Below are 57671 nucleotides of genomic sequence, written 5' to 3'. Positions count from 1 at the left end.
GGGCGCGACCCGCAGTCGCTGGTTGCGCGCCTGTTCGAGCTGGCACTTGGGCGCACCGCCCGCGACAACGTGACCGCCGTGGTCGTGGATCTGAAGGAGTGATGGTCGTGGCTGAAGAAGACACCAGCGTGGTTGAACTGGTTACCGCCTTCCGCACCGGGAGGATCGACCTGGGCGAGGTGCTGCAGCGGCTGGCAAGCCGCGGCGCGCTGCCCGAAAGCGAGTACCTGGAAGGCGTGCAGACCCTGACCAGGTTCCGGGAGGAACAGGCCCTGGACGACATCACGATCAGCACCCTGGTGGCCCGACTGGGCGAGATGCGCGGTGCGCATGACGATGCAACGGTGGTCAGTCCCTGCGTCGACGCAGGCAGTGCCGGGGACCTGACGGTGGTGGCGCCGCGCGCCGGCGGGCCCGGCGGAACGCCGGGTGACGACGAAGCCGCCACCCGGGTCGAGCCGATCGCACCCAGGCCTGCGAACGGGCCGCATGTCACCGGGGCAACCGGCAGCACTTCGGCCGGCTGGGAGCGGCTGGCCGGAGAGGCGGGCGGCGAGGTGGCGTCGGTGGGCATGCTGCTCAAGGGGCGTTTCCAGCTGGAGCGCGAGCTGGGCCGTGGCGGCATGGGCGTGGTGTTCCTGGCGGTGGACGAGCGCAAGATCGAGGCGCGCGACCGCGATCCCTACGTCGCGGTGAAGGTGCTCAACGACGACTTCCGCCGCCATCCCGATTCGCTGATCGCCCTGCAGCGCGAGTCGCGGCGCTCGCAGTCGTTGGCCCACGACAACATCGTGCGCGTCTACGATTTCGACAAGGCCGGGACCATTGTCTTCATGACGATGGAGTACATCGCCGGCGACGACCTGCGCACCGTGATCCGCGAGCAGGCCTACAACGGCATGCCGCTGGCGAAGGCGCGGCCGCTGATCGAGGGCATGGCGCGTGCGCTCGGCCGCGCCCACGCCGCCGGCGTGGTGCATTCGGACTTCAAGCCCGGCAACGTGATGGTGACCGGCGACGGGGTACCGAAGGTGTTCGACTTCGGCATCGCCCGCGCCGGCAAGCACGCCGCCAGCGCCAGCGGCGAGCAGACGGTGTTCGATGCCTCCACCCTGGGCGCGCTGACGCCGGCCTACGCCAGCCTGGAGATGATCCAGGGCAAGGATCCGACTCCCAGCGACGACATCTACGCGCTGGGCTGCGTGTGCTTCGAACTGCTGACCGGCAAGCACCCGTTCGACAAGTTGAGCGCGGAAGTGGCCCTGCGCGAGGGCCGCAAGCCGCCTGCCGTGCCGGGACTGACGAAGCGCCAGTACCGGACACTGTGCGATGCGGTCGCCTTCACCCGCGAGCGGCGGCTGGCGCGCGTGGAGCTGCTGGTCGAGGGCCTGCGCGAGGTCGGTATCCGGGAGCGGCTGAAGCCGCTGGTGGGCTACGGCGTCGGCGCGATCGTGCTTGTCGGTGCCGCTGCCTGGGGCGTGTCGCAGCACATGCACGATCGCCAGATCGCAATGGTCATCGCCGGCTTCGAGGACGGGGGCGAGGGCGGCTTCGCCGACGAGGCCCAGGCCGCGGCGGCGCTGTCGGGCCTGGGCGAGGACGACCGGCGCAAGCTGGTGCTGGACCAGAATGAGCTGATCGAATCCTTCCTGCTGCGCCGGCTGGAAGACCTGTGGAGTCCGGCGCAGGGACGTTACGGCTTTACAGAGGCGATGGCGGTGTTCTCGCTGCGCGACGACCTGCGGCTGTACTCGCCGCGGCTGGATGCGCGCCATGAGGAGATGCAGCGCGAGAAGTTCGCCGCGCTCAACGCGCTGGACGCCGAGCTGGCCGGGGAGATTGCCGAGGGCAGGATCTTCGGCGACCAGCCGGGCAACGCGCTTGCCACGCTGGACAAGGTCCGCGCGGTGGATCCGGACAGCGCACTGCTGCATCACCCGGGCCTGGAGCTGGCCTACGACGACGCGGTCGCCGATGCCATTGGGGCCGGCGAATTGGAACGCGCGCGCCGGCAGCTGGCGCAGGCCCGGCAGGCGCTGCCCGATTCGCTGCGGCTGCAGCTGCGTGCGGGTGAGCTGGAGGTTGCCGGCCTGGCCGAGCGCGAGCGCGGGCAGGCCGAGCGGATCGCACTGCGCGACGTGCAGCACGCGCGCGAAGTGCTGGCCGGGCGCGTGGTCTCGCGTTCCACCGACCCGGGCTGGCGCGACGACGTGACCGCGGCGATGGAAGTCCTTGGGGCGGATGGGTCCGCGCAGACGGATGAGCTGGTCCAGGCCCTGGCCCGCGCGATCGCGGCCGAGGCAGCCCGCGTGGATGAGCCGGTGGAGCTGGCCCACGGGCGTTCGCTGGTGGAGTTCGGGCTGCGCCATGCGCCCGACTCCGCGCCTCTGCTGGCGCAGCGCGAGCGCCTGCAGGCGATGCACGCACAGCTGCAGGAACGGCTGGCCGAGGAAAGCATTGCCGCGGAGGTCGCGGCCAGGACCGAGTCGGTCCGTCATGCCGTCGCCGCATCCGATCTGGAGCGCGCGCACGACGCGCTGCTGCGCATCCAGGCGCTCGACCCCGACAGCCGCTTCCTGGCGGAAGAGGGTCCGGGCCTGCTGGAGCAGGCATACCTTGAACACGCCGCCGCCGTCTTTGACAGCGGCGAGCACCGGCAGGCGGCTGCGCTGCTGGAGCAGGGCACGCAGGCCCTGGGCGATCGCGCCGGGCTGCGTACCGTGCACGAGCGCTACGCGCTGGCGGCTTTGGTGCTGGAAACCGGCGATGAGCCGCTGTCCGAACAGGCCCGTGCAGGCGCGCGCGAGCGGCTGGAGGCGGCGTATCGCGCCGATCCGGTGGGCATGGCCGAAATGGAGGCACGCCTGCGTGCCCAGGGGCTGCTGTCCGAAGCGAGCCTGGGAGAGCGGATCGACGGCCTGGGTCCGGCAGCGCAGGTCCCGGACGCCCGGCCCGGGGGGGCGCGCCCAAGCGGGGAAACAGCATCACCGGACAGCGCCAGCGAGCAGCCGGTCGACATCGAGGATCCACTGCCGCCGGTTCCAGCCGGGCCGGATCCCTGCGGCCAGCCGGGCCTGGTCGGGCGCGGCCGCTTCTGTCACGACACGATCGGCGAGACCCGCGGCCCGACCCTGGTGGTGGTGCCGGGGATCGGCGGCGGTAAACCTTATGCGCTGACCCGCGCCCAGGTCACCGTCAGCGAATTCAACCGCTTCTGTGCCGATACCGGCACGTGCAGGGTGCGGCCGGTGTCCGACCCCGCGCTGGGCGCACTGCCGATCGAGAACATCACCCCCACCCAGTCCCGGGCCTACGCGCGCTGGCTGATTCGCGCCACCGGGGGGTGGCGCTATCGCCTGCCTACCGAAGCGGAGTGGGCGCATGCGGCGAAGGCCGGCGCGGACTGGCGCCAGGCCGGCGACAGCAACTGCATCCCGCCAACCGCCAGCGCGGCCCAGGCCGGCGGCGCGCCGGTGTCGGGGCGCGGGCGCGAGCCCAACCCGTGGGGGCTGCTCAACCTGACCGGCAACGTCTGGGAGCAGACCACGCGCGGGGAAGGCGTGGTGCTGCGCGGCGGCAGTTTCCTGAGTTACTGGTCCGAGTGCACGGTCGATGCACGGCGCGAAGGCGCCGGCCCGGCGCAGCGCGACGTCGGCCTGCGGCTGCTGCGGGAGTTGAAATGAGCGGGCGCGTGGACATGGCCAACCGCGAACTGCGCGTGCTGGAGCGGGCGTACCGGCAAGGACAGTTCGACCGGGCGGGATATCGCGTCCGGCGCCGCGAGGTGCTGTCCGCGCTGCGGGTGCGCGATGAAATCACCGCCCGCAACGCGATCGTGCCAGCGGCCGGTCGGGGCGACGGCGCGGCAACGGGCGAAGGCCGGGACAGCGCATCGTCGATCCTGTTTGATTCGCGGACGCAGGTGCCGCGGCGGCTTTTGTTCGCGCTGCTGGCGGGCATTGCCGCGCTTGCCGTTGCCTTTATCTGGTTCGCAAGCGGGGATGCCCATGTGCGTTGAAATTCGTCCGCATCATGATGCGCCAGCGCGGAAGATTTCCGCGTGGCGTAGGATGCCGGTATCGAGCAAGGGAACGGGGGGCTTGATGATCAGGTTCGTGCTTGCGTTGTTGATTGCGGTTCCAGGGGCGGCGGCGGCACAGCCGGACCAGGCCCTGGCGACCGCCAATGTGGTTCCGCCGGTCCGTGACCGGGCCTACGCCGAATCAGACACCCTGCGGGTTTCGGGGCTGCGGGTGGAGGGCGTGGGCGAGCATCCGCAGGCGGATATCACGCCGGCCACGATGCAGGCGCTGGCCGATCGCACGTTCGCCGCATTGGTGGATGACGCCGCGGATGCGCGGGTGTCACTTGATGGGCTGCAGTCGGTTGCCGACGCGATCACAGCCGCCTACCGCGAGGCCGGCTTCATGGTCAGCACCGCCTATGTGCCGGCGCAGGACGTGGGCGAGGATCGCGTGGTGCGCATCCAGGTGCTGGAAGGCCGTCTTGGCCGGGTGCTGGTACAGGGCGCCGAACGCTACCGCGAGGCCGCCATCGCGCGTCCGCTGCAGGGCCTGCGCGGAAGCACGCTGCATGCCGGTGAACTGGACAGCGCGCTGCTGTACGCCCGGGACCTGCCCGGGGTGTCGGTGTCATCGGTGCTGCAGCCGGGCGAGAACACGGGCGAGACCGACCTGGTGATGGTGGCCCGCGAGGCGGACCGTCCGTTCGTGGTGGACGTCGGCCTGAACAACCACGGCACCGATCTGACCGGGCGCTACCGGGCCAGCCTGGGCGTCACCTGGAACAGCCCGCTGGGCCTGGGCGACGTGTTTTCCGCGAACTACGTGCATGCCTTCAGCCCGGCGCAAAGCTGGATGGGCGCGCTGTCCTACAGCGTGCCGCTGGGCCTGGCCCCCGGGCTGAGCGCCGTGGTGGGGGCCAGCCGCAGCGAGCTGGAGGTAGGCAGCGGACCCTTCGCCGCGCTGGAGATCAAGGGCCCCACGACCTTGGCCTACGCCGGCGCGGACTGGAAATTCATCAATCGGGAGACCCTGCAGATGCAGGCCTCCATGCGCTATATCCGCGAGCGCTCACGGCTCGATGCCCTGGGCTTCCAGCTTTCGGACCAGGAGTTCGACGTGGCCGAGGCGGGGTTCACCATGCGCCGGATCGATACCCGCCTGCGCGGCGTGGACCTGGTCCAGGCCAGCGTGCGGATGGCGCTTGACGACCGTTCGGTGGATCCGGACCTGACCACGCCCATGCGCGAGAGCGACTTCACCGTGCTGCGCGCGGCCTACACGCGCATGCAGTACCTGACCCGTTCGCAGCGCATGCTGCTCAAGCTGAGCGGGCAGTACAGCGACGACGTGCTGGTGCCGATGGAACAGTTCTCGGTGGGCGGGCCAAACAGCGCGCGGGCGTTTGCCGTGTCCGAAGCACTGGGCGACAGCGGCTGGCTGGCCAGCCTGGAGTACCACGTCGACGCGCCGGGATTCGGCGACAGCGTGTCCCCGTTCGGTGGCCGCCCCTGGCGCGAAGTGCTGCAGTTCGAGCTGTTCGCCGACCACGGCCGGGTGTCCGGCGCGAGTGGAAGCCTGAGCCCGTCGGCGTCGTACACGGGGGTCGGCGCCGGCCTGGCGTTCCGGCTTCCGACCTTCCACGGGCTCCAGTTCCGCCTGTCGGTGGCGGCGCCCGTGGGCGGGGAAGACCCCGCGGACGACGACGATTACCGCATCTGGTCAAGCTTCGGCATGACGTTCTGAGGACACTGCCATGAATCGTATCTACAGCCTCGTCTTCAACCACGCGCTGCGCCAGGTGCAGGTGGTTTCGGAGCATGCCCAGCGCCGACGCGGTTCCACCTCAAGGCGGGCAGCAACGCGCGGAGCGGTTCCTGCGATCACCGGATTGGCGACGGCACTTGCGTTGGCTGCCATCCCATTGAGTGTGTCGGGCCAAACGTTGCCGGGTGGCGACGTGATACGGGGGGGGATTGACAACATCACCACCACCCCTGCGGGGGACACGATGGTCATCGACCAGGGCAACCATCTGCGCGGTCTGATCGATTGGGCGACGTTCGATATTGGCGAAGGCTACACGGTGAGGTTCGACCAGCTTGCCGATGCCGTCGCGCTCAACGTGATCGGTGATGTCAATCCGTCGCAGATTTACGGCAATCTGGAAGCGACAGGAACCGTCTTCCTGATCAATCCGAACGGGATCATCTTTGGCGATACTGCCTGGGTCAACGTGGGCGGGCTGATCGCATCCACATTGCAGGTCGATGGGAACGTTTTCCTCGATGGCGGCGACGGCATTGCCATGACGTCCAGCGGCATCCCCGCCTCGATCACCAACGACGGCGTGATCGTGGCAACCGGTGCGCAAGGGGTGACGCTGCTTGGCGGACACTTGTCCAACACCGGAATCATCACGGCTGAGACGGGCAGCATCAACCTGCTTGGCACGCAGACCGCCACGCTGTCCTTCGGCGCAGGCAACCGTCTTTCGATCGCGGTTGATGGGGCCTTGACCGCTGTGCACAACGAGCCCGCTGTGGTGCACAACAACGGAGTGCTAAACGCGAATGGCGGCCGGGTTTTCATGCACGCCAACGTGGCAAGCGGGGTCTTGAGCAATGCCGTCAACCACGCCGGGATCATCACCGCTTCGGGGATCGACGCCGAAGGCAACGGGGGCGTGGTGCTTTCCGGCGGCGGCAGTGGCGTCGTGCAGAGCGGCTCGATCACTTCCGGTGCAGATGCACTCATCACCGCTGAAGGTGCCGTGAGCCTGGATGGCGACTCGCTGGACGTGACTGGACTGACGGTGGACGCCGGCAGCCTCGATATCGAGTCGGGCCTGGATCTGGACGGAAACCTGTCGATTACGGTGGCCGATGGCGGGATCTCGCAGAGTGGTGCCTGGCAGGTCGGTGGCACGAGCACGCTGGACGCCGGATCCGGCCAGATCCGGCTAGACAACGCCGGCAACGACTTCCTCGGGGCCGTCAACCTGACTGGCGGCGAGGTCTCGATCCAGGACAAGAATGCCCTGGGCCTTGGCGCCCTGGACGTGGGCTCGTTGGCGGTCAGGACCCAGAGCGCGCTGGGCCTGGGTTCCGGTGTCATTGGCGGCAACCTGGTGGCCGTCAGCAACAGCGGCGGCATCACCCAGAGCCCCGGTGGACTCCAGGTTGGTTGGACCAGCGTCCTGGACGCGGGCTACGGAGGTATTTCGCTCGGTCAAGCCGGCAACCGTTTCGACGGGGCGGTGCAGCTCAGGGGTAACGCGGTGACGATCGCCAGCGACCTGGATCTGGATATCGGCACGCTGGACGTCGGTTCGCTTGGGGCAAGCAGCGCCGGATCGGTGACGTTCCGCGGAGGCAGTGTGGCTGGCAACTTCGGCGTCACCAGCGGCGGCGACATCAGCCAGACGGGTGCGATCACGGTGGGCGGCGTGAGCACGCTGGTTGCACAGGGCGGCAGCATCGCACTGGCTCATTCCGGCAATGATTTCGCCGGGACGATGAACCTTGACGCCGAAGGCGCGGCGGAGGTCGGGAGCACCGGTACGCTCATTCTGGGCGCGGTGGACGTCGGGACCCTGGACGCGGTCTCCACCAGCATCGTGCTCGGCGGGGACATCGAGACAGACGGCGACCAGCGCTACGACGGCGCGTTACGCCTGGCTGCGGACGTGGCACTGGCAAGCGGCGCCGGCGACGTGGCGTTCGAAGGCAGCGTTGACGGCACCCATGCACTGACGGTGGAGGCTGCCGCCGGCGCGGCGACGTTCGGTGGCCCCGTTGGTATCACCACGGCGCTGGCCAGCCTGACGGCGGACGCCGGTAGCGTGTCGATCGGGAACCGCCTGGTGGTCTTCGGCGACCTGGCGCTCACCGCCGCGACCGGCGGGATTGCACAGGGCGCGGCGTGGCAGGTAGGCGGCACGGGCATGCTGGACGCTGGCACGGATGTGATCACGCTGACTCAAGTCGGCAACGACTTTGTCGGCGCGGTGCACCTGGCCGGAGGCGATGTCAGCATCCAGGACGTGAACGCACTCACCCTGGCGACGTTGGATGTCGGCACGCTGGATGCGACCAGCGTCGGGGCCCTGAACCTGGGCAGCGGTGGCATCGATGGCAACCTTGTGGCGCAAAGCAACAACGGTGCAATCACCCAGTCGGGCGCGCTGGACATTACCGGCACAAGTACGCTCAATGCTGGCACCGGATCGATCGCGCTCGCTGACGGAATCAACAGGTTCGGCGGCGCAGTGACAGCCACCGGCAACGGGATCACCCTGGTGGGCCAGGAGGACCTGGCGATTGCCGGGCTGACGTTCCAACCGGGCCCTGGGCATGGGATCCGGCTGGAGGCCGGTGGAACGCTGACGTTGCCGGGAGAATCGATCGACACCGGTCCCGCCGGACTGATCCTGGCCTCAAACGGGGGCGAACTGGCGACTGCCGCCACGCTGCGCGGTGCCAATGTGAGTCTGACCGGCGCCGATGGCATCCACCTTGGCCATGACGTGGTCGCGTCCACGGTGACCCTGCACAGCGGGGCGAGCATCAGCCAGGCGGGCGGCGTGGTGCAGATGGACAGCTTGCACGTGAATGCCGGGGGCTCCGTGTCGCTGGACGCCGAAAACCAGATGGCCGAGCTGGGCGACGTGGACGTGGGGGGCAATTTCAGCCTGCGCAACGTGCCTGCGATCAGCCAGGCGGAGGAAACCAGCGTCTCGATCGACGGCGATGCATCGTTCAGCAGCGGGGGGGCCATCACGCTGACAAACGCGGGCAACCGCTTCGGAGGGGAGGTGGGCTTGAGCGGCGGTGCGGCGAAGATATCTGCCGCCGACGCACTGCGGCTGGGCGATCTGGCCGTGGACTCCCTGGTGGCCGAAAGCCAGGGCACGCTGAACCTGGGCAGGGGCACCGTTGTTGGCGACCTGGAGGCGACCAGCGACGGCGACATCGGCCAGTCCGGCGCGCTGGCGGTGGGTGGTACGGGTACGATCGCCGCAGGCACCGGCGCGATCAGGCTGGACGACGCGGGCAACGATTTTGCCGGGCCGGTGAGCCTGTTGGGCGGCGCGGCCTGGATCCGCTCGCTGGGCGGGCTGCAACTGGGCGACCTGGACGTGACCGCGCTGTCGGCGAGCAGCGGCGGTGACCTGGGCCTGGGCCAGGGGGAAATCCGCGGCAACCTGCAGGCGACCAGCGCCGCTGGCGACATCGGCCAGTCGGGTGCGCTGGAGGTGGATGGCACGAGCATCCTGAGCGCCGTGGACGGTGTGATCGCCCTGGGCGAGGACAACGATTTCGGCGACACGGTGGACCTGGCCGCCGGCGGCGACGTGCTGATCAACGCCCGCACTGCCCTGACGCTGGGCACCCTGGCCGTTGGTTCGCTGGATGCCGCCAGCGACGGCGAACTGGACCTGGGCCAGGGGCACATCGACGGCAACCTCGTGGCGGACAGCAACGGCCACGCGATCGGCCAGGCGGGTGCGCTGGAAGTCGGCGGCACCAGCCACCTGGACGCGGGCTCCAGTGCAATCACGCTGGACCAGGACAACCGTTTCGCCGGCGTGGTGGATCTGCGCGGCGGTGCGGTGGTGATCCGTGATACGGGCGCGTTGGTGCTCGGGGACATCGAGGTGTCGTCGCTGGTCGCGGAGAGCGGCGGTGCGTTGAACCTGGGCAGCGGCGCCATCACGGACAGCCTGGACGCCACCAGCCTGGCGGGTGGAATGACCCAAAGCGGTTCGCTCCTGGTGGGCGGCGATGCGGCCCTGAGCGCCGGCAGCGGGGACATCACGCTGGACAGTGCGGGCAACGACTTCGGCGGCACGGTGAGCCTGTCTGGTGGCGCGGTGTCGATCGTCGACTCGAACACGCTGAGACTCGGAACGGTGCAGGCATCCAGCCTGGATGCGACCGCGACTACGATCCAGCTTGGCGGGGACATCGCGACCGGCGGTGACCAGACCTTCCGCGGCGCGGTGGCGCTGCTGGATGACCGGGCGCTGGAAAGCGACGCGGGCGACATTACTTTCGTTTCGACGGTGGACGGTGCACACGCGCTGGATGTGGCTGCGCTCGGCGCGGTGGCCTTCGAGGGCGACGTGGGCGCCGCCACCGCGCTCTCCGGACTGGACGTGACCGCGGACGGGTTTGCGGCCGCCGGGCAGCTCAATGTGATGGGGCCGCTGCGGCTGGACATCGCCCGGGGCGGCATTTCCCAGGCAGGGCAATGGTCGGTGACGGGCAACGTCGACCTGGAGGCCTACGACGGGGCGATCGCGCTGGAGAATCCAGCCAACGCTTTCGGCGGCACGGTGCACCTGGCCGGCGGCGCGGTGGCGATCCACGGCGGCAGTCTGCTGACGCTGGGCACGGTGGACGCGTCCAGCCTGGATGCGACCGCGGTGGCGATCCAGCTTGCCGACGACATCAACACCGTCGATCACCAGGCCTATGACGGCACGGTGCGGCTGCTGGACAGCGTGGCGCTGGAAAGCACGGACGGCGACGTCACCTTCGGCTCTGCCGTGTACGGCGCCCATGCGCTGGATGTGGCGGCGCAGGCCGGCATGGTGACGTTCACCGGCGCGGTGGGCGGCATCGATCCGCTGACCGGGCTTACCGTTGAGGCCGGGCAGTTCAATGCGCTGTCCACGCTGGACACCAGCGGCGACCTGTCGCTGACGGTGGCCCAGGACGGCATCGACCAGGCCGGCCGCTGGGACGTGGGTGGAGCGACAGCACTGGACGCCGCCGGCGACATTACGCTCGACAACGCGGACAACGCCTTCGCCGGTACGGTGGACCTTGCGGGCGATGCGGTTGCGATCGTCAACTCCGGTGCGCTGACGCTGGGCGGGGTGGACGTGGCTTCGCTGGATGCGACCAGCGACGGTGACCTGGACCTGGGCCAGGGAAGTATTGGCGGTGACCTGGTGGCACGCAGCAACGACGGCGCCATCAGCCAGTCAGGCGCGCTGTATGTCGGCGGCACCGGGACGCTGGACGCTGGCGGTGGTGACATCGCGCTGGATGAGGCCGGCAACGACTTCGTCGGGCGGGTGCACCTGACCGGCGACGCGACCACCATCGTCGACGCGAATGCGCTGGCGCTCGGCGACGTGGACGTGGCCTGGCTGGATGCAGCCAGCCAAGGCGACCTGTTGCTGGGCCAGGGCAGCATTGCCGGTGGCCTGGTGGCGCGCAGCAACAACGGTGACATCGACCAGTCCGGTGCGCTGTCCGTTGGCGGCACGGCCACGCTGGATGCCGGCGATGGTGACATCACGCTGGATGCTGCCGGCAACGATTTCGCCGGGTCGGTGCACCTGACCGGCGGTGGGACCACGATCGTCGGCACCAGCGTACTGACGCTTGCGTCGGTGGACGTGACCAGCCTGGCTGCGACCGCGGCCACGATCCGACTTGGCGACGACGTCTCGACTTCCGGCGGCCAGGCCTACAGCGGCGCGGTGGAGCTACTGGATGACCGCACCCTCGCGAGTGCAACCGGTGACATTACCTTCGGCTCGACGGTGGATGGCGTGTATGCGCTGGACGTGGCCGCAGGGGCCGGGGCGGTGACTTTCAACGGCGCGGTGGGCAGCACGGATCCGCTGACCGGGCTTGCCGTTGATGCCGGGCGTTTCAATGCGCTGTCCACGCTGGATACCAGCGGTGATCTGGTGCTCACGGTTGCTGAGGGCGGCGTGGGGCAGGGCGGTGCCTGGGGCGTGGGTGGTAGCAGCACGCTGGACGTCAGCGAGGGTGACATCACGCTGGGCGATGCCGGCAACGCGTTTGCGGGCACGGTGAACCTGGCGGGCGACGAGGTCACGATCGTGAACTCCGGTGCGCTGACACTGGGCGGGGTGGACGTGGCTTCGCTGGACGCAACCAGCGTTGGCGACCTGGACCTGGGTGTGGGCCGTGTCGAAGGCGACCTGGCGGCAGGCAGCAACGACGGCAGCATCGGCCAGTCGGGCGCGCTGTACGTCGGCGGCACGGGCACGCTTGACGCTGGCAGCGGAGACATCACGCTGGACGACGCCGGCAACGACTTCGCGGGGCGGATGCACCTGGCCGGAGGCGCGGCGGTAGTCGTCGATGCGAACGCGCTGGCGCTGGGCGAGCTGGACGTGGCGTCGCTGGATGCAACCAGCCAGGGCGACCTGCTGCTGGGCCAGGGCCACATTGCCGGCGATCTGGTGGCGCGCAGCAACGATGGCGCCATCGGCCAGTCCGGTGCGCTGTTCGTTGGCGGCACCGGCACGCTGGATGCGGGCACCGGTGATATCACGCTGGACGACGCCGGCAACGACTTCGCCGGGACGGTGCACCTGGCCGGCGGCGCGGCATCGATCGCTGATGCCAATGCGCTTGCGCTGGGCGCGGTGGACGTGGCCTCGCTGGAAGCGACCAGCCACGGCGACCTGGGCCTGGGTAGCGGCAATATCGCCGGGGAACTGACCGCGCGCAGCAACGGCGGGGACATCGGCCAGTCCGGCGCGCTGGCGGTCGGCGGCACCGGCACGCTGGATGCCGCCGACGGCGCGATCATGCTGGACGAAGCGGGTAACGATTTCGCCGGGCTGGTTCACCTGGCCGGCGGTGCGGTATCGATCGTCGACGCGAATGCGCTTGCGCTGGGTGATGTGGACGTGGCGTCGCTGGCGGTGACCAGCCACGGGGACCTTGGCCTGGGCCGCGGCACGATTGCCGGTGACCTGGCTGCGCGCAGCAACGGGGGTGCCATCGGCCAGTCGGGGGGGCTGCGGGTCGAAGGCGAAAGCAGCCTGGCGGCCGGCGCTGGCGCGGTCACGCTTGAAGACGAAGACAACACGTTCGTGGGCGCGGTGGACGTGGCCGGCACCGGTATCGCGATGACCAACGGCACCGACCTGCTCATCACTTCGCTGGACAACCGCGGAGGCGCGGTATCGCTGGTGGCCGACGGTGACCTGACCCTGCCCACCCACGCCATCGATACCGGCGCCGCCGACCTGCGGCTCGCCGCACTGGGCGGTGCGCTGTCCGCGGGTGGCGCGCTGTCCGGTGGCGAGGTGTCCCTGCGAGGACGCGACGGGATCGGCATCGGCGGTGGTGTCACCGCGCTGGGCACCCTGGCGCTGCGAAGCGATGGCGCGGTCACGCGCGCCGGCGGGGTGCTCACTGCGCAGGTGCTGACCGGGCAGGTGGCCGGCGCGGCGATGCTGGGCGACGGCAACGCGATCTCCGAACTCGGCGCGTTCAGTGCGGGCGAGCTGGAGCTGGGCACAACCGGCCCGCTGGCGGTGACCGGTCCGGTTGACGGCGGCAACCGGCTGGCTCTGGCCGTGGGCGGCGACCTTGCCATCCAGGAGCAGGTCTCCGCGGACATGATGCGCCTGGATGCCGATGGTGCGATCGGGCTGGAGGGCAAAGGCCGGATCATGGCCGGGACGCTCAGCGGCAGCGCCGGTGGAGCCACGACGCTGGGCACCCGCGACCGCTTCGTCGACAACCAGGTCGCCGTGCTGGGCGACTTCACCTCCCATGCAGGCTTCAGCATGACCAACGTGGGCACGCTGACCCTGGCGGCGGTTGGCGAGAGCGAGTACTCGATCGATGCCGGTACCGCCGTGACCTACCTGTCCATCGTCGACGGCGACCTGTTGCAGGAAGGCACCACGCCGATCCGCAATGGCACCGGTTTCTACGCATCGACCGGCCACATCGGCCTGCTGGAAGCGCCGATCCACGTGATCGGCGTGGAGCAGCAGACGGTCGAATTCATCGGCCTGCCGCCAGCGTACTTCTACGCCACCCGGGCCGATGGGACGCTGCTGCCCGTGATCGGCACGAACGCCGTGAACGTGCCGGTATCGGTGATTTCCAGCCGGGTCCAGCGTTCCAGCCAGGGGGAGTTGGAGTACGTGGACCTGGGTGCGGATGCTTCGGGCTATCGGGCGTACGGCATCGTGCAGCCTGGCATCCGGATGCCGGATGACCAGCGGCCGGAGTGCGATCCCGATTTCCCGGATCCGGAGTGCATCGATGCGTAAACAAGAAGCCGTGCAGACGCGCATGGAGGGACCAGGGCCGTGACCACGCCGCACGACATTGACGCAATGCTGGCCCCCCTTGACGGCGACACCGCTTCCGGAAGCGACCTGGAGTATGACCCGGACTTCCTTGCGCTGGAGGCTGCGGCGACGCCCAGGGCCGAGCGTGCTGTCGGCGAGAGCGTGATTGCCGCCGAGGAGCCGGACTGGGCCAGGGTCGAAACGCTCGCCCTGGCGCTGTTGGAGCGCACCCGCGACCTGCGCGTCGCGGCGCACCTGTGCGCGGCATGGACGAACCGCCGCGGACAGGAAGGCTGGGCCGACGGGCTGGCCCTGGTGCACGGCCTGCTGGCGAACCTCTGGGACAGCGTGCATCCACAGCTTGATGCCGAGGACGATGACGATCCCACGGCGCGGGTCAACGCGGTGCTCGCGTTGACCGATACCGGCGGAGCCCTGCGCTTGTTCCGCAGCGCACCGTTCGTGCAGTCGCCACGCCTGGGACGTTTCAGCCTGCGTGACCTGCGCATCGCCAACGGCGAGCTGGCGTTCACCGGTGAGGGCGAGGCGCCGACCTTGGCCGCGATCGAAGCCTGTTGCATGGACTGCCCGGCCGAACAGCTGCAATCCACGGTCGAGGCGGTGGAGCGGGCCGGACAGGGCGCCCGTGACATCGATGCGATGCTGACCGACCGGCTTGGCGTATCGGCGCCCGACCTCAAGCCGCTGCTCGGCGACCTGCATGAGCTGCAGAAATTCCTGAAGCCGCGGTGGGAAGCGCGCAGCGGCAACGGCGACGGTGCGGCGGCGGAAGGCGGGGAATCCGCTGGTGATGACGACGTGGTGGGCGGCATGCCGGCCGCGAGCGGGCGCATCTCCGGGCCCGCGGACGTGCTGCGCCGGTTGGACGAGGTGTGCGAGTACTACGCCAAACAGGAACCTTCCAGTCCGGTTCCACTGTTGCTGCGGCGTGCGCAGCGCCTGGTCGGCAAGGACTTCCGGGAGCTGCTCGAGGACCTGGCCCCGGGCGGAATGGACGAGCTGACGCGGGTCTCCGGCCCGCAGCCGGAAGACTGACGGCCGCGGCACGGCATTACGTGACACTGGTCACGTGCGGGAGCTCCTGCGGCTTGACTGCGGACGATCACTGCTCAATGGTGGCGCGCTGCGGGGGACACGCTCTTGGGGCAAGAAATCACCAGCCTGCTTCGCGCTTGGCGGGGCGGCGACATCCAGTCGAGGGACCGGCTCGTGGAGGCCGTGTACGCGACGCTGCGACAGATTGCGGCGGCGCGGCTGGCGGGCACGCCCGACAGCGTCACCCTGCGGCCGACGGTGCTGGTGCATGAAGCCGTGCTGCGGATGCTGCAGCAGCACACCGATTACTCGGACCGGGTGCACTTCTTCGCCCTGGTCTCGCTGAAGATGCGCGACGTGCTGGTCGACTTCGCGCGTTCGCGCGCATCGGCCAAGCGAGGCGGTGGACGTTCGGACGTGACGCTCTCGTGGGTCGACCGGATGGTGCCGGATGAGGGGACGTCCGCCGAACACGAGGCGCTGGCCCTGCACCAGGCGCTGCTCAGGCTGGGGGAGAACGACCAGCGCGCCGCGAACGCGATCGTGCTGACCTACTTCGGCGGCATGAATCGTGACGAGGTGGCGCTGGCGCTGGACGTGTCGCCGGCGACGCTGGACCGGGACCTGAGGTTCGCCCGGGCCTGGCTGAGCAGGGAACTGTCCTGATATAGCCGCCCAGGGGGGGGCGCTCGTGCCCCGGGATCAGGCGACCGGGTCGCCCTGTCCGTGCAGGCGCACGGTTTCCAGCACCTCTTCGCCGTAGCGTTCCAGCTTGCCGGCACCGATGCCGCCGACCCCGGCCAGCTCGGTTTCCGAGGCGGGCCGGCTCGCGGCGATCTCGCGCAGGGTGCTGTCGTGGAAGATCACGTAGGCGGGCACGCCCTGCTCGCGCGCCAGCCGTGCGCGCAGCTCGCGCAGGGTTTCGAACAGCGGCATGTCGGTGTCGGCGAGCTCGATGGCCGCCGCCGGCGTGCGCACCGCCCGGGCGCGCTCGCGCTCGCGGCGCGGGGCGACGATCCGCCGCAGCATCACCTGTTCCTCGCCCTTGAGCACCGGGCGACTGGCGGCGGTGAGCTGCAGCCCGCCGTAGCCTTCCGCGTCCACTTCAAGCAGGCCGTGGGCGACCAGTTGGCGGATCACGCCGCGCCAGGTGCGCGCGTCCAGGTCGGCGCCCACACCATGGGTGCTCAGGCGGTCGTGGCCGAACTGGCGGATCTTTTCATTGTCTGCGCCGCGCAGGATGTCGATCACGTGGGCCGCGCCGAAGCGCTGGCCGCTGCGGATCACCGCGCTCAGGGCCTTCTGCGCGGCCTCGGTGGCGTCCCAGCTCTGCGGCGGCTGCAGGCAGTTGTCGCAGTTGCCGCAGCCGACCCCGGAGGTACCTTCTGCCGGCACATACTCCTCGCCGAAGTTGGCCAGCAGCACCTGGCGCCGGCAGCGCATGGATTCGCAGTAGCCGACCAGGGCGTCGAGCTTGCGGTGTTCCAGGCGCTTGCGCTCCTCGCCCGAGTCGGACTGGGCGATCATCTGCCGCAGCAGCACCAGGTCGCCGAGGCCATACGCCATCCAGGCGTCGGCGGGTTCGCCATCGCGGCCGGCGCGGCCGGTTTCCTGGTAGTAGCCTTCGATCGACTTGGGCAGGTCCATGTGGGCGACGAAGCGCACGTCCGGCTTGTCGATGCCCATGCCGAAGGCGATGGTGGCCACCACCACCACGCCTTCCTCAAGCAGGAACCGGCGCTGGTTGGCCGCGCGTGTCCCGGCGTCGATGCCGGCGTGGTAGGGCACCGCGTCGATGCCCTGGGCGGCCAGGAACTCCGCGGTCTCCTCCACCTTGCGCCGCGACAGGCAGTAGACGATGCCGGCGTGGCCCTGGTGGGCCTGCAGGAAGTCCAGCAGCTGGCGCCTGGCGCTGTCCTTGTGCACCACGGTGTAGCGGATGTTGGCGCGGTCGAAGGAGCTGACGAAGCGGCGTGCGTCCTCCAGCTGCAGGCGCTCGGCGATCTCGCGCTGGGTGGGCGGGTCGGCGGTGGCGGTGAGCGCCACCCGCGGCACCTGCGGCCAGCGCTCGTGGAGGATGGTCAGTTCCCGGTACTCGGGGCGGAAGTCGTGCCCCCACTGCGATACGCAATGGGCTTCGTCAATGGCGAACAGTGCCAGGGTGGCGCGGTCGAGCAGGGACAGGAAGCGGCCGGTGAGCAGGCGCTCGGGGGCGACGTAGAGCAGGTCCAGGTCCCCGTCCAGCAATTCGCGTTCGATCGCCTGGGCCTGGCCGGCGTCCAAGGTGGAGTTGAGATAGGCGGCGCGCACGCCCAGCTGGCGCAGCGCTTCCACCTGATCCTGCATCAGCGCGATCAATGGCGAAACCACGATCGCGGTGCCCTCGCGCAGCAGCGCCGGCAGCTGGTAACACAGTGATTTGCCGCCGCCGGTGGGCATCAGCACCAGGGCGTCGTTGCCGGTGGCGACGTGCTCGACGATGGCGGCCTGCTCGCCGCGGAACGCGGAGTGGCCGAAGACGCGCTGCAGGACCTCCAGCGCAGAGTGCTCTTGTGGTGACGACATGCCACAAGGATACCGGCGCGCCGGTCGGGGGCCTATCGGAGAAGGTGCCGGTGGGCCGTCAGAGATCCCGGTCAGGTTCCTGATGATGGCTTGATCTCAAAGGCATGTGGGAAAGGCGACAATACGGCACTGTGTTACAGCTTGGATGTACATGAATCCTGGAAGCCGCCGCGCGACCGGCGCATCAAAACAGGCCCGGCGCGCCATCGACGGCGCGCTGGCGCGTGACCGCGGGCGCTTGATGGGTCTGTGGAACCGCTGGAAGGCCGATCCTTCCAAAGATGACGCGCGCGAGCGCTTCGAGCAGGCGCTGCAGGTCTCCGTGCAGACGCGTGAGCAGCGGGCCGCCCGGCTGCCCAAGGCCAGCGTGGATACCGGACTGCCGATTGCCACAGAGGCCGAGCGCATCGTGGAACTGATCCGCGACCACCAGGTGGTGGTGGTCGCTGGTGAAACGGGGTCCGGCAAGACCACCCAGCTTCCCAAGCTGTGCCTGGCCGCGGGCCGGGGTGCGGCAGGGATGATCGGCTGCACCCAGCCGCGCCGGATCGCGGCGCGGGCAGTGGCGCGTCGCGTGGCTGAAGAGCTCAACGTGCCATTGGGCGAGGAAGTCGGCTTCCAGGTGCGCTTCAGCGACCGGGTCAGCGATCGCACCGCAATCAAGTTCATGACCGACGGCATTCTGCTGGCGGAAATCGCTTCCGATCCCTGGCTCTCGGCCTACGACACGCTGATCATTGATGAGGCGCATGAGCGCAGCCTCAACATCGATTTCCTGCTGGGCTATCTCAAGCAGCTGCTGCAGCGACGCTCCGACCTGCGCCTGATCGTCACCTCGGCCACCATTGATACCGGTCGGTTTGCTGAACATTTCAGCGATGCACCGGTGGTGGACGTGGAGGGGCGGGGCTATCCGGTGGAGGTGCGCTGGCGCCCGCTGGAGGGCGAAGGCGAACAGGACGGTGAGCGCACGGTGGTCGACGGCGTGGTGGCGGCCTGCGATGAAATCATGCGCGAGCGCGGCACCGGCGACACTCTGATATTCCTGCCCGGCGAGCGCGAAATCCGCGATGCCCATCGGGCGCTGGAACAGCGCAAGTACCGCCATACCGAAGTGCTGCCGCTGTACGCGCGGCTGTCGGTGCGCGACCAGGACCGGGTGTTCAACCCCGGTCCGCAGCGACGCATCGTGCTGGCCACCAACGTGGCCGAAACCTCATTGACCGTGCCGCGCATTCATTACGTGGTCGATCCCGGCCTGGCCCGGGTCAAGCGCTACAGCCCGCGCCTGAAGCTGGACCGGCTGCATGTGGAGCCGATCTCGCAGGCCAGCGCCGACCAGCGCAAGGGGCGCTGCGGCCGCGTGGCACCGGGTACCTGCATCCGGCTGTACAGCGAAGCGGGTTTCCTCGCGCGACCGCAGTACACCGATCCCGAAATCCGCCGCGCCGCGCTGGCCGGGGTGATCCTGCGCATGCTCTCGCTGGGCCTGGGCGAAACCCGCGGGGGTGGTCGGCGTCGGCGGGGCCAGGCCGAAGCCATGGCAAAGGCAAGTCCGCGCCTGATCGAGGACTTTCCCTTCATCGATCCGCCCGACCCGCGTGCCGTGGCCGACGGCTGGCAGCAGTTGACCGAACTGGGCGCGGTGGAGGAGTCACGTACCCTCACGGCGATCGGCCGCTCTATGGCGCGGCTTCCGCTGGACGTGAAATTGGCGCGGATGCTGGTGGCGGCCCAGGCGCACGGCTGCCTGCGCGAGATGCTGGTGGTGGCCTCGTTCCTGGGCATCCAGGATCCGCGCGAGCGTCCTGCCGACCAGCGCGCCGCGGCCGATAACGCCCATGCGGAGTTTGCTGATCCGAAGTCCGAGTTTGTCGGCATCCTCAAGCTGTGGGAGGCCTATCGCCAGGCCCATGCCGATTCGACCCAGTCCCAGCTCCGGCGCTGGTGCGAGCGTAACTTCCTCGGCTTCCTGCGCATGCGCGAATGGCGCGAGCTGCACCGCCAGCTCAAGCTGCAGTGCACCGAGCTGGGATGGGATGCGACCGGCCCCGGGAAGGAAAGCCCGGCGGAAGCGTCCGACGGCAAAGAAGCTACCGCCCGCTACGCCACGCTGCACCGCGCCGTGATTGCCGGCCTGCCGACGCAGGTGGGCCAGCGCGTGGATCGCGGTCTGTATGAAGGCCCGCGCGGGCGCAAGTTCCAGCTGTTTCCGGGATCGCTACTGGCGCGACGACCGCCGCCGTGGGTGCTGTCGGCAACGCTGCTGGATACCGAGCGGGTGTGGGCGCTGACCAACGCCGCGATCGAGCCCGAATGGGTGATCGCCGAGCTGCCGCATCTGTTGGCCCGTCGGCACCACGACCCGCGCTGGGCGCGGTCGCAGGGACGGGTGATCGGCAGCGAGCAGATCAGCCTGTTCGGCCTGGTGCTGGCGCCGAAGAAGCCGGTGGATTACGGCCGCCTGTATCCGGAACAGGCCCGGGATATTTTTCTGCGCGATGGTCTTTCGCGCGGCGAGGTCAACCTGCGCAGCCCGTTCCTGGCGCGCAACGTGGCCACGCTCGAGAGCGCGCTGGAGGAAGAAGCCAAGCAGCGCCGGGTTGGGCTGGTGGTGGACGAGGACTGGATGGCGCAGTGGTATGCGCAGCGCATTCCGGGTGAGATCATCGATGCGCGTTCGCTGGACGCCTGGTACCGAAAGGTGCCCAAGGCCGAGCAGCGGGCGCTTGAATGGAGCCGCGAAGACCTGCTGGTGGCCGAGGAAAGCGACGCCTCCCGCTTCCCGCCCGTCATCGCCCTGGGTGATGCGCGGCTGGACGTTCTATACCGCTTCGAGCCGGGCGCCGCCGACGATGGCATGACCCTGGTGGTGCCGCTGCACCTGCTCAATGCGCTGGACCCGGCGCGCCTGAGCTGGCTGGCACCGGGCTTCTACCTGGACAAGGCGATGGCGATGATCCGCTCCCTGCCCAAGGCGCTGCGGCGCAACTTGGTGCCGGCGCCGGATTTCGCCAACGCCTTTGCCCATGCCCATGAGCGCCCGGAAGCCGATGACTTCGCCGGCACCCTGGCCAGGTTCCTGCAGCGGATGACCGGGGTGGCGATACAGGGCACCGAATTCGACGAATCCGCGCTGGACCCGCATTTGCGCATGAACCTGCGGCTGCTGGATGCCGACGCGCGGCATGTACTGGCTGAATCGCGCAGCCTTGAAGACCTGCGTGCCCGGTTTGGCAAACGTGCCGCGGAGGCCTTCTCCGCCCGCGCAGCCCGGGGCATGGCCAAGCAGGGGCTGACCGCGTTTCCACAGGATCCAGTGCCCGAATCCGTGCCCGGGGCGGGCGGCGTGGCGGCCTATCCGGCGCTGTCTGACGAAGGTGAAGCCGCTGCCCTGGCGGTGTATGCCGATCCCGCGCAGGCCCGGCGGCTGCATCCACAGGGTGTGCGGCGCCTGCTGCACATTGGTCTGGAAGTAAAAATGCGCCAGGTCCGCAAGCAGCTGCCGGTCAATCCGCGGACCGCGCTGCTGTACGCCGCCATCGAGGCGGGTGGTGGCGGACGCGCAGGCGATCTGCTGCGCGAGGATCTGGTGGACGGCGCGTTTGCCGCGCTGTCCAGCGAAGGGTTGCTCGAAGTGCGCGACGCGGACGCGTTTGCCGCCGTCAGGGACCGGATCGGGCGGGGATTGTCTGCCGAGGCCATGCGTCGGCTGCAGCTGGCAGAGGAGATCCTGGAGCGGATTGCCGCGATCCGGGCCGGCCTGGAGTCCACCCTGATGGGCTGGGCGCGGGCCAATCTGGACGACATGCATGCGCATCTGGCCGCGCTGGCGCCGCCCGGTTTTCTACGTGAAGTGCCCGAATCGCTGTTGTCCGAGTACCCGCGTTATCTGCATGCATTGGAGCTGCGGGCCGAACGCGCCCTGCGCGATCCCCAGCGTGACCAGCAGCGCATGCTGGAGCTGGTGCCGTTCGTCCAGGCGCTGGAAGAAGCCGGGCTGCAGGGGCAGGGGGCCGAGCCGGAATGGCAGGAATTCCGCCGCGACCTGGAGGAGCTGCGGGTCTCCATCCACGCCCAGGAACTGGGCGTGCGCGGCGGGGTATCGGCGAAGAAGCTGGCCCGGCGATTGCAGGCCATCCGTGCGGGGCAGCAGCCCCGCTGACGGTTACTGGACCCGGCGTACCTTGGCGCGGGTGTTGTAGCCCTCGATCTGCAGCCACCAGACTCCCAGGACACCGGGGCGGATGGTGACCGCGGGGTTGCTCACGCGCACGCCGTCCAGGCGGGCGCCATCGGTCTGCTCCCAGACCTGCCCGTTATCCAGCGTGTAACGCTGGCCGCGACCGAAACCGTTGAACTGGCCGTTGAGCGTCGCCTGCACCGGGCCGGGAGGCGGCGCCGGTGCGCCCTGCTGGACCTGTTGCAATGCCTGTTCCCGTCCTTCCTCGCGGCCCTGTTCCACTGCCCGTTCCACCGCCACGGTACTTTCCTGCTGCACCTGGCGCTGCAGCCAGCCGTCCAGGTTCGCCAGCTCCGCGGCGCTGAGTTTGTCCAGGCCAGCGGCGCGGAATTCATCAGCGCTCATCTGCTGCTGGATGCCCTGCTGGGCCATGGCGGGCGCGGCGCAGGCCAGCGCGACGGCGACGATCATTAAACGAAGGTGGGGCATGGACTGTTCCTCTTCGACGGTCGGCAGTAGTGTAAGCGCATCCCCATCCCTGAAGCAGGTCAGGCGGTGTCCCACGCCAGCACATCGCTGCAAGCCCTTTTTGAACTGCCGGAAACGGCCGCGCTGGATCCCGCGCTGCGTACTCTGCTCGGCTCCCACGCCGAGGCAGGGCATGTCGAAGTGCACGAGCCGCTGCCGCTGCTGGCGGACACGCTGGGATCGCTCGCGCGTCTGGAGGCGGATGCCGACATGGTCGGGGCGGCAGTGGTGTTTGCCATCAGGGAGTGGGCCGCGCCGCTGATGGCCCAGCTGGAAAAGGCCCATCCGCGCGTCCATGCGCTGGTGGATGGCCTGCAGGCCAGCGGCCAGGTCTGGGACCTGCATGCTGAGCGCGGCGGCCGTGGCAACCAGGAAGGATTGCGCCGCCTGTTGCTGGCCATTGTGCGGGACCTGCGGGTGGTTCCGATTCTGCTTGCCCAGCAGCTCGCACGGATGCGCGTGGCCGCACAGGCACCCGAGGCCACGCGCACTGCGCTGGCCGAACTGACCCGGGATATCCACGCACCGCTGGCCAACCGCCTGGGAATCTGGCAACTCAAGTGGGAGCTGGAGGACCTCGCCTTCCGCTATCTGCAGCCGGACACCTACCACCGCATCGCCAAGCTGCTGGCGGACAAGCGCAGTGCCCGCGAGCGATTCATCGAGCAGGTTCAGCAGGATCTGGCCAAGGCCCTTGCCGCGCAGGGCGTGCGCAGTGAAATCGCCGGTCGCCCCAAGCACATCTACAGCATCTGGAAAAAGATGCGGGCCAAGGACATTCCATTCGGCGAGCTGTACGATCTGCGCGCCGTGCGGGTGCTGGTTGACGATGTGCCGGCCTGCTACGCCGCGCTGGGCGTGGTGCACGCGCTGTGGGCGCCGATTCCCAGCGAATTCGATGATTACATCGCCCGGCCCAAGCGCAACGATTACCGCTCCCTGCACACCGCGGTGGTTGGTCCGGAAGGCAAGACGCTCGAGGTGCAGATCCGCACCCACGAAATGCACGAGCAGGCCGAGCTTGGCGTGGCCGCGCACTGGCGCTACAAGGAGGGCGGCTCCGGTGACGCGGCGCTGGAGCGCAAGATCGAGTGGATGCGGCGGCTGCTGGATACCCATCAGGAAGGCGGGGATGCTTCGCTGGCCAGCGCCTTGGACACCGAGCTGGTCGAAGACCGGATCTACACGCTGACTCCGATGGGCGAGGTGATCGATCTGCCGCTTGGGGCCACGCCGCTCGATTTCGCCTACCACGTGCACACGATGGTCGGGCACCGCTGTCGCGGGGCCAAGGTCAACGGCCGCATCGTGCCGCTGACCCAGGCGTTGGCCAGCGGCGACCGGGTGGAAATTCTCACCGGAAAGACCGCCGAACCGCGGCGCGACTGGTTGCAGGTGAGCAGTGGTTACCTGGCCAGCGGCCGTTCGCGGGAAAAGGTGCGCCACTGGTTCCACAAACTCGACCGCGCCCGCAACGAGCAGGACGGACGTGAGCTGCTGGACCGGGAACTCAAGCGCATGGGCCTGCAGCAGACCGACCCGGCGCCGGCCCTGCGCAAGTTCCGTGCAGCCAGCATCGAAGACCTGTACGTGCAGGTGGCGCTGGGTGACGTGGGCCCGTACCAGGTGGCGCGGGCGCTGCTTGAGCACGAGGCCGAAACCAGGCGTGGCGATGAGCCGGTGCCGCCGGTGGCCCGGCAGCCGCGGCGCAAACCCCGTCCCAGCGCCGAGTTCAGCGTGGTGGGCGTGGACAACCTGCTGGTGCAGGTGGCTGGTTGTTGCCGGCCATTGCCGGGCGAACAGATCGGCGGCTATCTCACCCGCGGGCGCGGAGTCAGCGTGCACAGATCCGACTGCGCGGCCTACCTGCGCCTGATTGCGCGCGAGCCGGCCCGGGCAATGCCGGTGGACTGGGGCAGTGCCGCCGGCGCACACGAGGCGGCAATTGTGGTCGAGGGGATGGACCGTCGCCACCTGCTCAAGGATGTATCCAATCTGATCGCGCAGGAAAACGCGCACGTGCAGGAAATCAACAGTGAGCGCCTGGGGGGATCCGGGCAGGTGCGCCTGCGGCTGCAGGTGCGGGTGCAGGATTTCGGCCAGCTCTCGCGCCTGCTGGGCAAAATGGAAGCGGTGCCGGGGGTTGAACGGGCCTACCGGCCCTGACCATCCGCCACATCGATCCGGCCGATCACGGCGCGCTTGAGCGCAGTCTCTTATGCTTTGCAGGTGAACAGCCCGCGTGATTCCCATTTATCCCGGATAACTCCCGGAGCGATCCCGTTCCTGGCAGCGCATTGGCGCTGGGTCGCCGGTGGCGCCGCGCTGTTGCTGGTTGCCCTGCTGGTGTTGCGCCAGCCACTGGCTGAGCGGCTGTGGCCGCAGAATTCCGCCCAGGACGCCCTGCGCCAGGCCGACGCCGCGCTGCAGCAGGGACACCTGACCGATCCCGAAGGCAGCGGTGCACGCGAACTGTATGAGGCCGCCTTGGCGATGGATCCGGATCGCCCGGAGCCGCGCCAGGGCCTGGCCGCCGTCGCCGACGCCGCGGTGGAGCAGGCACGGCGCGAATCCGCTGCGGGCCGCTACCCCCAGGCGCACGCCGCGCTGAAACTGGCGCGCGAACTGTCCGCGCCGCGCGGGGCGGTGCAGGCCGTTGCCGAAGCGCTGCGCAAGCGCGAGGCCGCGGACGCCGGGATCGACCAGCTCTGGGCCGATGCCGAGCGCGCCCACGAGGCCGGCAGGCTCTACGGCGATGAGGATTCCGCGCTGCCGCTGTACAGCCGGATCCTGCGCCTGGATTCCGAGCACCTGCAGGCCCTGCGTGGCCGCGATGATGGCGTGGCCGAGCTGTTGCAACAGGCCCGGGCTGCGCTGCGCAGCGGGACGCTGGCGGAGGCCGCCGCCATGATCGCGGTGGCCGCGGAATTCGATCCCGGTCACGTGGACCTGCCCGATACCCGGGCGCGCCTGACCGAGGAGCGTGATGCCACCCTGGCCCAGGCCGCCGGGGATCTGGACGCCGGCGAGCTGGAGCGGGCCGCACAGCGTTACCGCGCGCTGCTGGAAATGGATCCCGGCGACGAGCAGGCCGGCGATGGCCTGATCCAGACGGGCGTGGCGCATGCGCGCCGTGCCGCGCGGCTGGCGGCGGACTTCCGCTTCGCCGATGCCGATGCCGCCCTGGCCCAGGCGCGGGAGCTGGCGCCGGTGGATGCCCAGGTACGCAGCCTGGCCGAACGGGTCGACGCGGCACGCACGCGGCAGGCGCAGCTTGATCCGGCGCACTCTCCGGCCGAGCGTCGGGTGCTGGTCGCGGCGCTGCTGGAAGAGGTGGCCGCCGCCCAGGCCCGCGGCGATCTGCTCAACCCGCCCGGCGAGAATGCGTTCGACAAGCTGCGTGCGGCGCGCAGCCTGGCGCCGGATGATCCCCAGGTGCAGGAAGCCAGCGAACAGCTGCTGGCCGGCGCCACTGATTGTTTTGAGCGGGAATTGCGCGCCAACAGCCTGGGGCGGGCCAACGCCTGCCTTGATGTCCGGGTGGCCCTGGCCGATGACAGCGGTGAGCTGATTGCGGCGCGGCGCCGGTTGGCCCAGCGCTGGTTGGCCATCGGCGACGAGCGCCTGGGCGCGGGCAACCTGCCGGGAGCAGGCGCGGCGTTGGAATCGGCCCGCACCATTGACCCGTCGGTATCCGGGCTGGCCGAGTTCGCCCAGCGCCTGCGTACCGCGTCCGCCTCGCCCTCGCGCTAATCCGGTTTCGGCTTGAAGAACACCGCGCGGATGGTGTCGCGCGCCGCCTCGGGTGAAAAGTGCCGCTCGATGTTTTCATGCCCGTGGATGCTCAGCTCCATCCACAGCGTGGCGTCCCGGTACAGGTGCAGCACCGCAGCGGCGAACGCCTGTTCGTCCTCGGCCACCAGCACGTCGTGCCCATCGCGCAGCTGCATGCCTTCCACTGCCGTGCGGGTCGCTACCACCGGCTGTCCGTGGGCCATGCTGAGGTTGATCTTGCCCTTCACCCCGGCGCCATAGCGCAGCGGCGCGATCGCGATGCGGCAGCCGTCCATGTACGGACTGATATCGGGCACGTAGCCGTGCACGATCACGCCGTCGCGATCGGCCAGGGCCTCGATCTCCGGCACCAGGTCGCCGCCGATGCAGTGGAAGCGCACTTCCGGCAGGGCCGCGCGGATGGTGGGGAAAATCGAATCCACGAACCAGCACACCGCGTCCACGTTGGGCGGATGACGGAAGCCGCCCACGAACACCAGGTCGCGGCGCTGCTCGAACGGCAGTCCCGCGCCGGCAATCCGGTGCAGGTTGGAGACCAGCTCAACCCGCACATCAGGGGCATCACGGACCAGCAGCTCGCGCTCGGCCGGGCTGACCACCAGGGTCACGTCGCTGCGGGCCATCACCCCCAATTCCAGCGTGCGGGTGCGGGCCGCGGCGCGCTGCAGCGCTTCATCGCCCGCCAGCTCGGCCGCGCGCTGCTCGCGCAGGTAGTGCAGGTCCACGCTGTCGAACACCAGCTGGGCCTGCGGCGCATATCGGCGCAGCAGTGGCAGCAGGCTGCCAGCCACGTAGTGGCGGCTGGCGATCACGCTGGAAAACCGCGGCCCATGGGTGCGCAGCCAGGCCGTCATGCTGCCCATGTGGGGCGCATACCAGGTCTCGATTCCCAGCCGCTGCAGGTGCTCGGTATTTGCGCCGACATGACGGCGGTCGGCAGGCACGAACACCACGTGCGCACCCTCGTCTCGCAGCAGGCGCATCAGGTTCACCAGCCGCAGCGAGCCCGAATCCCGGTCCGGCGTGGGCGTGAGCGCGTCGATCACCAGGATCACCGGCCGCCCGTCCGCTTCGGGTTGCAGCGGATCGGGGGCGGTGAGCGGGTGTGTCTGCAGTTCCGCAGCCCAGCGCGCTGCAAACACCGGCTGGTTGCGCAGCTGCGAGGACTTCATGCCGGCCGACAGGTCCGTGCCGGCGCTGACGCCTTCCACGTGCACCACCCGCGCGTCCGGCTGGCACAGCACCTGGTGCCCGGCCGCACGCACCCGGAACGCCAGATCGGTGTCTTCGTAGTACGCCGGTGCAAAGTGCGGATCAAAGCCGCCCAGCGTTTCGAACAGCGACCGCCGGATTGCCAGTGCCGCGCCCGAGCAGTAGTCCACAGGTCGGGCGAAGCGCAGCAGGGGATGGTCGGGATCGGCGAAGCGGCCGCGACTTTCGGCGCGCCCGTCGCGCAGCACCCGGCCGCCTGATTCCTGCAGCCGCCCGTCGGGGTACAGCAGCTGGGCGCCCACCAGGCCGGCCTGCGGATGCTCGGTGAAGCTGCGCAGCAGCGCGTCCAGCCAGCCCGGCTGGGGCACGGTGTCGTTGTTGAGAAACACCAGGTACTCGCCCAGAGCCTGGGCGGCGCCGTCATTGCAGGCGGCAATGAACCCGCCGTTCTCAGCCCGGCGCAGATAGTGCAGGCCTTCGACCTGGGGCAGGATCGCCTCGGTCTGGTCGTTGGACCCGTCATCCACCACCAGAATCTCGATGCCGGCTGCGGGCGGTGCCGCGGCGATGGCCCGCAGACACGCCAGGGTGTGTTCGAACTCGTTGTATACCGGGATCACGATGCTGGCCCGGGGCTGCTGGCTGCAAGGAACGCGCAGCGCCTGGAACGGGCTGTAATCGGCTTCCAGCAGCGCATGTCGTTGCGGCGGCGCCAGCAGGCCGAGTTGGGCGGTGACCCGCTGCCAGGTGGGGCGCCAGCCGCGGGTGCGCAGGCTGGTGAGGCCGCGGCGCAGCAGCCCGGTGGCGCGGTCGAGCGCGAATCGCGCATCGGCCAGGGAAAACGGCATGGGTCTGGAACTCCAGCTGACTGAAAGGGTGCGTGCGAAACAGCCTGGCAAAGCGCTGGGCTAGACTGCGCGCGATCAATATTGTTGCATTAGCCGGCATCCTGCCATGGCGGGAAAGAGGTTCCATGGCCCGAATCCAGTACGACGAAGACGATGAAACGCCGCGCGGCCCGCTCGGCCGCTGGCGGCGCAGGCTGCTGATTGCGGTACTGGCGGCGATAGGCCTGGGGCTGGGTTTCCTGGTTCCCTACGCGCTGTACCTGAACAAGCAGCTGGAGCAGCAGTTCGGCAGCTGGAGCTGGCAGGAACCCACCCGGGTCTACGCACGTCCGCTGCAGTTGCAGGCCGGTCTGGCGCTGGATGCGCAGACCCTGCGTCATGAGCTGCAGGCGGCCGGTTACCGCGAGGGCGACGGGATCCGTGCCGGAACCTGGCTTGAAAACGACGGTGATTGGCGTATTTCCAACCGCGGTTTCGTGGACGTGAACGGCCCGGTGCCCCCGTCGCAGCTGCAGGTGAGGGTGACCGGTGGCCGCGTATCGCGTCTGCGCGGCGCTGATGACGACGTGCCGCTGGAGCAGGCCCGATTGGATCCGGCCCGGATTGCCACGCTGTATGGCGCCAACCAGGAAGAGCGCCGGCTGGTGCGGGTTGAAGACGTGCCGATGCTGCTGACCGATGCGCTGCAGGCCGTGGAAGACCGCGACTTCGCCCGTCATCACGGCATCGACCTGAGCGGAATGATGCGCGCCGCATGGGTCAACCTGCGCACCCGTTCCACCCGCCAGGGCGGCAGCACGCTGACCCAGCAGCTGGCGCGCTCAGGGGTGCTCGGGATCGGCCGCGAACAGACCTGGTCGCGCAAGTTCAACGAGATCATCTATGCGCTGCTGCTCGAGTCGCGTTACGACAAGGGCCAGATCATGGAGGCCTACCTGAACCAGGTGTACGTCGGCCAGCGTGGCGCCCAGGAGATCCGCGGCGTGGCAGCTGGCGCCGAGTTCTGGTTTGGGCGCTGGCTGGAGGAGCTCGACACCGAGCACGTGGCGTTGCTGGTCGGGATGATCCGGGGGCCGTCGTATTACGATCCGCGCCGCCATCCGGATCGCGCCCGCGAGCGGCGTGATTTCGCCCTGGCCCAGATGCACGCCACCGGGCTGATCGTGGACGAGGAGTACCGGCGTGCGCTGGCCGCGCCGCTGGGGGTGAGCGATCAGCCCGGCAGCCTGGCCGCCAACCGCTTCCCCGCCTACGTGGACCTGGTGCGACGGCAGCTGGCGTCCGAGTACCCGACCGACAAGCTGCAGGGCGCGGGCCTGCGGGTGATGACGGCCATGTCGCCTTCCGCCCAGGGCTACGCCGAGGGCGCGGTCCGGCGGACGATCGAATCACTCAGCACCGACAGCCGCCCGGAACTGCAGGCCGGCATGGTGCTTACCGATGTGCACAGCGGTGACGTGCTGGCCGTGATCGGCAGCCGCGATCCTTCCGAACACGGGTTCAACCGTGCGATCGATGCCCATCGACCGGTGGGATCGCTGCTCAAGCCATTCGTTTACCTGCTGGCGCTGGCCCTGCCGGGCGACTGGTCGCTGGCCAGCCCGATTGACGATGCGCCGGTGACCGTGGTCCTGCCCAACGGCCAACGCTGGACCCCGGGCAACGCCAACAACCGCAGCCACGGCGTGGTGTCGCTGATGGATGCGCTGGCCAATTCCTACAACCAGGCCACCGTGCGGCTGGGCATGCAGATCCATCCGCGGCGGTTGGCTGAGTTGATCGGCACCCTGGCCGGGGTCCGCGCCGAGCCCAATCCGGCGCTGATCCTGGGCTCGCTCGACCAGAGCCCCTATGCCATGGCGCAGCTGTACCAGTTCCTGGCGTCGGGCGGCGAGTTCCAGACCCTGCGCATGGTGCGTGGAGTGATTGACGAGGACGACCGTACGGTCAGTCGCTACGACGAGAGCGTGACCGAAGCCCAGGCCGGGGACGCCGTGGCGGTGCGGCTTGTCACCCTGGCCCTGCAGCGGGCAGTGACTTCCGGCACGGCGCGGCAGCTGGTCAACGACGGGCTGGGCCATCTGCAGGCGGCCGGCAAGACCGGCACCAGCAACGATGGCCGCGACAGCTGGTTTGCCGGCTGGACGGGTGATCATCTGGCCGTGACGTGGATGGGTAATGACCAGAACCAGGCCGCCGGGCTGTATGGCGCCACCGGTGCGATGCGGGTGTGGTCGGACATGTTCGCCCGTCTGCCCAGTGCACCGCTGGACCTGGGCGAGGGCGGGCTGGATTGGCGCTGGGTGGCGAACGGCTACAGCACCGACGCGGATTGCCCGCAGGTGCGCCGGTACGCGTTCGTGCCCGGATTCGCGCCGGCCTACCAGCCCTGCGATCATGGGCTGTCCGATTCGGCCGATGCCGCGCAGGGTCCTGCAGGCGCGGCGGGTGGCGATACCGGGTCGCGACCAGCCCGGCGCGGTTGGCGCAGCTGGTTCGGCCTGGATGAGCCGGACTCCGCAACACCTGCCCCGCAGGACACTCCTTCCCCCGACCCCGTACCCCAGCAGCCATGATTCGTAATGTCCGTTTTTCTACAGCCCTGGTCGGCATCGTATTGATGGCCGGCTGCACGGGTTCACCTGATTCGACCCGAACGCAGACTGGAACGCCGTCGGCAATCGCGGCCACTGCCACGGTGGCCGCGGTACGGGCCGCAGGCGCCGATGACGAGGCCGAACTGGCCGTCGCGCCGTTGCGCGATCCACGTGTCGAGGATCTGCGTATCGAAGCCGAACGGTTGGAGGCGGTCGGCGACATTGGCGGCGCTGCGCGCGCGCTGGACCTCGCGCTGGAAGAAGTGCAGGACGACCCGGCGCTGCTGCAGGAGCGGGCCGAGCTTGCCCTGCTGCAGCAGGACTTTGCATTGGCGGGCACGTTGGCAGAGCGCGCCTATGCGCTGGGAAGCCAGGTGGGTCCGCTGTGCAGGCGCCACTGGGCAACCCTTGAGCAGCTGCGTCTGCGCGAGAGTGATGCTGCCGGTGCGGCAGCGGCGCGCGCCCAAGTCGAAGGCTGTCGCGTGGCGGGCCCGGAGCGCTATTGAAGATGTTGCAAGCCGTGGAACCCGTGGGCTCCGCAGGAATGCGGACATGACCGCGATCGAACTCGAGGCGCCTGCGCTGTCGGAGTCGGTCCGCGATGCGCTGGGCGCCAACGGGGCGCTGGCCACGGCGCTGCCGGGCTTCGTGCCGCGACCGGCCCAGCACGAGCTGTCGGTGGCCGTCGCCGAGGCCTTTGGCCGACGTGACAGCCTGCTGGCCGAGGCCGGCACCGGCACCGGCAAGACCTATGCCTATCTGGTTCCTGCGCTGCTGTCCGGGCTCAAGACCATTGTTTCCACCGGAACCCGCGCGCTGCAGGACCAGCTGTACCACCGCGACCTGCCGGCGGTGCGCGACGCATTGGGCACCGGGCTGCGCACGGCCCTGCTCAAAGGCCGTTCCAACTACCTGTGCCATCACCGGCTTGAGCTGGCCAAGACCGAGCCGCGCATGTCTTCCGGTGCCCAGGCGGCACTGTTCCAGCGCGTGGTCACCTGGGCCGGGCGCACCCGCATGGGCGACCTGGCCGAGCTGGAAGCCCTGCCGGAAGGCTCGCCGGTGATCCCGATGGTCACTTCCACCGTCGACAATTGCCTGGGTACGGAGTGCCCGTTCTACAGCGAATGCTTTGTGGTCCAGGCCCGGCAGCGGGCCCAGGCCGCCGATCTGGTGGTGGTCAACCATCACCTGCTGCTGGCTGATCTGGCGCTCAAGCAGGAGGGGTTCGGCGAGATTCTTCCCGGCGCGGAAGCGTTCGTTGTCGACGAGGCCCACCAGCTGCCCGAACTCGCCTCCCAGTTCTTCGGTGAATCGCTGAGCGCGCGGCCGCTGGTGGAGCTGGCCCGCGAAGCGCTGCTGGAGTGCAAGGAAGTGCCCACCGCGCTGGCGATCTTGCAGGGGCCGGCGCAGGCGCTGGAACAGGCCGTGCGCGCGTTGCGGGCGCAGATGGAGCCGCTGCCACCGCGGGGCACCCGCCGACGCCTGGACGGTGAGGCGGCGGTTGATGAAGCGCTGGATGGGCTGGATCTCCGGCTGCGCGAACTGGCGCAGGCGCTGGAGCCACTGCGTGAGGCTTCGGTGGGGATGGAGGCCTGCCACGCACGTGCCGTCGAGTCGATCGGCCGGCTTGGGCGTTGGCGCGGAGAAAAGGTGCCCGACGATGGGATCGACAGCGGCGACATGGACAGCGGCGACACGGGCCTGGCCGGGATTGAGACGGCCGCAATGGCCTCGGCACAGCTGCCGGCCGATGCCGATACCGTGCGCTGGTACGAACTGTCGCCGCGCGGCTTCCGCCTGCAGCGCACCCCGCTGGACGTGGCTGGACCGCTGCGTGCGCATCGCGAAGCCTCACGCGCGTCCTGGGTGTTCACCTCGGCCACGCTGGCCGTGGACGGCCGCTTCGACCACATTGCCGCCCGGCTCGGGCTGGAGGAGCCGCGCACCCTGCTGGCGCCCAGCCCGTTCGACTGGCCCACCCAGGCGCTGTGCTATCTGCCCCAGCGCCTGCCGCCCCCCGGGGCGCGCGAGTTCAGCGGAGCGATGCTCGATGCCGTGCTGCCGGTGCTGCACGCCTCCAAAGGGCGCGCCTTTCTCCTGTTTGCCTCGCACCGGGCGTTGCGTGAAACCGCCGCGTTGCTGCGCGCATCCGACGCGCCCTGGCCGCTGTTCGTCCAGGGCGAAGCGCCGCGCAACGTGCTGCTGCAGCGCTTCCGCGAGTCCGGCAACGGCGTGCTGCTCGGCGCCGCCAGCTTTCGGGAGGGCGTGGACGTGGCCGGTGATGCGCTGAGCGTGGTGGTGATCGACAAGCTGCCTTTCGCCGCGCCGGATGACCCGGTATTCGAAGCGCGCCTGGACGCGATCCGCCGCGCCGGGGGCAACCCGTTCACCGATGAACAGCTGCCGCAGGCAGTGATCGCGCTCAAGCAGGGCGTCGGCCGGCTGATCCGCAGCGAGCGTGACCGCGGCGTCCTGGTGCTGTGCGATCCGCGCCTGACCGGCAAGGGCTATGGCCGGGTGTTCATGGACTCCATGCCTCCGTTCGCAGTGACCCGCGATGTGGCCCAGGTGCAGGCCTTCTTTGAATGAAACCGTCCCGATGAACCTGATTGCATTTGAAACCTCCACCGAAGCCTGCTCGGTAGCCGTGTGGCGCGACGGCGAGGTGCTGGAGCGCTTTGAAATCGCGCCGCGCCGCCACGCGGAACTGGCGCTGCCGTGGGCGCAGGCGCTGCTGGCCGAAGCCGGCATGGCCCGTTCGCAATTGGATGCGGTGGCCGTCGGGCGTGGGCCTGGCGCGTTCACGGGCGTGCGGCTGGGGATTGCCTTGTCCCAGGGCATTGCGCTGGCGCTGGATCTGCCGATGCTGCCCGTCTCGACCCTGGCCGCCCTGGCGCTGCGTGCCGAGCGCCCGGGAAAAGTGCTTGCGGCGATCGATGCGCGCATGGGTGAGGTGTACGCAGGCACGTTTGAACGCGTGGGTGCCGATCTGGTCGCCCTGGGCCCGGAAACCGTGTGCGCACCGGATGCAGTGCAGCTGCCCGCAGGCGGTGACCATGCGTGGCACGGCGTGGGCACCGGCTTCGCTGCGGTCGAGGGCGCCTTGCAGGCGGCCCTGGAGCCGCGGCTTGCCAGCGTGAATGCCACCGCGCTGCCCCGGGCGGGCGATATCGCCCGGCTTGCGGCCCAGGCATTTGCGCGCGGCGAGGCGGTGGCCCCGGAACTGGTCGAACCCGCTTATCTGCGCGACAACGTTGCCCTGACCCTGGAAGAACAGCGCGCCCTGCGCGCCGCACGCTGACGCGCTCGCGTTGGCGCGCTCGCGTTGGCGCGCTTGCGTCGACGCGCTTGCGTCACAACGTTCCCGATCAGCTGTCGACCAGGGTTCCCGCAGGCAGGAACTGCCAGGTGCGGGTGACGTGCAGCACGTCGATGTTTTCTTCGGTTGTTGGCAGGGCCGGGTAGGGTTCGGCCAGTTGCGCGATGCGCAGGGCGGCCTCGTCGAGCAGGTGGATGCCGCTGGAGCGGATCACCTGCGCGCTTTCCACCGACCCGTCGCGGCGGATCGCCACGCTGATCACCAGCTCGCCGGCCAGCTGCCGGCGCCGGGCTTCGTCGGGGTAGTTGAGGTTGCCGATCCGCTCCACCCGGTCCACCCACTGCCGCAGATAGGCGGCGTAGGCGTATTCCTGGGTGCTGGCGGAGACAAATTTGCGCTTCGGACGCTTGGCGTACTGCTCCGAGCGCAGGTGGATCTCGGCCGCCAGTCGGGCCATTTCCATATCGCGTTCAATTCGCTGCTCGCCAGCAGGCAGCGTGCTGGGGTCGGCCTGCTGGGAAGGGTCCGGCGTCGCCACGGTATGTTCGCCCCGGTGGCTGGTGACCACCCGGGCCTGCGGCGGGGGCTGCGCATCCGGCGACTGCGCGCGCAGCGGCTCGGGGGCAATGCCGGTCTGGTCCTGCGGCGCCAGGCCGAGCTGTGATTCACGCGGGCGCAGGCTTTCCTCGTGCTCGCCGCCTCCCTGGTTGCTGGCCTGGGCCAGAAAGTCCGCCTGGGCCTGGGTCAGCGGGCTGGTGGTTTCGGTCAGGATCACGTCCAGCGTCGGGGTCACCGGAGCGGCATCGTCCAGACTGAAGCCGATTCCCAGCACCAGCATGCCGTGCAGCAACAGGGACAGCACCAGCGTGGCGCCGAGGCGCTGCTGGTCGTCCACCTGAGGGCCGGGCGGAGCAATCGCCAGACTCATGCCGGCAGCGTCACGCTCCGGCCTCGATCGCCGCGAACAGGTCGCCGGCAATATCCAGGCCGAACTCGGCGTCCAGCTCGCGGATGCAGGTTGGGCTGGTGACGTTGACTTCGGTCAGCCAGTCTCCGATCACATCCAGACCCACGAAGATCATGCCGCGGCGCTTCATCTCCGGCCCTACCTGGGCCGCGATCCAGCGATCGCGATCACTCAGCGGCCGGCCTTCGCCGCGCCCGCCCACCGCGAGGTTGCCGCGGAAGTCGTCTCCCTGCGGAATACGTGCCAGGCAGTAGGGTACCGGCTCGCCGTTCACCAGCAGGATGCGCTTGTCGCCGTCCACGATCTCGGGCAGGTAGCGCTGTGCCATGGCGGTGCGGCGGTTGCCGTCGGTGAGCGTTTCCAGGATCACGTTGATGTTCGGGTCGCTGGGGCCGGTGCGGAAGATCGAGCGCCCGCCCATGCCGTCCAGCGGCTTGAGAACAGCGTCGCCATGTTCGGCGACGAATGCCTTCAGCTCCGCCGAGCTGCGCGATACCAGCGTGGGCGGGCAGCACTGGGGGAATTCCAGCGCCGCCAGTTTCTCATTGAGGTCGCGCAGGCCCTGCGGATCGTTGACCACCCGCGCACCGGCGGCCTGGGCCAGTCCCAGGATCTGGGTGTCGTAGATGTACTCGGCATCCACAGGTGGATCGCGACGCATCAGCACCACGTCGCCGTCGCCAAGCGCGCGGCGCGATTCCGGCCCCAGCTCGAACCAGTCCTGCGGATCGTCCCGCACGGACAGCGCCGCCATGCGGGCCTGCGCAACTCCCCCATTCAGAGACAGCCCCCCGGGCAGCACGTAGTGCAGGCGATGGCCGCGACGCTGGGCGGCGAGCAGCATTGCGAAGGTGGAATCCTTGGCAACGTTGATCGCGCTGATCGGATCCATGATGACAATGACATCAAGCGTCATGGGCTGCGCTACCGGTGGCGACGGGAGGCGGCAATGTTAGCAGCAGCAGGGGGCCGGCCAGAGGCTGACGGGGGTCACGGATCGGGGTTAAAGTGCTTCGCGTGCTTGACAGTCCGGCCGCCGATTGGGATATATGGTCGGGTTGCAGCGGCACCCGGAAAGACCGGCGCGCCGCGCCAGGGGAAGATTTAAATGACCGTAGAAGACACACCGGCCGGCAGCCTTCAGGGCTTGCGGGTCATGGTGATTGACGACTCGAAGACGATCCGTCGCACCGCCGAGACGCTGCTCCGCAGGGAAGGGGCGGAAGTCACCACCGCGGTGGATGGTTTCGAGGCGTTGGCCAAGATTGCCGACCAGCAGCCGCAGATCATTTTCGTGGACATCATGATGCCGCGCCTGGATGGGTATCAGACCTGCGCGCTGATCAAGAACAACCAGCTGTTCAAGTCCACGCCGGTGATCATGCTTTCGTCCAAGGACGGCCTGTTCGACAAGGCCCGCGGACGGATCGTGGGCTCGGAGCAGTACGTCACCAAACCGTTCACGCGCGAGGAACTCCTCGACGCCATCCGCAAGCACGTCAACGCCTGACCGGGGGGCAGGCATATCCATGGCACGAATCCTGTTGATCGAAGACTCGCCGACCGACACGGCGGTGTTGACCCAGCTGCTTGAGCGCAACAGCCACCAGGTGCTTGTCTCCAGCAGCGCCGAGGACGGCATCGTCCTGTGCAAGCGCGAGCAGCCCGACCTGGTGATCATGGACATCGTGCTGCCGGGCATGAACGGCTTCCAGGCCACCCGCGCGCTGTCGCGTGATACCGAAACCGACCACATTCCGGTGGTGATCGTCAGCACCAAGGGCATGGAAACCGACCGCGCCTGGGGGATGCGACAGGGCGCCCGCGGCTACCTCGTCAAGCCGCCGGCCGAAGCCGAGCTGATCGAGACCATCAACGGGCTGCTTGGCGGCGCCAAGTGATCACCCAGCGCGCCAACACGGGCGCCGGAGCCATTGATCCGTTCGCGATCCTGCTCGATTACGAGCAGCGCTCGCTGGCGCATGAGCCCGGTCTTCCGGAGCAGCTGGATGCGCCCGGGCTGTGGCGGGGCGTGGGCTACCGGATTGGCAGCCGCCGGCTCGCATCAGGCTTCCATGAGGTATTGGAAGTACTGCCGATGCCGCAGGTCACGCCGGTGCCCGGCGCGCAGCCGTGGATGCTTGGGGTGGGCAACATCCGCGGCACCCTGCTGCCGATCGTCGACCTCAAGCAGTTCCTGGAAGGTGAGCGCACGGTGCTGCACGAGGACCAGCGCGTGCTGATCGTGCGCCAGCCCGGCGGCAACGTGGCAGTGACCATCGATGAAATGTTTGGTCAGCGCAGCTTCCAGGACGAACAGGACTCGCCGGCCGACGAGCTGGCACAAGGGCGGTACGCGCATTTCATCGAGCGGGCCTACCGCGTCGACGCGCACGTGTGGGGGATTTTCAGCCTTGACCGGCTCTCGCGCACACCCGAATTCAGACAGGCCGCGGCGTAAGCCGCATCGCATAGCAACTGGGACAAGCTCATGAGCACTGAAGTGGATAACGTCGCCGGCAAGGGCCGCAACCTGGGCACGAACGCCTGGCTGATCGTGCTGGCAGTGGCCCTGCTTATTTTCGGCGCCAACACCGGCTATGCCATCTGGAAGGCCGCCCAGCTGGGTGGCGCCAGTACCGCAGCCTCGAGTCTGCAGGTGAATTCGCAGCGCCTGGCGATCCAGGGCAACGAGGCGGTGGCCGGTGATACCGCGGCCTACGGCGCGTTCCGTGCCACCAAGGCGGACATCGACCGCGATATCGCCAGCCTGCAAAGCAATTTCGGCGATACCACCGGCGTGTCCGGGCCGATCCAGACCGTCAGCCGCACCTGGGAGCCGATCGGCGAAAACGCCCAGCTGGTCATCGACAGCCAGCAGGTGGTGACGGGCGTGGCCGGCAACGCGGAGCGTTTCAACCGCGGTGTGCCGGGCCTGCAGGCCCAGCTGGACGAGCTGGTGCGGGCCATGTCCAACACCGGCTCGCCGTCCTCGCAGGTCTACATGGCGCTGCGCGAAGTGGTGCTGACCGGTGACATGGTGCGTTTCGTGACCCAGATCCAGGCGGGTGGCGAAGGCTCCGCCGGGGCGGCCGAGACGCTGCAGCAGCGGGCGGGCCTGTTTGAGCAGGTGCGGGTGGGCCTGCGCGAGGGCGACGAAAATCTCAACGTGCAGCCGCTCACCAACGCCAGCGCGCTGGCCGCGCTGGCCAGCGTGGACGAGCTGTGGGAAGAGATCCGCCCGTCACTGGACGCGATCCTGACTGCGGCCAAGAGCCTTGCCGGCGCCCAGGAGGCAGCCAACTCCATTACCGCAGGGTCGGACCAGCTGCTGGCCGAGAGCGAGAGCCTGTTCCAGGCGTTCACCGCGTTCGGCTCGCTGTCCGACACCAGCATCATCGGCAACGTGTGGATCAGCATCCTGTCGGGTCTGGCGACCCTGGCCGCGATTGTCGGCCTGGTGTTCAGCCTCAACCGCGCCCAGCGCGAGCGCTACGAAACCACGATGGAGCTCAACAACCGCAACCAGGAGGCGATCATGCGCCTGCTGGATGAAATGGGCTCGCTGGCCGAAGGCGACCTGACGGTGAAGGCGACGGTCACCGAGGACATGACCGGCGCCATTGCCGACTCGATCAACTTCGCGGTCGAGCAGCTGCGCAACCTGGTGCAGACCATCAACGACACCTCGGTGCAGGTGTCCTCCAGCGCGCAGGAGACCCAGGCCACCGCCATGCACCTGGCCGAGGCCGCGGAGCACCAGGCGCGCGAGATCACTTCCGCCTCCAACCGCATCACCGAGATCGCGACCAGCATTGGCCAGGTGTCGAAGAACTCCGCCGAGTCGGCCGACGTGGCCCAGCGCTCGGTGCAGATCGCCACCAAGGGTGCGGGCGTGGTGCGCGAGACGATCGCCGGCATGGACTCGATCCGTGACCAGATCCAGGAGACTTCCAAGCGCATCAAGCGCCTGGGCGAGAGCTCCCAGGAAATCGGCTCGATCGTGGAACTCATCAGCGACATCTCCGAGCAGACCAACATCCTGGCGCTGAACGCGGCGATCCAGGCGGCATCGGCGGGCGAGGCGGGCCGCGGGTTCGCGGTGGTGGCCGACGAAGTGCAGCGGCTGGCCGAGCGCGCATCCAGCGCTACCAAGCGCATCGAGGCCCTGGTGGAAACGATTCAGACCGATACCAACGAGGCGGTCAGCTCGATGGAGCAGACCACCTCCGAGGTGGTGTCCGGTGCGCGCCTGGCCGAGGATGCGGGTACCGCGCTGGGCGAGATTGAAAGCGTTTCGACCAGCCTGGCCGACCTGATTCAGGGCATCTCCAACGCCGCGCGCCAGCAGTCCGACGCGGCCTCCAACATCACCCAGACAATGGACACCATCCAGTCCATCACCGCCCAGACCTCGCAGGGTGCGAACCAGACCGCCGAGTCCATTGGCAACCTGGCACAGCTTGCAGCCGACCTGCGTCGTTCGGTCGCCGACTTCAAGCTGCCGGTCTGAGCGGGGCGCAAGGACTGAAATGACCGGCATCGGCAACGAATGCAGCAGGGAACGGGTGCGCCCGCCAAGGGAGGCACCATGACGATGGCACTGCGTGACGCGATCGACTACACGGCACTGGGCTGGGTCAAACCGGAGCTGGATGAAACCCTGCGCCAGGCGCGGCTCGAGGTGGAGGCGTTCGTCGAGGATCCGACGGACAGCAGCCGGATGCGCTTCTGCGCGAGCTATCTGCACCAGGTGCAGGGCACCCTGCGCATGGTCGAGCTGTATGCCCCAGCGATGGTGGCCGAGGAAATGGAGCAGCTGGCGGAGGCACTGCAGGCGGATCAGGCCCCCGATCGGGACGCGGCCTGCGCCAGTTTGATGCGTGGCACCGTGCTGCTGCCCGACTACCTGGAGCGCCTGCAGGGCGGGCACCGTGACATCCCGATCGTACTGCTGCCGCTGCTCAACGAGCTGCGCGCTGCCCGCGGTGCCACCGGCCTGAGCGAAAGCGTGCTGTTCGCGCCGGATTTGGACCGGCCAATGCCGGTGGACCTGTTGGCGTCGGTCACGGATGCGGGCGAAGACAGCCCGGGCGCGGCCGGCCCGGTCCAGTCCCTGGCCGCAGCCATGGACGACTGGCCGGAAAGCGGGTTGCCCGCGGACGGCGCTGCATTCAGTGCCGCCCTTGAAGCTTTGCTGCCGCAGGCGGCGGACGAACCAGTACGCCGGATGCTCTGGGTTGCGCAGCGTGCAATGCACGCCCTTGGCGAAGGTGCCGTGGCGCCGTCGCCAGGCTTGCACCAGGCGTTTGCAAGCGTGGTCCGCGAGGCCCGGCGTCATCTGGTGGACAAGGACGGCTTCGCCGGCGTGGACGCCGCGCTCGAAGCCACCCGTCAGCTGCTGTTCCACGTTACTGCCGGCGATGTCGATCATCCGGCGCTGCAGGAATTGCGCAGCACCTTCGATCTGGACCAGGCAGCTCCCAGCGAAGCCGAGCTGGTTCACGCCCATGGCAGTTTGAGCGGGCGCAATCGCGCGCTGCTCGATACCGTGGCAGCCGCGGTGAAAGAGGACCTGCTGCGGGTCAAGGACGCGCTGGATCTGCATCTGCGCACCGGCGAGGCCGGGATTGCAGGGCTGGAATCGCAGGTCGATATCCTGGCCCGTGTCGGCGACACGCTCGGCATGCTTGGACTGGGCGTGGCACGCACCGTGGTGCTGCAACAGCGTGATGCCGTGGACGCGATCGTGCGCGGCGACCGCGCTGCCGACGAAGACGCGCTGCTGGATATTGCCGGCTCGCTGCTTTACGTGGACGCCTCGCTTGATGAGCAGGTGGCGCGCCTCGGGGTCAGCGATGTCGACCAGGCGCAGGATCCCCTGGCCAATGAGTCGCGCAAGGCGGTGGAAGTGATCGCCCGTGAGGCGATTGCCAATTTCGCCGATGCGCGTCAGGCGTTTGTCGCCTTCGTGGAAACCAGCTGGGACCACGAGGAGCTGGTTGAAGTGCCGCGGCTTCTGAATGAGGTGGGCGGCGCGATGCGCATGCTCCAGCTGCAGCAGCCGGCAGATCTGCTCACGGGCGTGCGTCGCTTTACCGAAACCGAACTGCTCGCGCGTCGCCGGGTTCCCAACGGTCGTCAGCTGGACACCCTGGCCGACACGCTGGCCAGCCTGGAGTACTACCTGGAGGCACTGGGGGAACACCGGGGTGGCCGTCAGGATATCCTGGATATTGCCCGCAGCAGTCTGGAAACCCTCGGCTATTGGCCGCTGCCGGATGAGGCCGGGCAGCTCGACGCGACGGACGACGACTCCAGCGATTTCATCGGGCTGGATGTGGAGGCCGGGTTGGAAGATGCAGCGGCAACCGTTGCCGCGTTCATTGATCGTCCGCAGCCACAGCAGCCGGCACCCGCGCCGGCAGCAGCGCAGGCCGAAGGTGGCTTCGAAGCCACCGGCGATGAAATCGACGACGAAATCCGTGAAGTCTTCCTGGAAGAGTTCGCCGAAGAAATCGACAACCTCGCCACACTCTTGCCGGCGTGGCGCGACAGCCCCGACGAGATGGAGCGGCTGCGGCCGATCCGCCGCGTCTTCCACACCCTGAAGGGCAGTGGCCGGCTGGTGGGCGCACGTACGCTGGGCGAGTTCAGCTGGAAAATCGAGAGTCTGCTCAACCGGGTTCTGGAAGGCGGTCGGCCCGCCAGCCCCGCCGTGTTGGCAGTCGTCGATCATGCCTTCGACGCATTGCCGGTGTTGCAGGCGGCGTTGAAGGGCGAACACAGCCTGGATGTTGATCTGGCTTCGCTGGAAGAAGATGCCGAGCGCATCACCGGCGGTGACGAAGCCATGCCGCGTGCTCCGCTGCGCAGCAGTCCGGCCGGTGCAGAGCCTGAAGTCTCCCCAGCGGCAGCGGCGCCTGAGCAGGTCCCGGCCCAGGTGGATGAGCTGCTGCTTGAAATCCTGGATGCCGAGGTTGTTGGCCACCTGGCGGTGGTCGAGAGCTGGCTGGAAGTCGCCGCCTTGGGTCCGGCGACCGTGGATGATTCACTGCTGCGCGCCGTGCACACCATGAACGGCGCGTTCGCGATGGCCGAAGTGCCTATGGTTCCGACCGCGCTCTCGCCCGCTGAATCCTGGGTCCGGCGCCTGCTCGGCACTGGAAACAGTGCCAGCGAAGAGGCCGTGGCCGCGATGCAGGAGCTGGTCACGCTGGTTCGCAGCGCGATTGCCGGGCTGAAGTCGGATACGCCGGGCGTGCCGGTCTGTGAGGATCTGGCCGCACGCTGGGCAGCCCTGCGCGACACGCTGCCGGAACCGCCCTCCATGCGGTTCAACGAATTTGATTTGCCGGACTCCTCCGGCCCCGAAGTGGACGCGGAGCTGCTTGAAGCCGAGCGGCTGGAGTCCGAGCGTTTCGAGGCTGAGAGCCTTGAAGCCGAGCGCCTCGAGGCCGAGCGCCTCGAAGCCGAGCGCCTCGAAGCCGAGCGCCTCGAAGCCGAGCGCCTCGAAGCCGAACGCCTCGAAGCAGAACGCCTCGAAGCAGAACGCCTCGAAGCAGAACGCCTCGAAGCAGAACGTCTCGAGGCAGAACGTCTCGAAACCGAGCGCGTCGAAGCCGAGCGGGCCGAGGCCGAGCGTCTTGAAGTCGAGCGCCTGGAAGCCGAGCGCGCTGCGGCCGAACGCCTTGAAGCCGAACGTCTCGAAGCCGAGCGCCTTGAAGCCGAGCGGGCCGAGGCCGAACGTCTCGAAGTCGAGCGCCTTGAAGCTGAGCGCCTCGAAACCGAACGTCTCGAAGCCGAACGCCTTGAAGCCGAGCGTCTCGAAGCCGAGCGGGCCGAGGCCGAGCGTCTTGAAGTCGAGCGCACGGAAGCCGAACGTGCCGAAGCCGAGCGTCTCGAAGCCGAACGCCTCGAAGCAGAACGCCTCGAAGCAGAACGCCTCGAAGCCGAACGTCTCGAAGCCGAACGCCTCGAAGCAGAACGCCTCGAAGCAGAACGTCTCGAAGCCGAGGCCCTCGAGTCTACCCAGCCAGCCGAACCGACAGACGACACCGATCAGCCTCTGGATCTGTCCACCCTGGACATCGAACTGGTCGACATCTTCATCGAAGAAGCCGGCGATCTGCTCGATCATTCCGACGGCCTGTTGACCCGGCTTTCCACCCAGCTGGGTGATCGCGAAAGCATGGTCGGACTGCAGCGTGACCTGCATACCCTGAAGGGTGGTGCCAGCATGGCCGGGCTGTTGCCGATCGGCGAGCTGGGCCACGCGATGGAGACGCTGCTGGAGTCCGTGGTCGAAGGGCGCAGTGAGCTGGCCCGCGACGGTATGGAACTGCTGCAGCGCGGCTATGACCAGCTGCACGTGATGGTGACGCGCGTGCGCGACCGGCGCGCGATCTCCAGCGCGCACGAGCTTGTTTCCGCTTTCGAAGCCCCGGGCGACGTCGCCGGCCTTGAACGCCCGGAAGCGAGCTTCCCGACCACCGCTCCAACAGCGCCGCGCGCGCCGAAAAAGGTCCTGGACCCGCTGTCCGCACCGATGGACGATGCCGCTGCCGCAAGTGGCGACGACAGCGCCGCGCGGGCCCCGCAGGAGCAGGTGCGCGTGCGCGCCGACCTGCTGGACCGTCTGGTCAACTCCGCCGGTGAAGTGGCGATCTACCGCGCCCGCCTGGAGCAGCAGCTGGGAGCATTCCGCGGCGCAATGACGGAAATGGAGCAGACCAACATGCGTCTGCGCGACCAGCTCCGTCGCCTGGATATCGAAACCGAAGCCCAGATCATCGCGCGCTATCAGCGCGAGACGGAAACGACCGAAGCAACCTTCGATCCGCTCGAGCTCGACCGTTTCTCCACCCTGCAGCAGCTGTCGCGTGCGCTGGCCGAATCGGCCGCCGACATGAACAGCCTGCAGGGCACGCTGGATGACCTGACCAGCCAGTACGAAACCCTGCTCACCCAGCAGTCGCGGGTCAGTTCCGAGCTGCAGGAAGGGCTGATGCGCACCCGCATGGTGCCATTCGAATCCGTGCTGCCGCGTCTGCGGCGTGTGGTGCGCCAGGCGGCCGGCGAGACCGGCAAGCAGGTGCAGCTGCACGTGGACGGTGCCCAGGGCGAGCTGGACCGCAACGTGCTTGAACGCATGACGGCACCGCTGGAGCACATGCTGCGCAACGCCGTGGTCCATGGGCTGGAAGATGCCAGGACGCGACGCAAAGCCGGCAAGCACGAGGAAGGCGAGATCCGCATCACCGTGCGCCGTGAGGGCTCGGAAGTGGTGCTGCTGGTGTCAGACGATGGCCATGGCCTGGATCGGGGCAGCATCCGGCGCCGGGCCGAAGAACGCGGCCTGGTGGCCGCGGGCGCGGTGCTGACCAACGAGGCACTGGACGCGCTGATTTTCGAGCCGGGCTTCTCCACTGCCGACGAGGTCAGCCGCCTGGCCGGCCGTGGCGTGGGCATGGACGTGGTCACCAGCGAGGTCCGCCAGCTGGGAGGCACGCTGGAAACCACGACCGGCAAGGGCGAGGGCACCACCTTTACCCTGCGCCTGCCGCAGACCCTGGCGGTGACCCAGGCGGTGTTCGTGCAGATCGGCGATACCAGTTTTGCGGTGCCGATCGCCTCGGTGCGCGGCGTGGGCCGGATTTCCCGTGAGGCCATGGCCGCGCCGGATGCGGCCTACGAATACGGCGGTGAGCAATACGTGCTGCATGACCTGGGCCGGCTGGTTGGCCAGGCCCCGGCACGCGCTGAAGGTCACCTGCAGATGCCGCTGCTGCTGATCGGTGCCGGTGGCCTGCGCGCCGCGGTGGCGGTTGACCAGATCATCGGCAACCGCGAGATCGTGGTGAAGCCGGTGGGTCCGCAGGTTGCATCGGTCCCGGGTATTTTTGGCGCGACCATCATGGGCGATGGCAGCGTGCGCGTGATCCTGGACGTGGCGCCGCTGGTGCGACGCCTGGCAACGCAGCCGCAGGACGTACGGTCCGTGGCAGCAGTGGAGGCGCGGCCGGTGCCGCTGGTGATGGTGGTCGACGACTCCGTCACCATGCGCAAGGTCACCGGGCGCGTGCTGGAACGCAACCACCTCGAAGTGGTGACCGCCCGCGACGGCATCGACGCCATCGAGCGGATGGACGAGCGCGTGCCCGACCTGATGCTGCTGGATATCGAAATGCCGCGCATGGATGGCTACGAACTGGCTACCCACATGAAGGCCGATCCCCGCCTGCGTGACGTGCCGATCGTGATGATCACCTCGCGTACCGGCGAGAAACATCGCCAGCGTGCGTTCGAAATCGGCGTCGAACGCTACCTCGGCAAGCCGTACCAGGAAAACGAATTGATCCACAACGTGTTCGACCTGCTGGGTATGGAGCAGCCAGATGGCTGAGCACCAGGTGCGGGTGGCGCTGCTGGCCCGGGAAGGCCAGGCACGCGAACGGCTGCAGGAAGCACTGCGCGAGGTAGGCGCCGAGGTGGTGGCCGTAGCGGATCCGCTGACCACGGATCCCGGCGAAGTAGCGTCCCTGCAACCGCAGGGCGTGCTGGTGGCGCTGGAGCCGGCCATCGAAGACGCGCTGGAAGCCTGGGACACGCTGCTGGCGGATCCTGCGTTGATCGTGATCTTCGACGAGGCGGAGCTGGCCGCTGCACGCACCGGCTGGGATGCCGCACGCTGGATCCGTCATCTGCGCGCAAAACTGCTGCGCCATGACGATGTGTTGCCACCCGGCTCCGAGCCGGAGGGCGACGCGCAGCCTGAGCCGGACGCATTGCAGCAGCCGGTAGAGCAGGGCCTGGAGCAGGAGTTCCTCTCGATCGAGGACGAAGCCCAGGGCGATGACGCCGAAGCGCTTGCTGCCGAAATGCCAGCTATCGATGTGTCTGCCGATGTGCCAGCCGATGAAGGTCTGGAAGCCTGGCTGGAGCGGATGTCAAACGCCGCGGCAGAGGCCAACCCGGACAGCGCAGCGGAGGGAGGGGCCGAGCCTGATTCCGAGGCGAATTCCGGAGACGCTCGCGAAGCAGCTCCACCGGCGGCCAGGGCCGCATCCGGAATCTTCTCCAATCTTGAGCTGGCCGACCCCGAAGTCCCGGTTGTCGATGCGTCGGCTGGCGAGGACGACGTTGATCAGCGGTTTACTGGCCTGGACGAACGCATCGCCGGCCTCAGCCTTGCCGACACGGACAATTACAGCCAGCAGTCCGGGCGTGGCGCGGTGCTGGTGGAAGCGGGCCTGGGCGGACCGGACGCAGTGCGCCAGCTTCTGGGGGCGCTGGGCGAGCGGTTCCCACGACCGCTGCTGGTGCGGCTGCGACTGGAGGGCGGGCGCTATGAGCGGCTGGTGCGGCAGATGGATCGCGCCACCCCGCTGTCCGTGATCCTGGCCGATGAAGGCGTTGCGATTGAGACGGGACGGGTGTACTTCCTGCCTGACGGGCTGGATGTACTTGCGGACGGTGGGCGGTTGAAGTTCGTGCGTGACGGCTCTGCATCGCAGCGCATGCCGGCCGGACTGGCCGCCGATGACAGCGCGGTGCTGTTCATGAGTGGTGCCGATGCCGCATTGGTGGATGAAGCGCTGCAAATGGCCGAAGCAGGTGCGCTGGTGCTGGGGCAGTCGGACGAGGCCAGTTTTGATGCCACGGCTGCGCAGCGACTGGTCGAACAGGGCGGCGTGGCCGTTGATGCGGCCGGGATTGCAGCTCGACTGCAGGAGCGTTGGTCCGCGCAAATTGACCAGGCGGACGCTGGAATGGAGGAGCAGCAACCATGAGCCAACAGGATGCCGACAGCGTCACCGGGGATATCCGTGGGGTGTTGATCCGGAGCCAGGGCGGCGGCCTGCTGTTGCCCAACGCCAGCGTTTCCGAAGTGCTGTCCTATGCCGATCCGGAGCCCGTCGATGACGCGCCCGACTGGATCCTGGGGCGCATCCGCTGGCGCGGGTGGCAGTTGCCGTTGGTGGCATGGGGTCGACTGACCGGAGCCGCGACCGACGAGGCTGGCGACCTCGGCAGCAAGGTGGCGGTGGTCAAGGCGCTGCATGGCAACCCGCGGCTGCCGTACTTCGCCGTGCTGGCCCAGGGCTTCCCGCGACTGGTCACGGTGTCCCGCGATTCGCTGCTCACTGATGCGGGCGAAGGCGAGTCCTTGCCCGACGCGGCGCTGGCCAGCGTGATGCTCAACGAAGACCGGGCCATGGTTCCGGACCTTGATGCCATTGCCGGGCAGATCGACAGGGCGCTGGAGCAGGCCGGTTAACGGCTGAAACCCTTCGCTGAAATCCTTCAGAGATCTCCGAACCTGGACTGCAGGGCGGCGATTGCGGCCAGACCGGCGGTCTCGGTGCGAAGCACGCGGGGTCCCAGACGCACGCCGGTAAACCCGGCGGATTCGAGCATTTCACGATCGCGCGGTGACCAGCCGCCTTCCGGGCCGATGGCGATGGTCAGCGCGCCGTCCGGCGGGGCAGCGATACCGGCAATGCCGTGCGCGGCAAACGGGTCCAGCAGCAGGCGCAGCGGGTGATCGGGAAGGCTGTCCAGGGCGGTCGCCAGCGCCACGGGTGCGGCGACTTCGGGCACCCGCGCTCGGCCGCTCTGCTCACAGGCCGAGGTGACCACGCTGCGCCAGTGGGTCAGGCGCTTTTCGGCGCGTTTGGCATCCAGCTTTACCTCGCTGCGCTGACTGCTGACCGGCATGAATGCCGCTGCCCCGAGCTCGGTTGCCTTCTGCAGGATCAGATCCATCTTTTCGCCGCGGGCAATGCCCTGCAGCAGGGTGATCCGCAGCGGGGATTCGTTGTCCACGGCGCGCGCGGCGATGACCTCGGCCTCGCCGTCGCGCTTGCCCACGGCGGTGATGCGGGCCGCGTAATCCTGGCCGTCGCCGTTGAACAGCACGCATTCGTCGCCTTCACGCAGACGCAGTACCCGCAGCAGGTGTGCAGCGGCCGTCTCCGACAGGCCAACCCGTGCGCCCACAGCCAAGGGTGCGTCCACGTAGGCCCGGATCACCCGGCCGCGGACGGCATCCGTGTCCGGCGTGTTCACGAAGTCGTCTCCTCGATCACGCTGCGGGTCACGTCGGACAGCAGCTGCAGCTCGTCATCCTGGATGCAATAGGGCGGCATCCAGTAGAGGATGTCGCCGAGCGGGCGCAGCAGCACGCCGCGTTCGACGGCGGCACGATAGGCGTGCAGGCCAATGCGCCGTGCCGGATCGAACGGCTTGCCGTTGCGGCCGCCTTCGGCCAGCTCAATCGCCAGGATCATGCCGGTCTGGCGGACATCGGCTACGTGCGGCAGCTCGGCCAGCGGCGCGGCCAGGCGAGCCATCTTTTCGGCGGTCACGCGGTTGCGGGCCAGCACGTTGTCCGATTCAAAGATGTCCAGCGTAGCCAGCGCCGCGGCACAGGCCAACGGGTTGCCCGTGTAGCTGTGCGAATGCAGGAAGGCGCGCTCGCGCGACTCGTCCAGGAAGCCGTCGTAGATCGCCTGCGTGGCCAGCACCGCGGCCAGCGGCAGAAACCCGCCGGTCAGCCCCTTGGACACACACATCAGATCCGGCATCACCCCGGCCTGTTCGAAGGCGAACATGGTGCCGGTGCGGCCAAAGCCGACCGCGATCTCGTCGGCAATCAGGAACGTGCCGTGCACATCGCACAGCTCGCGCGCGCGCTTCAGGTACACCGGGTGATACATGCGCATGCCGCCCGCACATTGCACCAGCGGCTCGAGCACCAGCGCGCAGATCTCGCCTGGATGTTCATCGAACAGCCGCGCCAGTGCGTCCGCGGCTTCCTCCGCCCGGGCCTCGGCATCGTGTTCGCTGCCGGCCAGGTAGGCGTCGGGCGAGGGCGCGAACATCGCTTCCATCAGCAGTGGCGCATACACGCGCCGATACAGCGGAATATCGCCCACCGACAGCGCACCGATGGTCTCGCCGTGGTAGCCGTTTTCCAGCGCGACGAACTTGGTGCGCCTTGGCTCGTCTCCGCGGTTGCGGAACCATTGGAAGGCCATCTTCAGCGCGACCTCGATCCCGGCGGAGCCGTTGTCGGCGTAGAACACCTTGGCCAGCGGGTCGCGCCCGGGCTGGCGCGGGGCGATGGCCAGCAGGCGCTCCGCCAGTTCCACTGCGGGCTGGTGCGAGCAGCCGGCCAGGATCACGTGCTCCAGGGTCTGCGCCTGGCGGCCGATGGCGGCGGCGATGCGCGGCTCGGCATGGCCGAACAGGTTCACCCACCAGCTGGAAACCGCATCCAGGGTGCGACGGCCGTCGGGGCCAATGAGCCACACGCCTTCGCCGCGCTCCACCGGTAGCAGCGGGAGGGTGTTGGGGTGCTCGCGCATCTGCGTGCACGGGTGCCAGAGCACCTCCAGATCGCGGGTACACCAGTCGGTGGCGTCGGCTAGAATGGTTTGATCGTGAATCATCTTGTCCATCCCTCCATTATCACCCGGGCGCCTGAAGCCGGCTGCGGGTGCCGCGTATGAGCCGCAAGCTGCCGATCATCCATTCGGTGAGTGAGCACGAGGCCGGGCCCTACCGCATGGAGCGGATGGACCTGGAGTTCAGCAACGGAGAGCGGCGCCGCTATGAGCGGGTGCACGGCCGCGGCTACGGGGCGGTGGCCGTGGTACCGATGCTGGACGCTGACACCGTACTGCTGGTGCGTGAGTACGCCGCCGGGCTGCACCGCTACGAATTGGGCCTGGTGAAGGGCCGCATTGATGCGGGTGAAACCCCGGAGCAGGCCGCCGACCGTGAGCTGAAGGAAGAGGCCGGCTACGGCGCCCGCGACGTGCAGGTGCTGCGCATGCTCACCCTGGCTCCTACCTATATGAGCCACCAGACCCATCTGGTGCTGGCCCGCGATCTGTATCTCGAGCGCCTGCCCGGCGACGAGCCGGAAGAGCTGGAAGTGGTGCCGTGGAAGCTGGACGCGCTGCACGAGCTGGTGCTGCAGGAAAACTTCTCGGAAGGCCGCTCGATCGCCGCGCTGTTCATCGTGCGTGAGTACCTGCGCCACCATGCCGGTCGCTGAATCCATCCGCGAGGGCGTGATCGATATCGCCCGGCAGGCCGCGGCAGCCATCCTCGAGGTGTACGCCGGCAGTTTCGAGGTGGAGCGCAAGGACGATTCCTCGCCGGTCACCGCCGCTGATTTCGCTGCGCACCATGTGATTGTCGATGGCCTGCGCGCGTTGACGCCGGAGATTCCGGTGCTGTCGGAAGAGTCCGCGCACGAGGTGACAACGGCCGAGCGGCTGGGCTGGCGCCGGCTGTGGGTGGTGGACCCGGTGGATGGCACGCGCGAATTCATCAAGCGCAATGGCGAGTTCAGCGTCAATATCGCGCTGGTTGAAGAGGGCGTTGCCAGTTTCGGAGTGATCCAGCAGCCGGTGACCGGACAGCTGTGGTACGGAGCGCCCGGGCGCGGCGCGTGGCTGCGCGATGGCGGCGTCGAGCGCGCGCTACACACAGGCAAACGCGAGGTGCGCGCGCGACTGCGCGTTGCCGCCAGCCGGTCGCACCGTGATGGCCGGACCGAAGCGTTGATGGGCCGCATTGGCGAAATCGAGCCGGTGGCGCTTGGCTCATCGCTGAAATTCTGCTGGCTCGCGGAAGGTCGGATGGATGTGTATCCGCGCTTTGGACCCACCAGCGAGTGGGATACGGCGGCGGGCCAGGCGATCCTCGAAGGGGCCGGCGGGATGCTGGTGGATCCGCGCGGGCGCCCGTTCCGTTACAACCAGCGACAGACGCTGCTCAACGGCGATTTCATCGCCCTGGGTGATCCTTCCCTGCCGTGGCAGGAATGGCTCTAGCCCCTGACGGAAGCCCATGACTGAAACCACGCCTGAAACCCGCGACATCCGTCGCCTGATCGGGATCATGGCCCGCCTGCGCGACCCGCAGGGCGGCTGCCCGTGGGACCTGGCGCAGGATTTCGCCAGCGTCGCCCCCTACACGGTCGAGGAAGCCTACGAGGTGGCGGATGCGATTGACCGCAATGACATGGATGCGCTGCGCGAGGAACTCGGCGACCTGCTGCTGCAGGTGGTGTTCCACGCACGCATGGCGGAGGAAGCGGGCGCATTCGGGTTCGGCGATGTGGTGCAGGCCATCTGCGACAAGATGGTCAGCCGCCACCCGCACGTGTTCGGCGGTACGCAAGTCAGCGATGCGCTGGAACAGACCCGCGAGTGGGAGGAGCACAAGCGGCGCGAGCGCGAAGCGCGCGGCGAACTGGACGATTCGGCGCTGGCCGGGATCTCGTCCGGGCTGCCGGAATGGATGCGGGCGATGAAACTGCAGAACCGCGCCGCGCGCGCAGGGTTCGACTGGCCAGGGCCCGCGCCGGTGATCGCCAAGCTGCGCGAAGAGATCGAGGAAGTCCGGGTGGAGTTCGATGCCGTATCGGCGGGCCCTGGCGATGATGCGGCCGCAGCGCAGGAGCGGCTGGAAGAAGAGATCGGCGATGTGCTGTTCGTGGCGGCGAACCTGGCCCGTCATGCCAAGGTGGATGTTGGTACCGCGCTGCGCCGGGCCAACCACAAGTTCGAGCGTCGCTTCCGGGCCATGGAGGCGTTGGCAAAGGCTGACGGCACGACCTTGCCCGCGCTTCCGCTCGATGCCCATGAAGCCTACTGGGCCCGGGCCAAGCAGGCGGAGAAATCCCGGAAATAAGCCTGCGTCTTCACGGCGCGTGCACCCTGCGGTCGGCATCTTTCACAAAGCTGAAGAAGCCGCGAGGCTTTCATCCCTCATTGCCACATCGGAGTCGATATGCGCGCAACGCAGGAGCCGGGCGGGCTGGTCTTGATTGTCGAAGACAACCGCAATATTTCGGAAATGGTGGGCGAATACCTGGAAGGACGGGGATTCGAAGTGGACTACGCGGCTGATGGCCTGGATGGCTATCGCCTGGCCGCGGAAAACAGTTATGACGTGATCGTGCTGGACCTCATGTTGCCCCGACTGGACGGGATCGAGGTGTGCCGCAGGCTGCGCGAGGAAGCGCGCAAATCCACGCCGGTGCTGATGCTGACCGCGCGCGACACCCTGGATGAAAAGCTGACCGGGCTGGGCTCGGGTGCGGATGATTATCTGACGAAGCCGTTTGCAATCCAGGAGCTGGAAGCGCGGCTGCGGGCGCTGATCCGCCGCGAGCGCCGCCAGGTGGGCTCGGAAGTGCTCAAGGTCGCCGATCTGGTGCTTGATCCGGCCAGTCTGCGGGCCACCCGCGCCGGTCAGGAGCTGCAGCTCTCGCCCATCGGTCTGAAGCTGCTGACCATCCTGATGCGCGAATCGCCGCGGGTGGTGAGCCGGCAGGAGATCGAGCGTGAAATCTGGGGCAACAGCCTGCCCGACTCGGACACCCTGCGCAGCCATCTGTACAACCTGCGCAAGACCATCGACAAGCCGTTCGACCGGCCGCTGCTGCACACCGTGCAGAGTGCGGGCTACCGGATTGCCGACATAGAGCAGTCCCCCGCCTGACCCGGGGGGCAGTTCACGATGCCACAGGGGTTGCCGTACAAGCTTCGTCGTCGCTTCCTGGTGCAGGCGCTGGTGGCCAGCGTGGTGCTGGTCGTCGCCATAGCGGTTGGCTGCAGTCTGACCCTGAGCAGCCTGATCGACGCCCGGCTGCAGGGGCAGGTGGAGGAATTCTGGGCCGCGCGTGCGGCCAACCCGGGCTATGTCCCGCCCCGGACCGCGGGCGTGCAGGTCTATTTCGTGCCCGCAGGCAGTGCGATCGAGACGGTGCCGCCGGCGCTGCGGCGGGCGCCAGGTTCGCACGCGCTGCCCGGTTTCGACCGCCATCTGCGGGTGGAATCACGCCCGGAAGGCACGGTGTACGTGCAGATGTCGTTCGCCTATGCGAAGCGGTTGATGTGGGCTGCGAGCATGCTGTTCGCGCTTTTGGGTTCATTGGGCCTGTTCGGCCTGAGCTGGCTTACCTATCGCGCCACCAGCCGGCTGGTGATGCCGGTCACCTGGCTGGCGAGGCGGGTGTCCAGCTGGGATATGCAAAGCAGCGACATGGATGCCCTTGACGTCAGACGCAGCCCCGGACACGTCGGCAGCGAAGTCCGGCAACTCAGCAGCGCGCTGGGCGATCTGGCCACCCGGGTCCGGGCCATGATGCAGCGCGAGCGTGACTTCACCCGGGATGCCAGTCATGAGCTGCGCACCCCCCTGACCGTCGTGCGGGTGGCCAGCGACATGCTGTTGGCCGATCCGGAAACATCCGCGCGATCGCGTCGTTCCCTGCAGCGGATCCAGGCCGCCGGGCGTGACATGGAGGCGGTGGTGGAGGCGTTCCTGATCCTGGCCCGTGACACCGAGGTGGAACCCCAGGATGAGAATTTCCGGGTGCGCGAGGTGGTGGATGAGGAAGTGGAGCGTGTATTGCCGCTGCTGGCGGGCAAGCCCGTTGAGCTGCGGGTGACCGGTTCAGGTGACCCGATGCTGTCCGCCCCGCCGCGGGTGCTTGGGGTCATGCTTGCCAACCTGCTCAGCAACGCCTGTGTGTTCACCGAGCGTGGCCAGATCGAAGTGGAAGTGACGGAAGCCGCGATCACGGTGCGCGATACCGGCATCGGCATGTCGCCCGGCACCCTGCAGCGGGTGTACGACCCGTTTTTCCGGGTCGACCAGTTCCACGGACCTGGCAAGGGCATGGGGCTGTCGATCGTACGCCGACTGGGTGACCGGTTCGGCTGGCCCGTATCACTACGCAGCGCCCAGGGCCAGGGCACGGAGGCCGAGATCCGCTTCGCGAAATAGCCGGCGCGAAGTAACCGGGCTTCAGCGGGCAGGGGGCGCCATGTCAACCGCGGCCCGGCATGGGCGTTGGCTTGAATGTCATCCACTGTCCGGCCTCCCGCACCATGAGCCAACCCAGCCGCAAACCCGTCCGCCCGCGTCGTTCGCGTGGCCCCTCGCGTGTTGTGATCATCGTTGCCGGCGTGCTGCTGGCGGCCGCTGCCGTGTGGATGTGGCAGCAGCGCGGCGCTGCCGGGGACGAGGGCAATTGGCGCACCACCACGATCGAGCAGGGCAACATCCGCGTGGCGATTTCCGCCACCGGCACCCTGAGCGCGACCTCCACCGTGGTGGTCGGCAGCCAGGTGTCGGGGCAGGTGACGGATGTGCTCGTCGACTTCAACGATACGGTCAGCCGGGACCAGGTGATCGCCCGGATCGATCCCAGCAGTTATGACGCCCAGATCGAGCAGGGCAATGCCCAGATCGCCAGTGCCCGGGCTTCACTTGCGCAGGCGCAGGCCACGTTGGCCAACGCCGAAGCCGACTACCAGCGCAAGGCGGGGCTCGGCGAACGGCAGCTGGTGGCGCGCAGCGATATCGACCTCGCCCGCGCGGCGTTGGACCAGGCGCGGGCGCAGGTCGCCTCGGCGCAGGCTCAGATCCGGCAGCAGACCGCTTCCACCCGCACGGTGCAGGTCAATCTTGACCGGACGGTGATCCGGTCGCCGGTGGATGGCGTGGTGCTGACCCGCACCATCGAGCCGGGCCAGACGGTGGCGGCCAGCCTGCAGGCCCCGGAGCTGTTCACCATTGCCGAAGATCTGGCCAAGATGCAGATCGAGCTGGCCGTAGACGAAGCCGACATCGGCCAGGTGCAGGAAGGCCAGCAGGTGTCGTTTACCGTGGATGCGTTCCCCGGCCGGCAGTTTCGCGGTGAGGTGCTGCAGGTGCGCTTGGCCGCTACTGACACCAACAACGTGATTACCTACCCGGTGGTGGTGTCGGTGGACAACAGCGACGGGACGCTGCTGCCGGGTCTGACGGTGAATGCCGGGATCGAGATCAGTCGCCGCGATGACGTGCTGCTGGTTTCAAACGCGGCGCTGCGCTACCAGCCGGCCGAGGCGGATGTGAGCACGCCGCAGGGCGCCACCGGTGCAAGGGGCGGCATGGACGATGAGCTGCAGCGGCTGGCCTCGGGCTTGTCGCTGACCGCGCAGCAGCGGACTGCATTTGATGCCGCGCTGGAGGACATCCGCGCCCGTGCTGAGGCCCGTCGGGCCGCCGCGCCGCCCCAGGGTGGGGGCGCGGGGATGTTCGGCGGCGGAATGCGTCGCAGTGGGGGAGCCGGCATGCAGGCACAGATGCGCCAGCGCATGGTCCAGCGTTACCAGCAGGACTTCGCCGATTTCCGCGCCACCCTGGACGATGACCAGCGCGCCGCATGGGACAGCGAGCTGGCATTGATGGGCAGCGCACGGTTCGCACCGCTCTACCGGCTGGTTGATGGGGCGCCGCAGATGGTGACGGTGCGCATCGGCGCCAGCGACGGATCCAACACCGAGGTGTCGGGCGATATCGCCGAAGGCGACATCGTGGTCACCGGCGCACGGGCGCGGCAGTGAGCAGCGTTCCCGTGATCGAGACCCGGGGCCTGGGCAAGGTGTATTCGCCCGGCACCCAGGCCGAGGTGGTAGCGCTGCGCGACGTGGATCTGCGCATCGGGCACGGTGAATTCGTGGCCATCATGGGGCCGTCCGGTTCGGGCAAATCGACCCTGATGAACCTGCTGGGCGCATTGGATACCCCGAGCAGCGGCGAGTACCTGTGCGACGGGGTGGACGTGGCCAGCCTGGATCCCGAGGAACTGGCGGTGCTGCGCCGGGAAAAGATCGGTTTCGTGTTCCAGGGCTTCCACCTGCTGCCGCGCATGAGCGCGCTGGACAACGTGGCGATGCCGCTGGGCTACGCAAGGGTGCCGCCGGAGGAACGCGAGGAAATGGCGCTGGAGGCGCTGCAGGCGGTGGGGCTGGGTGATCGCTACTCGCACCGTCCCAACGAGCTGTCCGGTGGCCAGCAGCAGCGCGTGGCGATTGCACGCGCGTTGATCAACCGGCCGCCGATCCTGCTGGCCGACGAGCCCACCGGCGCGCTGGACTCGAAGACCGGTGCCGAGATCCTGGCGTTGTTCGAGCGTCTGCGCGATGAGGGGCACACGGTGGTGCTGATTACCCATGACGCCGATGTGGCGGCCCACGCCGACCGCATCTTCATCATGCACGATGGCGAGCTGCACGAACAGGACAGGACGGAGGCCGGACAATGACGTTCATGGACGTGTTGCGCACCGCGATCCACGCCCTGCGGGGCAACTGGATGCGCAGTGCGCTGACCTCGCTGGGCGTGATCATCGGCATCGCGGCGGTGATCGTGATGGTATCGGTGGGCCAGGGCACGCAGGCGGAGATCGACAACCTCGTTTCCGGGCTCGGCTCGCAGCGTCTGGATATCTCGCCTTCGGCGCAGCGTGGGCCGGGCGGTGCACGCATGAGCGCGGGCAGCCGCTACACCCTGAGCCAGGGCGATGTGGATTCGATCCGCAATGACATCCCGGAGGTCCAGTACGTGTCCGGTTCGCTGCGTGGCAACACCCAGGTGGTGTTCGCGGAGAACAACTGGGCGGCCACGTGGCAGGGGGTGGAGCCGGACTATTTCGAGATCAACGCGTGGCGGTTGGCTGACGGCGCGTTGTTCGAGCCGCAGGACTACAGCAGCGCCGCCAACGTGGTGATCCTGGGTGAAACCGTGCGCCGGGAATTGTTCGGTGACCAGCCCGGCGTCGGTGAGACGGTGCGGCTCGGGCGGGCCCTGTTCACCGTGGCCGGCGTGCTGGAGTCGAAGGGCCAGGGCGGCTGGGGGCAGGACCAGGACGACGTGATGATGGTGCCTCTGGAGACCGGCCGGCGCCGGCTGCTGGGGTCCATGGGGCTGCCGCCGCGTGCGGTAATGCAGGTGGCGCTGACGGTCGCCAATGCGGACGACCTGGGCTACGTGCAGGGCGAAGTGGAAGCGCTGCTGCGCCAGCGGCATGGCATCGGGCCGGGCGAGGAAGATGATTTCGTAGTGCGCAATATTTCCGAAATCGTGGCGGCGCGCACGGCCACCACGCGGCTGATGTCGCTGCTGCTGGGCGCGGTGGCGGGGATCTCGCTGATCGTGGGTGGGATCGGGATCATGAACATCATGCTGGTGTCGGTGACCGAGCGGATCCGGGAGATCGGGCTGCGCATGGCGGTCGGCGCCGGGCCTTCGGATGTGCGTCGCCAGTTCCTGGCCGAGGCGATGCTGATCTCGCTGATCGGCGGGATCATTGGTATCGCGCTCGGCGCGGTGGGCGCGCTGCTGGTGGGCCGGATGGGCGCGCTTCCGGTGCAGCTGAACGGTCAGGTGATTGGGCTGGCGGCGGGATTTTCGATCGCGACCGGGCTGTTCTTCGGCTACTACCCGGCCCGGAAGGCCTCCCAGCTCGATCCCATCGAAGCACTTCGCCAGTAGGAGCGCGCCATGCGCGCCATGCGCGCGAAGCCGCGTGAATTGCGGGTCGTGGCCTTGTTCCAAAAAAGCTCGGTGGCTGATGCCACGCGGCCGGGCCATCGGGGTGTGGCCCTGGACGGGACACGCCGTGAAT

The 57671-nt window shown here is 68.4% G+C and carries 37 protein-coding genes and 1 pseudogene (1 of these 38 running past the window's edge); 30 read left to right on the top strand and 8 right to left on the bottom strand.

Translation table 11 applies throughout. The annotated features are described in order from the left end of the window. The 7 genes from WCE59_RS06695 to WCE59_RS06665 form a co-directional block, all read left to right on the top strand. Positions 1-102, top strand: the 3' end of a protein-coding gene (locus tag WCE59_RS06695) for a PP2C family protein-serine/threonine phosphatase (RefSeq protein WP_343257966.1). It extends 627 nt beyond the left edge of the window; the window shows 102 of its 729 coding nt (coding positions 628-729); the start codon falls outside the window, past its left edge; its stop codon occupies positions 100-102. Between the two features lie 5 nt (positions 103-107). Beyond that, on the top strand, positions 108-3683 hold the full coding sequence (locus WCE59_RS06690) for a protein kinase domain-containing protein (RefSeq protein ID WP_343257965.1): 3576 nt from the start codon (positions 108-110) through the stop codon (positions 3681-3683). Next, positions 3680-4018, top strand: coding sequence for a hypothetical protein (locus tag WCE59_RS06685; RefSeq protein ID WP_343257964.1), 339 nt, complete (start codon positions 3680-3682; stop codon positions 4016-4018). Before WCE59_RS06690 ends, WCE59_RS06685 begins: the two co-directional genes overlap by 4 nt. Before the next feature lie 85 nt (positions 4019-4103). Further along, the gene (locus tag WCE59_RS06680) at positions 4104-5768 is read left to right on the top strand and encodes a ShlB/FhaC/HecB family hemolysin secretion/activation protein (protein WP_343257963.1); all 1665 of its coding nucleotides are present in this window, start codon (positions 4104-4106) and stop codon (positions 5766-5768) included. Between the two features lie 10 nt (positions 5769-5778). Further along, positions 5779-14091 carry a two-partner secretion domain-containing protein gene (locus WCE59_RS06675; RefSeq protein ID WP_343257962.1) on the top strand — a complete coding sequence of 2771 codons (8313 nt, stop codon included), beginning with the start codon at positions 5779-5781 and terminating at the stop codon, positions 14089-14091. 39 nt (positions 14092-14130) lie between these two features. Then, on the top strand, positions 14131-15168 hold the full coding sequence (gene tssA / locus WCE59_RS06670; protein ID WP_449284123.1) for a type VI secretion system protein TssA: 1038 nt from the start codon (positions 14131-14133) through the stop codon (positions 15166-15168). Between the two features lie 105 nt (positions 15169-15273). Continuing rightward, positions 15274-15834 (top strand): ECF-type sigma factor, encoded by a 561-nt coding sequence (locus WCE59_RS06665; RefSeq protein ID WP_343257960.1) that lies wholly within the window; start codon positions 15274-15276, stop codon positions 15832-15834. Positions 15835-15870: 36 nt separating this feature from the next. Here WCE59_RS06665 and recQ read toward each other — a convergent pair whose 3' ends face one another. Further along, positions 15871-17733 (bottom strand): DNA helicase RecQ, encoded by a 1863-nt coding sequence (recQ, locus tag WCE59_RS06660; protein ID WP_343257959.1) that lies wholly within the window; start codon positions 17731-17733, stop codon positions 15871-15873. Positions 17734-17884: 151 nt separating this feature from the next. Here recQ and hrpA point away from each other — a divergent pair, with 151 nt between their 5' ends. Further along, positions 17885-21898 (top strand): ATP-dependent RNA helicase HrpA, encoded by a 4014-nt coding sequence (gene hrpA, locus WCE59_RS06655; protein WP_343257958.1) that lies wholly within the window; start codon positions 17885-17887, stop codon positions 21896-21898. A gap of 3 nt (positions 21899-21901) precedes the next feature. Here the strand turns inward: hrpA and WCE59_RS06650 are convergent, their stop codons facing one another. Next, a complete protein-coding gene (locus WCE59_RS06650) occupies positions 21902-22387 on the bottom strand; it encodes a hypothetical protein (protein WP_343257957.1) in 486 nt (161 codons plus the stop codon). 57 nt (positions 22388-22444) lie between these two features. Between WCE59_RS06650 and WCE59_RS06645 the strand changes: the two genes are divergently transcribed. Next, positions 22445-24610: a RelA/SpoT family protein gene (locus tag WCE59_RS06645; RefSeq protein WP_449284127.1), complete on the top strand. Its 2166-nt coding sequence runs from the start codon at positions 22445-22447 to the stop codon at positions 24608-24610. A gap of 63 nt (positions 24611-24673) precedes the next feature. After that, positions 24674-26197 (top strand): hypothetical protein, encoded by a 1524-nt coding sequence (locus WCE59_RS06640; RefSeq protein WP_343257955.1) that lies wholly within the window; start codon positions 24674-24676, stop codon positions 26195-26197. Here WCE59_RS06640 and WCE59_RS06635 read toward each other — a convergent pair. Next, entirely contained in the window at positions 26194-28299 is a 2106-nt protein-coding gene (locus WCE59_RS06635; protein ID WP_343257954.1) for a glycosyltransferase, read from the bottom strand. The two genes, WCE59_RS06640 and WCE59_RS06635, sit on opposite strands and share 4 nt — an antisense overlap. Positions 28300-28424: 125 nt before the next feature. Here WCE59_RS06635 and mrcB point away from each other — a divergent pair, with 125 nt between their 5' ends. The 4 genes from mrcB to tsaB all read left to right on the top strand — a co-directional run bounded on the left by mrcB (position 28425) and on the right by tsaB (position 34200). Beyond that, positions 28425-30875, top strand: a complete 2451-nt coding sequence (gene mrcB / locus WCE59_RS06630; RefSeq protein WP_343257953.1) for a penicillin-binding protein 1B — start codon at positions 28425-28427, stop codon at positions 30873-30875. A gap of 122 nt (positions 30876-30997) precedes the next feature. After that, complete coding sequence (locus WCE59_RS06625; protein ID WP_343257952.1) at positions 30998-31402, top strand: hypothetical protein; 405 nt, start codon at positions 30998-31000, stop codon at positions 31400-31402. Between the two features lie 46 nt (positions 31403-31448). Then, positions 31449-33488: an ATP-dependent DNA helicase gene (locus tag WCE59_RS06620; RefSeq protein WP_343257951.1), complete on the top strand. Its 2040-nt coding sequence runs from the start codon at positions 31449-31451 to the stop codon at positions 33486-33488. Between the two features lie 10 nt (positions 33489-33498). Continuing rightward, positions 33499-34200, top strand: coding sequence for a tRNA (adenosine(37)-N6)-threonylcarbamoyltransferase complex dimerization subunit type 1 TsaB (gene tsaB, locus WCE59_RS06615; RefSeq protein WP_343257950.1), 702 nt, complete (start codon positions 33499-33501; stop codon positions 34198-34200). A 67-nt stretch (positions 34201-34267) separates the two neighbouring features. On the opposite strand, the gene WCE59_RS06610 is transcribed toward tsaB, so the two are convergent. Both WCE59_RS06610 and gshB read right to left on the bottom strand, forming a co-directional pair. Further along, positions 34268-35146 (bottom strand): energy transducer TonB, encoded by an 879-nt coding sequence (locus WCE59_RS06610; RefSeq protein ID WP_343257949.1) that lies wholly within the window; start codon positions 35144-35146, stop codon positions 34268-34270. A 10-nt stretch (positions 35147-35156) separates the two neighbouring features. Next, positions 35157-36101, bottom strand: a complete 945-nt coding sequence (gene gshB / locus WCE59_RS06605; protein ID WP_343257948.1) for a glutathione synthase — start codon at positions 36099-36101, stop codon at positions 35157-35159. 192 nt (positions 36102-36293) lie between these two features. On the opposite strand from gshB, the gene pilG reads away from it, so the two are divergent. The 5 genes and pseudogenes from pilG to WCE59_RS13780 all read left to right on the top strand — a co-directional run. Continuing rightward, a complete protein-coding gene (pilG, locus tag WCE59_RS06600) occupies positions 36294-36695 on the top strand; it encodes a twitching motility response regulator PilG (RefSeq protein ID WP_343257947.1) in 402 nt (133 codons plus the stop codon). A gap of 19 nt (positions 36696-36714) precedes the next feature. Then, positions 36715-37086 (top strand): response regulator, encoded by a 372-nt coding sequence (locus WCE59_RS06595; protein ID WP_343257946.1) that lies wholly within the window; start codon positions 36715-36717, stop codon positions 37084-37086. Between the two features lie 32 nt (positions 37087-37118). Continuing rightward, positions 37119-37646 (top strand): chemotaxis protein CheW, encoded by a 528-nt coding sequence (locus tag WCE59_RS06590; RefSeq protein ID WP_343257976.1) that lies wholly within the window; start codon positions 37119-37121, stop codon positions 37644-37646. A gap of 30 nt (positions 37647-37676) precedes the next feature. After that, positions 37677-39698, top strand: a complete 2022-nt coding sequence (locus WCE59_RS06585) for a methyl-accepting chemotaxis protein (RefSeq protein ID WP_343257945.1) — start codon at positions 37677-37679, stop codon at positions 39696-39698. Positions 39699-39737: 39 nt separating this feature from the next. Continuing rightward, positions 39738-41927, top strand: a pseudogene (locus tag WCE59_RS13780) (Hpt domain-containing protein); the annotation flags it as partial. Between the two features lie 595 nt (positions 41928-42522). Here the strand turns inward: WCE59_RS13780 and WCE59_RS13775 are convergent. Then, positions 42523-43170, bottom strand: coding sequence for a pentapeptide repeat-containing protein (locus WCE59_RS13775; RefSeq protein ID WP_449284126.1), 648 nt, complete (start codon positions 43168-43170; stop codon positions 42523-42525). Between the two features lie 83 nt (positions 43171-43253). Here WCE59_RS13775 and WCE59_RS13770 point away from each other — a divergent pair, with 83 nt between their 5' ends. From WCE59_RS13770 to WCE59_RS06570, 3 genes are read left to right on the top strand one after another with little or no spacing between them, the layout of a single operon-like run. Continuing rightward, the gene (locus WCE59_RS13770; RefSeq protein ID WP_449284125.1) at positions 43254-45590 is read left to right on the top strand and encodes a response regulator; all 2337 of its coding nucleotides are present in this window, start codon (positions 43254-43256) and stop codon (positions 45588-45590) included. Continuing rightward, positions 45583-46977, top strand: a complete 1395-nt coding sequence (locus WCE59_RS06575; RefSeq protein ID WP_343257943.1) for a chemotaxis protein CheB — start codon at positions 45583-45585, stop codon at positions 46975-46977. The genes WCE59_RS13770 and WCE59_RS06575 overlap by 8 nt, the downstream gene beginning before the upstream one ends. Further along, positions 46974-47465, top strand: a complete 492-nt coding sequence (locus WCE59_RS06570; protein WP_343257942.1) for a chemotaxis protein CheW — start codon at positions 46974-46976, stop codon at positions 47463-47465. The genes WCE59_RS06575 and WCE59_RS06570 overlap by 4 nt, the downstream gene beginning before the upstream one ends. Positions 47466-47491: 26 nt before the next feature. Here WCE59_RS06570 and WCE59_RS06565 read toward each other — a convergent pair whose 3' ends face one another. Both WCE59_RS06565 and bioA read right to left on the bottom strand, forming a co-directional pair. Continuing rightward, positions 47492-48256, bottom strand: coding sequence for a 16S rRNA (uracil(1498)-N(3))-methyltransferase (locus WCE59_RS06565; protein WP_343257941.1), 765 nt, complete (start codon positions 48254-48256; stop codon positions 47492-47494). Then, positions 48253-49641 carry an adenosylmethionine--8-amino-7-oxononanoate transaminase gene (gene bioA, locus WCE59_RS06560; protein ID WP_449284124.1) on the bottom strand — a complete coding sequence of 463 codons (1389 nt, stop codon included), beginning with the start codon at positions 49639-49641 and terminating at the stop codon, positions 48253-48255. The genes WCE59_RS06565 and bioA overlap by 4 nt, the downstream gene beginning before the upstream one ends. Positions 49642-49697: 56 nt before the next feature. Here bioA and nudE point away from each other — a divergent pair, with 56 nt between their 5' ends. The 8 genes from nudE to WCE59_RS06520 all read left to right on the top strand — a co-directional run bounded on the left by nudE (position 49698) and on the right by WCE59_RS06520 (position 57538). Beyond that, on the top strand, positions 49698-50252 hold the full coding sequence (nudE, locus tag WCE59_RS06555; protein WP_343257939.1) for an ADP compounds hydrolase NudE: 555 nt from the start codon (positions 49698-49700) through the stop codon (positions 50250-50252). Next, positions 50239-51036, top strand: a complete 798-nt coding sequence (gene cysQ, locus WCE59_RS06550) for a 3'(2'),5'-bisphosphate nucleotidase CysQ (RefSeq protein WP_343257937.1) — start codon at positions 50239-50241, stop codon at positions 51034-51036. Before nudE ends, cysQ begins: the two co-directional genes overlap by 14 nt. A 16-nt stretch (positions 51037-51052) precedes the next feature. Then, complete coding sequence (gene mazG, locus WCE59_RS06545; RefSeq protein WP_343257936.1) at positions 51053-51898, top strand: nucleoside triphosphate pyrophosphohydrolase; 846 nt, start codon at positions 51053-51055, stop codon at positions 51896-51898. 99 nt (positions 51899-51997) lie between these two features. Continuing rightward, on the top strand, positions 51998-52711 hold the full coding sequence (locus WCE59_RS06540; protein WP_343257935.1) for a response regulator transcription factor: 714 nt from the start codon (positions 51998-52000) through the stop codon (positions 52709-52711). Between the two features lie 30 nt (positions 52712-52741). Further along, entirely contained in the window at positions 52742-54001 is a 1260-nt protein-coding gene (locus WCE59_RS06535) for a sensor histidine kinase (protein ID WP_343257934.1), read from the top strand. Positions 54002-54105: 104 nt separating this feature from the next. After that, positions 54106-55608, top strand: a complete 1503-nt coding sequence (locus WCE59_RS06530) for an efflux RND transporter periplasmic adaptor subunit (protein ID WP_343257933.1) — start codon at positions 54106-54108, stop codon at positions 55606-55608. Beyond that, positions 55605-56309 (top strand): ABC transporter ATP-binding protein, encoded by a 705-nt coding sequence (locus WCE59_RS06525; protein WP_343257932.1) that lies wholly within the window; start codon positions 55605-55607, stop codon positions 56307-56309. Before WCE59_RS06530 ends, WCE59_RS06525 begins: the two co-directional genes overlap by 4 nt. Next, positions 56306-57538, top strand: a complete 1233-nt coding sequence (locus WCE59_RS06520) for an ABC transporter permease (RefSeq protein WP_343257931.1) — start codon at positions 56306-56308, stop codon at positions 57536-57538. Before WCE59_RS06525 ends, WCE59_RS06520 begins: the two co-directional genes overlap by 4 nt. Positions 57539-57671: the final 133 nt, after the last annotated feature.

The organism is Luteimonas qiangzhengi (assembly GCF_039548515.1).
Classification (GTDB): Bacteria; Pseudomonadota; Gammaproteobacteria; order Xanthomonadales; family Xanthomonadaceae; genus Luteimonas.
This window is presented reverse-complemented; position numbering and strand designations above follow the sequence as displayed.

What these genes read in the sequence shown, in the direction of transcription:
- WCE59_RS06530 (WP_343257933.1), top strand. Translation starts at nt 54,106, where the DNA reads ATGAGCCAACCCAGCCGCAAACCCGTCCGCCCGCGTCGTTCGCGTGGC.
- pilG (WP_343257947.1), top strand. Translation starts at nt 36,294, where the DNA reads ATGACCGTAGAAGACACACCGGCCGGCAGCCTTCAGGGCTTGCGGGTC.
- WCE59_RS06520 (WP_343257931.1), top strand. Translation starts at nt 56,306, where the DNA reads ATGACGTTCATGGACGTGTTGCGCACCGCGATCCACGCCCTGCGGGGC.
- WCE59_RS06620 (WP_343257951.1), top strand. Translation starts at nt 31,449, where the DNA reads ATGACCGCGATCGAACTCGAGGCGCCTGCGCTGTCGGAGTCGGTCCGC.
- nudE (WP_343257939.1), top strand. Translation starts at nt 49,698, where the DNA reads ATGAGCCGCAAGCTGCCGATCATCCATTCGGTGAGTGAGCACGAGGCC.
- WCE59_RS06540 (WP_343257935.1), top strand. Translation starts at nt 51,998, where the DNA reads ATGCGCGCAACGCAGGAGCCGGGCGGGCTGGTCTTGATTGTCGAAGAC.
- hrpA (WP_343257958.1), top strand. Translation starts at nt 17,885, where the DNA reads ATGAATCCTGGAAGCCGCCGCGCGACCGGCGCATCAAAACAGGCCCGG.
- recQ (WP_343257959.1), bottom strand. Translation starts at nt 17,733, where the DNA reads ATGTCGTCACCACAAGAGCACTCTGCGCTGGAGGTCCTGCAGCGCGTC.
- mazG (WP_343257936.1), top strand. Translation starts at nt 51,053, where the DNA reads ATGACTGAAACCACGCCTGAAACCCGCGACATCCGTCGCCTGATCGGG.
- tsaB (WP_343257950.1), top strand. Translation starts at nt 33,499, where the DNA reads ATGAACCTGATTGCATTTGAAACCTCCACCGAAGCCTGCTCGGTAGCC.
- cysQ (WP_343257937.1), top strand. Translation starts at nt 50,239, where the DNA reads ATGCCGGTCGCTGAATCCATCCGCGAGGGCGTGATCGATATCGCCCGG.
- mrcB (WP_343257953.1), top strand. Translation starts at nt 28,425, where the DNA reads ATGGCCCGAATCCAGTACGACGAAGACGATGAAACGCCGCGCGGCCCG.
- bioA (WP_449284124.1), bottom strand. Translation starts at nt 49,641, where the DNA reads ATGATTCACGATCAAACCATTCTAGCCGACGCCACCGACTGGTGTACC.
- WCE59_RS06680 (WP_343257963.1), top strand. Translation starts at nt 4,104, where the DNA reads ATGATCAGGTTCGTGCTTGCGTTGTTGATTGCGGTTCCAGGGGCGGCG.
- gshB (WP_343257948.1), bottom strand. Translation starts at nt 36,101, where the DNA reads ATGACGCTTGATGTCATTGTCATCATGGATCCGATCAGCGCGATCAAC.
- WCE59_RS06650 (WP_343257957.1), bottom strand. Translation starts at nt 22,387, where the DNA reads ATGATCGTCGCCGTCGCGCTGGCCTGCGCCGCGCCCGCCATGGCCCAG.
- WCE59_RS06635 (WP_343257954.1), bottom strand. Translation starts at nt 28,299, where the DNA reads ATGCCGTTTTCCCTGGCCGATGCGCGATTCGCGCTCGACCGCGCCACC.
- WCE59_RS06575 (WP_343257943.1), top strand. Translation starts at nt 45,583, where the DNA reads ATGGCTGAGCACCAGGTGCGGGTGGCGCTGCTGGCCCGGGAAGGCCAG.
- WCE59_RS06585 (WP_343257945.1), top strand. Translation starts at nt 37,677, where the DNA reads ATGAGCACTGAAGTGGATAACGTCGCCGGCAAGGGCCGCAACCTGGGC.
- WCE59_RS06675 (WP_343257962.1), top strand. Translation starts at nt 5,779, where the DNA reads ATGAATCGTATCTACAGCCTCGTCTTCAACCACGCGCTGCGCCAGGTG.
- WCE59_RS06595 (WP_343257946.1), top strand. Translation starts at nt 36,715, where the DNA reads ATGGCACGAATCCTGTTGATCGAAGACTCGCCGACCGACACGGCGGTG.
- WCE59_RS06570 (WP_343257942.1), top strand. Translation starts at nt 46,974, where the DNA reads ATGAGCCAACAGGATGCCGACAGCGTCACCGGGGATATCCGTGGGGTG.
- WCE59_RS06610 (WP_343257949.1), bottom strand. Translation starts at nt 35,146, where the DNA reads ATGAGTCTGGCGATTGCTCCGCCCGGCCCTCAGGTGGACGACCAGCAG.
- WCE59_RS06685 (WP_343257964.1), top strand. Translation starts at nt 3,680, where the DNA reads ATGAGCGGGCGCGTGGACATGGCCAACCGCGAACTGCGCGTGCTGGAG.